Source organism: Photobacterium aquae (assembly GCF_001029445.1).
Lineage (GTDB): Bacteria > Pseudomonadota > Gammaproteobacteria > Enterobacterales > Vibrionaceae > Photobacterium > Photobacterium aquae.
The window spans coordinates 57672-99773 of record NZ_LDOT01000004.1; the positions used below are offsets into that span (position 1 = coordinate 57672).

Genomic DNA, 42102 nt, shown 5'->3' on the forward strand with positions numbered 1-42102 from the left:
TATCCTTGCCGTACAGGCGGCGCATCTCGGCATGGCTGATGTACAGCTTCTGCATCGCACGGGTCATGCCCACGTAGCACAACCGGCGCTCCTCCTCGAGGCGGCCGACCTCCTCGGTCGTACGCGAGCTAGGGAACATCCCCTCCTCGACGCCCACCATGAACACCACCGGGAACTCGAGGCCCTTGGCACTGTGCATCGTCATCAACTGCACCGCGTCCTCGAAATCATCGGCCTGCCCCTCGCCGGCTTCCAGCGCCGCATGGGACAAGAAAGCCGACAACGGGCTCATCTCGACCGCCTCTTCCGGTACCTCGAACTGGCGGGTTGCCGTCACCAGCTCCTCAAGGTTTTCGACCCGGGCCTGGGCCTTCTCGCCTTTCTCCTGCTCGTACATCGCCCGCAGCCCCGAGTTGCGGATCACCTCGTCGGTCTGCTGGTAGAGCAGCATATCACGGGTATCATCCTCAAGGGCATTGACCAGCTCGATAAAACGGCGCAACGAGTTGGCCGCCCGGCCGGCTAGCGCCTGCTCCTCCAGCAGAGCCACACAGGCCTGCCACATAGTGGCCCCACGATCGCGAGCCGCCATCCGGATAGTATCAAGGGTGCGGTCGCCCAGTCCCCGGGCCGGGGTATTGACCACCCGCTCGAACGAGGCATCATCGTGGCGGTTGGCAATCAGGCGCATGTAGGCCAGCGTATCTTTGATTTCCTGACGCTCGAAGAAGCGCATACCGCCGTAGATCCGATAAGGCATTCCCGCCTGGATCAACGCCTCTTCCAACACCCGCGACTGGGCGTTGCTGCGGTACAGCATCGCGGTCTCGTTCAGGGCTCCGCCCTGATCCTGCCACTCCTTGATTTTGCCGACCACGAAACGGGCCTCGTCGAGCTCATTGAACGCCGAGTAGATCGAAATCAGCTCGCCCTCGCTCCCCTCGGTCCAAAGATTCTTGCCCATCCGCTCATTGTTGTTGGCGATAAGGCCGTTGGCAGCCTTAAGGATATTGCCGGTAGAGCGGTAGTTCTGCTCGAGGAATATCGACTTGGCATCCTTGAAATCATTCAAAAAGCGCTGGATGTTCTCGACCTTGGCGCCGCGCCAGCCGTAAATCGACTGATCGTCGTCACCTACAATCATGACATTGCACTGCGGCCCTGCCATCAAGCGCAACCAGGCATACTGGATGTTGTTGGTATCCTGGAACTCATCGACCAGAATATGCTTGAAACGGGCCTGGTAGTGCTCACGGATATGCTTGCTATGCTTGAGCAGCTCATAGGATCGCAGCAGCAGCTCGGCAAAATCCACCAAGCCAGCCCGATCACAGGCATCTTGATAAGCCGTGTAGAGGCGCAGCCAAGTCTGCTCAACCGGATCGCTGAAAGTCTCTATGTGCTGCGGGCGCAGCCCCTCGTCTTTCTTGCCGTTGATATACCAGGCTGCCTGGCGTGCCGGCCACTGTTTCTCGTCGAGGTTCTGGGCCTTGATCAGGCGGCGGAGCAAGCGCATCTGGTCGTCGGAATCCAAAATATTGAAATCCTCCGGCAGCTTGGCGTCAAGGTAGTGGGCCCGCAGCATCCGGTGGCACAGACCGTGGAAGGTGCCGTTCCACATCCCCGACAGCGAGCCCTGCATCAGCTCGTTGATCCGGCCGCGCATTTCCGCCGCCGCCTTGTTGGTGAAGGTCACCGACATAATCGAGTACGGCGAGGCCTGCTCAATAGCCATCAACCAGGCGATGCGATGGACCAGAACCCGGGTCTTACCACTTCCCGCACCCGCCAGCACCAAATAATTACCCAACGGGGCCGCTACTGCCTCGCGCTGCTTGTCATTAAGACCATCTAACAGAAGTGATACGTCCATCGCTCTCTACTGGTTATTTATACAATGGTAGAGATTATAACCACAAAGCCCACCGGGATGCGAGGACACACAGCCATCGGCACCATCCCGCCAATTACCGGCCCCTGCCTGCCGAACCCATTGCAGCTGTTGCTAAACCGCTCAGCCTATCATGGCTAATATTTCACCTAATCAAGCGCTTGCCTATTTCTGTTTTGTTCTATGATTGGAAAGGCGATTGTTAATGCATCGTTAAAAAAACAAAGAAGGGCTGAAAGATTTCCGTCGCACCCCCTTTCTTATGTAGCAGAGCACCATGAGGTGCCACCCAGGGAAGCAGATATGCTCCCAATACAGTCAGCGAAACAAAGAGGAATGACCATGAAGAAAACCACCAATATCGCACTTGCTTCAGCCGTAACCGGCCTGCTTGCCCTTGCCGGGACGGCCATGACCACAACCACAGCCGTCGCGGCTGAGGGCAAAGAGAAATGCTACGGCGTGGTCAAGGCCGGCAAGAACGACTGTGCGACCAAGACCAGCTCCTGTGCCGGCACCTCGAAAACCGACAACCAGAAGGACGCCTTCGTAATGGTACCTAAAGGCCTGTGCGAGCGCCTTGTCGGCGGCTCTACCAAGTCATCCTAAGCCCCCCAACGCTATCAGCCACGAGAAAGGAAGAGATATGAAGAAGTCGAATATCGCTGTCACGACAGCCGTATCTGGCCTGTTGGCCTTGGCCGGGGTAGCCCTAGCCCCTTCCGTCGCCCATGCGGCGGACAAGGAAAAATGCTACGGCGTAGTCAAGGCGGGCAAGAACGACTGCGCGACCAAGACCAGCTCCTGCGCCGGCACCTCGAAGACCGATGGCCAGAAAGATGCCTTCGTGATGGTACCCAAGGGATTGTGCGACCGCCTCGCAGGCAGCAGCAAGGAGGCCAAGTAATTGAGCCGCCTGTCACCACAGGCGATGGTCGGGGTGGGGCTTCGGTCCCCCCACATCGACCAAGTCCTCGCCGAGCGGCCTGATATCGGTTGGTGGGAAATCCACAGCGAGAACTATTTCAACCCGGTCTCGGCTGCCCGCCAGCAGATACGGGAAATCGCCGAACACTACCCCGTCAGCTGCCACGGTATTGGCCTGTCGCTGGGCTCGGCCGATCCCCTCGATAGCGCCCACCTCTGCCAGCTAAAGGGGCTCATCGACGAGCTCGCCCCCATCGCCGTCTCCGACCACCTCAGCTGGAGCTCGGTGGACGGGGAGTACTTCAACGACCTGCTGCCGCTGCCCTATACCGAAGAGGCACTCTCGCACTTCTGCCGCAAGGTCGAACAGGTGCAGGACTTCCTCGGCCGCCGCCTATTGGTCGAAAACCCGTCCAGCTACCTCCAGTTCAGCCATTCCACCATCCCGGAATGGGAGTTCCTGAACCATGTCCAGCAACGTACCGGCTGCGGCCTGCTGCTGGATCTCAACAATATCTACGTCAGTGCCTTCAACCATGGCTTTGACTGCCAGCAATACCTCGCCGCTCTCGAACCGAGCGCCGTCGGGGAGATCCACCTCGCCGGATTCACCGCCAAGCAAGTCGACGATGGCGAGATATGGATCGATACCCACAGCCGCCCGGTCAGCGATCCGGTCTGGCAGCTCTACCGCCAATGGATCCGCCAGCATGGTCCGGTCCCCACCCTCATCGAGTGGGATTTGGACATCCCGGCCTTACCCGTACTGCTGGGCGAAGCCGCCAAGGCCCGCGACATACTGCAGCAGGAGGAACGCCATGACTCACCCGCCTGAGGCACTGAAGGCTATCCAGCAGGCGTTTGCCGAAGCCCTCCGCTACCGGCCAAGCACTGCTGCCGCCCACATACATCAAGGCCGCTTCCCGGCCGAGCAACTTTTGCAGATCTACCGCAACAACTTCGTGATCAGCCTGTCCGAAATACTGGCGGCCACCTACCCCTGCTGTCTTGCCGTCGTTGGCGAGGAGTACTTCGGACAACTTGCCCGCCAGCATGTACTGCGCACCCCGCCCACCGAAGGGGATGTCAGCCATTACGGGGCAGGTCTTGATGCGACCATCGCCCAGCAGCCGGAGCTGCTTGCCGCCGTCCCCTACCTGCCCGATCTTGCCCGTCTCGAATGGGCCGTGGACCGAGCCGGCCAATATGCCCCGCCTCCCCACGCGTTTCCTTTCGAACAGCTGGCCCTTGTCACCGAGGACAACCTCGGCCAGCTCCGGCTGGAGGTGGAACCCTCAGCCCAACTCATCGATGCCGCCAGCCCGGCTGCCAGCCTGTGGCAGATGATCACCCACAACGAGGTAGAGCCGATCGATCTCTCCGCCCCCGAGTCGGCCGTCGTCTGCCAAAGCCACGACGGGATCCGCGTCATCGCCACCACCTCGGACGGCACCGATTTGATCCGGCGATGCCAATCCGGCCAGCCCCTCGGGACAGCCTCCCCTGCCATGCTGGCCATTTTGGGGGAGTTACTCCAACACCACTGCTTCACCGCTATCCATGGCCTGCCACAGGGAGACTGCGCATGCTGAATTTCTTCAAGAACCTTGATGCCACAGCCCAACGGCTGAGCGACCCTCTGATCCCGTTTCTGCTCCTGTTCACCCGGCTATGGGTGGCATGGGTCTTCTTCAAGTCGGGGATGGTCAAGTACACCACCTGGGACAGTACCCTGTACCTGTTCGAATACGAATACCAGGTCCCTGTCATCCCGTGGCAAATGGCGGCCTACCTCGGTACGGCGACCGAGTTGATCATCCCGGCCTTTCTGGCCCTCGGCCTGTTCACCCGCCCCATGGCACTGATCCTGTTCGTCTTCAACATCATCGCGGTGGTGTCCTACCCGCTTCTCTGGGAAAAAGGCTTTTTCGACCACCAGCTATGGGGAATGATGATGCTGGTGAACATATTCTGGGGAGCAGGGATGCTTTCCCTCGACCGCTTATTCAGCCAGCCCCCCAAGCAGAGCCTGCTCGACTAGCCGCTCCTACGGGCAATAAAAAAGGACAGCCAAACGGCTGTCCTTTTTATATTAACCATACCCCGTCAACAGTCAGGACGGCAGCAATGACAACAGCTGCGACAATTCGCTGATCTCAACATCCGGCACCATCTGGCCACGCGACTGCTCTACCAAAGAACGCTGCTGGTCATTGAACCAACACGCCATCATGCCATAGCGTTTGGCCCCGGCAACATCGCTCACTAGGTGGTCGCCGACATGGAGGATCTCACCTGGAGCCAGACCAAGTAGCCCCACCGCCTGCCCGAACAGGTCGGGCTCCGGCTTGGCAAGGCCGTCACGCCCGGCCTGCAAGACGGAGGAGAAATATCCATCCAACCCGATTTTCGCGGCATCGACATTGCCGTTGGTAATGGCAACCAGCGGCAGTTGCTGTTGCAACAAAGCCAGTACCCGGTGAGTTTCATCCGGCACCTCAACCTGATTGCGCACCGTCAGCACCGTTTCAACCCCCTCGGCGGCGGCTCTTTCCGCCAACGCCTGCGGGTAGCCCAGCTGCATCAGTCCGATCTTGAGCAGCTCGAAACGCCAGGCCGTCACGTCATGCCGCAACATGGGATCTGCCTCGGCCAACGTCATCTTGAGAGACTGCCAGTGATCCCGGCCCAACGTCCGGGCCACCGGATGGCAGGCATCCAGCCAGTCGAACATCGCCTGCTCGGCACGGCGGATCACCGGCCGGTTGTCGTAGAGGGTATCGTCGAGATCAAAGGTTATCGCCCGCGGCGGGGCAATACGGCGGTAAAACTGCATGGACACGATTCCTTTGCTGCTAGCGCTTGCCGCGCTTGGCCCGCGGATGGGCCTCGTCATACACCTTGGCAAGGTGCTGGAAGTCGAGGTGGGTATAAATCTGGGTTGTCGTCAGGTTGGCGTGGCCCAGTAACTCCTGCACCGCACGCAGATCCCCTGATGATTCCAGCATATGAGTCGCAAAGCTGTGGCGCAGCTTGTGCGGGTTAATGTGACTCGACACCGCCTGCTTCTGGCCCCACTCGGCCATCCGCTTCTGGACGTTGCGGTTGGAAATCCGCACCCCGAGCTTGGAAACGAACAGTCCCGGCTCGTCAGGCTTGGCGAGCTGGCCGCGCAACCGCAGCCAATGGCCGACCCATTCCCGGGCCAGGCCCGCAAACGGAACGACCCGCTCCTTGTCACCCTTACCAATCACCCGCAAGTCCCCCTTGCGAAGACTGATATCCTTAACATTCAAGCCGACCAGCTCGGACAGACGCAGGCCAGCCCCATACATCAATTCCATCATCGCCCGATCACGGACTGACAGGGGATCCTCGCCGTCTACGCTGAGCAGCTGGTCCATCTCGTCGACATCGAGGTTTTTCGGCAATGGCCGCGCCTTGCGGGGTGCCGAGACCCCCTTGGCCGGGTTGGCCTTGAGATCGCCCTGTCCCACCAAGTAGTCAAGGAAACTGCGCAGGGACGACAGGCGCATCGCCAGGCTGCTGGCCTTGAGGCCATCTCGCATCCCCTTACTTGCCAACTGGCGAACCCAGCCGGCATCGACCTTACGCCAGTCGTCAACGCCAAGCGCCGCCAGCTGCTCTGCCATGGTGGTCAGCTGGCGCTTGTAGTTCTGCTGGGTATGCAGGCTCAGCTCACGCTCGCTGCGCAGGTATTCGAAAAAGCGCAGCAGCGGCTGTTCCAATCCTTGCGGCAGGCTCACCCGATCACCTCGCGGCTGTATTCCCAATGATGGATAAGGCGGGTCAGAACCATCGCCAACTGCTCAACAAACAGGGTGTCCATCTCGGGTTGAAAATGCCCGCCGTCGGCACTGGCGAAGCTCAGCACCCCTATCGACCGCTCGTTGCCCAGCGGCAGGACCACGAACGATCCCAAATGCGGCGGCTCGTCAAACAGCATCTCGCTCTCCTGCTTGCGCAGGCGGCCAAGGTAAACCGGGCGCGACGACAAGCGCGAGCATCGGAAACTGTCGAAACTACGACGGGCCAAATACAGGCTCTCGTCGAAGCTGTCGAACAGGCGCAGGCTGACGGCCAGCCCCATGCTGTCTGCCAGCGATTCAAGCACCATCAGGGCCTGGTAAATATTATGGGTCTGCAGCAGCTCCAGCTGGGCCCGAGAAAAACGCTCAAAGAGATCGCTGTTCTTCAAGGCAGCCTTGACCATGGCGGCCATCTGCTCTTCCTGCTCGACGATCTGGCTGCGCAACCGCTCAAGCTGGATATCCACCAGAGACACCACCCCGCGTTCGTGGTGGTGAACCTGGAGGCGGCCCAGCAAGTCCGGGTTGCGAATGAAAAAATCAGGGTTAGCGGCAAGAAAACCCGCCACTTCCTGTTCAGTCAACGAGACGCCGTCCTCTTCGGGGCGAGCGTCCAGCTGATAAATATCGGTCATAGTGTAATTTGTCCATCAAAGACATGTTCGGCAGGGCCCATCATGTGCAATGGGTGCCCTTCGCCCTTCCAGCGAATATGCAAATCACCGCCCGGCAGCGAAACCGTCACCTCTTCATCAAGCAGCCCCTGAAGGCGGCCCACAGCAACAGCGGCGCAGGCACCACTCCCGCAGGCTTGAGTTTCCCCAGCCCCACGTTCGTAGACCCGCAATTTCACCTCATTGCGGCTAATCACCTGCATGAAGCCCGCATTGACCCGCTCAGGAAAGCGCTCATGAGACTCAAGCAGCGGCCCGAGGGTCTCGACATCAGCGGTATCGACATTGTCGACCACAGTGACGCAGTGAGGATTGCCCATACTCACGGCACCGCAGAATAAAGTCTGCTCACCCGCTCGAAGAATATAGGTTTTCTCGCTCTGCTTGGCCCGCATCGGTATTTTTGCAGGATCAAAGGTCGGCTCGCCCATGTTGACGGTCACAAGATTGTCGTCGCCAAGCTTGAGTACCATCTTGCCGGCCTTGGTGCTGACAGATACATGGTATTTGTTGGTCAGCCCCTTCATCCAAACGAAGCGGGCAAAACAACGGGCGCCATTGCCGCATTGCTCCACTTCACTGCCGTCGGCGTTGAAAATCCGGTAATGGAAATCCGTCTCGGGATCATAGGGGGGCTCAACAACCAGCAACTGGTCAAAGCCGACACCGCGGTGGCGGTCGGCCAAGCGCCGAATCGCATCCGGCGAGAAGAACACGTTCTGGGTAACGCAGTCGACAACCATAAAATCGTTGCCTAAACCATGCATCTTAGAAAAGTGAAACTGCATGATGATCCTTATCGTTATTCTGGCAACAGGTGCTCAGAACGCCATAGCTCGGCCAGCTCCTCACGTTCGCGAACGACGTGGATCTGCTGACCATCAACCATGATTTCTGCTGCCCTTACCCGAGTATTATAGTTAGATGCCATGACGAAACCATAGGCACCCGCCGAACGTACTGCCAGCAAATCCCCCGCCGCTAGGCATAAATGACGATCCTTACCGATAAAGTCACCGGTCTCGCAAATCGGGCCGACGAAATCATAGGTTTTAGCCTCGCCGTCGCGCGGGCGCAGCGGGATGATCTCCTGCCAGGCCTGGTAAAGGGTCGGACGGATCAGATCATTCATTGCCGCATCGACAATGGCGAAGTTCTTGTGGTCGGTATGCTTGAGGTACTCGACCCGCGTCAGCATCACCCCGGCATTGGCGGCAATCGCCCTGCCAGGCTCGAAAACCAATTCAAGCTCAGGGTAATCCACCAACCGTGCCATCAAGGCCTCGGCATACTCCGATGGCGCAGGTGGCTGCTCGGCGCTGTAAGTCACGCCCAGCCCACCACCGACATCGAGGTGCTCGATGGCAATCCCTTCCGCCTTGAGGAGGTCGATCAGTGCCAGCAGGCGGTCTGTCGCATCAATAAACGGGGAGAGCTCGGTCAGCTGCGAGCCGATATGGCAGTCAATCCCGGTCACCTTGATATTCGGCAACTGCTGGGCCAGACGGTAGACATCCGGGGCGCGGTCAAACGCGATCCCGAACTTGTTATCGCGCAGGCCGGTCGAGATATACGGGTGGGTCTTAGCGTCGACATCCGGGTTGATCCGGAGTGATATCGGTGCCACCTTGCCCATCTCGCCAGCAACCTGATTGAGACGCTCAAGCTCCGGCTCAGACTCGACATTGAAACATTTGATCCCCAGCGAAAGGGCACGCTGCATTTCGGCAGCCGTTTTGCCCACGCCAGAAAAGACGACTTTGGCCGGGTCACCGCCCGCTGCAATCACCCGCTCCAACTCACCGCCGGAAACGATATCGAACCCCGAGCCCAAGCGTGCCAGCACGTTGAGCACCCCGAGGTTAGAGTTCGCCTTGACCGCATAGCAAATCAAATGGGGATGGTCATCCACCGCCCGGTCAAAGGCATGCCAATGACGCTCGAGGGTTGCGCGAGAATATACATAGAGCGGCGTGCCGAAACGCTCAGCCAAATCCGCCAATGCCACATCTTCGGCCCACAGCTGGCCGTCTTGCTGGTAATTGAAATAATCCAATGTCGTCTCTTCCCTGTATTAGTCGTTATTGCTGAGGCTGTTGCTGCTCGGTATCGTCAGGCATATACAACGGGCCGCTCTGACCACAGCCTGCCAGGGCGAGAACACCCAGAACCAAAATTGCCAATAAACCTTTACGCATTTTTTAAAGCCAGTGATAATCATGTGTTAGCCCCCTATAATCGCACCCATACTAGGAAAAGCAATAGGACAGACTGGGATGAATGATACAGAATTTCACAAGTTAGCCGATGACGTGCTAATGAGCATCGAGGAAGGCATCGATGAATCCGGTGCTGACATTGAATACGAGACGATGGGCAACGTGCTGACCCTTGAGTTTGAAAACCGCAGCCAAATCGTGATCAACCGTCAAGAACCCCTGCATGAAATTTGGCTGGCGTCCAAGTCAGGCGGCTACCATTTCAAATATCAGGACGGCCAGTGGCGCTGCACCCGCAGCGACGAGGAGCTGATCAGCCTGGTCAAGCGCGAATGCAGCGCCCATGCCGGCGAGAGCGTAGACTGGTAATCCCAGCCCGGGACACATGATATAAAAAAAGCGAGGTGTGATACCTCGCTTTTTAATCTCTGCATAATGACGGCGATCAGCGTGTCATCATATTGGCCGTCACGACTGAGGCCTCGATATTGTTGGCCGCAGGCCGGCGTGATGGCTGCTGCCCGCTCTTGAACGGCAGCACCCGCAACTCGCCATCCTCGCCGCGGGCAATATCGTAGAACTGCGGCAGGTTGAAGTTGATGAAGTTGACGCTGTAGCTGAACCTGTCATGGGCCGAGGTATAGAAACGGTTCACCCCGTGGACCATCTCGTCCTTGTCGCCGCTGCACTGGCGGTAGACCTCGATCCGGTTGGCCTCATCGAGAATATAGATGTTGAAGCCTTCCTCGCAGTCCTCGAAGAAAAACTGGATCAGCCCCTCACTGGCATAGGAATCGACGATTTCCGGCGGATGCGGCTCGTCAGTTTTGCCCATCACCAACGTCGCGGAGCCCAGCAGCTTGTTGGACGAAATACAGCTGTAGAAATCAACCGAGTTCTCCAGCTTCTGAACCGATACGCCGCGGCGCTCGAAGAACAGGCCGTGGGTCTGCTCGCCGATCCGGATGGCCTTGAAACGTCGGCGCTTCTCCTGCTCCACCGGCTTGAGGCGCATCTCGATACATTCCGCCACCAACTGGTAAACCAGGTTGCGGATAAGGCCGCGCATATGCTTGCTGTAACAGAACACGTCAACCGACTCCGGCGGCAGCGCGTCTTGGTGCATCTTGCCGAGGATGGTCTTGAGTGCATCGAGCATGGCGTTCTGGCCCGAGAAGTTCAGGGTCCGCACCTCGTTCCACGAGTTGCGGTAAACCAAATCGACACTGCCCACCAGACAGGCCTGCTCGGGACCGTAGCTGAACACATCGGTGTTCTTGAAGTCGAAGCGGATCGCACGGTTCTTGAGCTGGGTCGTCGGATCGTTCTCAAGGTTGATGAACAGACCGAGCTGGCGGATCTCGCACGGGCTCGACAACGCCTGCAAACTCGGCTGCGGGCGGCGGATCGGGAACGTGTTGCGGATATCGCTCACCAGCTGGTAGAGCTTATCGATATCCATCGCCGAATCACGCACCACGGTATGAAGGTGGGTCGACTCGGTCAGCAGACCATTGAAATAGGCCCATGCCACCAGCTTGCTGAGATAGCGGTTGTGCTCCAGTGCCGGACGGCCAAGAATGGCAAACGGATCCAGCGACTGCTTGTAGAGATACCAGCCAGCCGCATTGGTTCGTCCAGCGGGTACTTGAATAAGGGTCAAATCCTGCTCGTGCAAATCCGGCGACAGCTGCGGGTTAAGCAACGTCACCTTGCCCGGCAGCACCTCGAAAGCCGCGTACAGTTTGCGGGCGAGAATACTGATGTCCTCGGGGCTGATAGCCGAAGTGATATTGTTGCGGCGCGCAAAGCGGATCAGGTTCCGGTAGCTAAGCATCAAGGCGTCAAGCAGCTCGTTGTGGGCAAACTTGACCAACTCGACTTTCCAGTTACGGCGGTTATCGAGCTCCACCAGAACTTCACGCGACCACTGCCACTGTGTTACCAAATCCTCGAGCACCTTACGCCGCCAAGGCACCGAGCCGGACATCGGCTTGCGGGTCAGCTTCTCGTGCGTCTTGAGATAGAAGCAGCGGCGGACCAAATCCAAACGACGATGGTCATTGATCCGCTCTAGGTAGCGGGTCACCTTTTCCAGCATCAGGAAATAGGCATCCATACAGAACTCTGTGCGATCGATGGCAAAAAAACGCCGCTTGCCGTCTACGCTCAGCAGCTGGGTATGCGGATATTCCCACGAGTAGGCCTCGAGCAAAATGGCCTTCAGCACGGATTTGTACGGCGAGTCGATGCTCTTGTAGAGCTGCCATAGGCTGGAGCCGAAATACTCCTCGGCAGGGATCCGTGACAGGCCACCGAAATCAATCCACTCATCACGACGGATATACCCACCCTTTACCAGGTATTGGATATAGTCGTCGTAACACTCTTCCATTTCCGGCGGTACCATAAACCACAATAGCGGCAGGCCGGCCAGACACACCGCCGAACGGTAAAACTCGTCAAGCAGCAGCAAATGCTGGCTCGAACCACAGTTATCACCGGTCATTTCTTCGGAAAAATTGTCGCGGAAGCGATTTTCGTCAATCAGGAAAAAGTTGGCTTCTACCCCTTGCGCCATCGCCCATTCGGACACCAGCGAACACTTGGCGTCGAGAATCTTGCGATCGTCGGCAGACATATCGGTACCGATACAGACCCAGATGTCGAGATCGCTGGTCTGGCTCTGACCAAGCGACGAGGTACTGCCCATCGCATACAGGCCAAGAATCGGCATCGGGTGACCAGACGGAGACGGGATTGACGCAACGGACGCTGTCAGCGCGCAGTCATCGACGAACTGCTGCTGTTCGGGGGAAGGTGAAAACGCCGCAATACCCACGGGCGCAGCCTGATCCAAATAGCCAGGCACGGCAGGGTGGTTATAGTGAAGCAGTGCCGGCAGGATATTGAATACCTGTCGGGATGTCGGGGTCATCGCGATACGCGCGCGCTCCAGCCTAAGGGTATTAAGCTGTGCCAACCTGCTGTTTAGCGTTTCGATATAGTTCTGCAAAATACTCTTCCAAGAGCTGCCAGCTTGAGAGCGGCCCAAATCTTGTCACTAAAGCGGTAGACGAGACGCTACCCGGGAGCAAAAACGTGATCAATCTAACAGTTTTTGTATTAACCGTAAAGATAGTGACGTTTCGTGACAAGTTGTTAATGGACTGAAATCTTGCCAGCCGACTTTCCATAGTCCTGTTCCATCAAACCTGCGCACTGGAGGTCAAGTTCAGACCTGCCGTGTCGCCTGCATAGATAGTGTAAACGATATGTGAGAAATATCACATTAATAACGCGCAATAGCAAGACACGGCGGAGACATCACATTCCCAGCGACACATAAATTACCATCTAGGCCAATGAATGGTAGGATTAAAGCCATTACAGAGACCTATCAAACTGTGGATTTTCCTCTATGACAGATTCCCCGATCCGTATCGCCACCCGCAAAAGCCCGTTGGCCATGTGGCAAGCCGAATTCGTAAAAGACGCCCTTGAACAGGCCCATCCCGGCATCGTTGTCGAACTGGTACCTATGGTCACCAAAGGCGATATCATCTTGGATACCCCACTGGCCAAGGTCGGCGGCAAGGGGCTTTTTGTCAAAGAACTGGAAGTCGCGATGCTTGAAGGCCGCGCCGATATCGCCGTGCACTCCATGAAAGACGTACCGGTCGAGTTCCCGGAAGGCCTCGGCCTGGTCACCATCTGCGAGCGCGAAGATCCCCGCGATGCCTTCGTTTCCAACCACTACGACAATATCGACGCCCTGCCAGCCGGCGCCGTTGTCGGCACCTCCAGCCTGCGCCGCCAGTGCCAGCTCCGTGCCCAGCGTCCTGATCTCGTTGTCAAAGACCTACGCGGCAACGTGAACACCCGCCTGGCCAAACTGGACAACGGCGAATACGACGCCATTATCCTGGCCTGCGCCGGCCTGATGCGCCTGAAAATGGAAGATCGGATCCGATGTGCCATCGCACCGGAAGTCAGCCTGCCAGCGGTCGGCCAAGGAGCAGTCGGTATCGAATGCCGCCTTGACGATACCCGCGTTCGCGGCCTGCTTGACGCCCTCAACCATCCAGAAACCGCGACTCGCGTACTTTGCGAGCGAGCCATGAACAATCGCCTGCAAGGCGGCTGCCAAGTACCTATCGGCAGCTACGCCCTGCTAGACGGCGACCAAATCTGGCTTCGCGCCCTTGTCGGCGAACCTGACGGCAGCAAGATTGTCCGCGGCGAAATCTCCGGCCCGGCAGCCGATGCCGAGCAGCTGGGAACCGCCCTCGCCGACCAACTGCTGGCCGATGGTGCCAAGACGATTCTGGACACCCTTTACGGCAACGCCTAATGACCATACTGATCACCCGGCCCTCACCGGATGGCGACCAACTCACCCGGCAGCTCAATGCTGCCGGCTACCCGGCCATTGCCCAGCCCCTGCTCGAAATCGCCCCCGGAAATGGGCTCACAAACCTCCCGCAACAGCTTGAAACACTTAAAAATGGCGATTTCCTGATTGTCGTCAGTGTTAACGCAGCCAACCTAGCGCACAATTACTTAATGTCGATAGGTGCCAGCTGGCCAAAAAACGTGCATTATATAGCAGTCGGACAGAAAACCGCCGAGGCGATGAAATGCCATACAGGCCTACCGGTCCATACCCCGCTCGAGCGCAGCGACAGCGAAGGGCTGCTGGCCCTGCCCGTTCTCAGCAACGTCAACCAATGCCGGGTGCTTATCCTCCGCGGCAACGGCGGACGGGAATTGATCCGAGAGCAATTGGCCAGCGCGGGCGCCGACGTCAGCTACTGCGAGGCATACCAGCGTTGCTGGCTGCCACTTGATGGTGAGCAGCTCTGCCAACAATGGCAGCAAGCAGGTGTCGATTCCATCGTCGTGACCAGCGGCGAGCAGTTGGATCGATTAGCCCAGCTGATACCCGACAGCGCAACGGCTTGGTTTTTCCAATGCAAGCTATTCGTACCAAGCCAGCGAATCGCAAACCAGGCAGCCATGCTTGGTTTCCATTTAATTTCCAATGTGAACAGCGCAGCCAACGGCCCGCTCTTCACTACCCTAAGCAATAAAGGCACGATGGGATAATCGGATGACTGATAAAAAAACCAATAATGAGACGCCTGCAGATAAGCAACAATCCGCAGCAACCACGACCTCTGGCAAGCAAGGAAGCGCAAGTGCCAAGCCGCAAGCGCCCGCCTCTGAATCCACACCGAAAAAGCCAGAACAAAACACCCAAAACGCCGCCGAGCACACCCCTTCCAAACCAACGGAAAAATCCAGTGGCAGCAAAACTGGCGCTATCGCCATTGCCCTTGTTATCGCCCTTGGTGCAGGCCTCTACTACCATGGCCACCAGCAGACCCTAGCCCAAAATGCCAAGATGGCTGCACTGCAAAAGGAAATCGCAGGCCTCAATACCGCCCTTCAGGCCGCCCAGCAAAAAACACTCGAACAAGTCAACAGCGATCTCCAGCGCACCGAAGTCTCGATTGAACAGCAAAACAAATCCATTACCGGTCTTCAAATGGCCCTGTCTGAAATGGAAGGCCGCCGTCCAAACGACTGGCTGCTGGCCGAAGCGGACTACCTAGTCAAAATGGCTGGGCGCAAACTGTGGCTTGAGCATGACACTGCCAGCGCCACGGTACTGCTTGAATCCGCAGACCACCGCATCGCCGAGCTCAACGATCCGAGCCTGACACCTATCCGTCAGGCCATGCACAGTGATATCACCGCCCTCAAGGCCGTGGCAAGAATCGACCGTGACGGATTGGTTATGCGCCTGACCAGCCTTCAGCAACAAGTTGCCAAGCTACCGCTTGCCAACGCCTTCCTACCTGAAGCTGAAGTGGTCGAGCAAAAGGAAATCTCTGGCTCAATCCATGACTGGAAAGCCAACCTGATGACATCGCTAAAGAACTTTGGCGAGCACTTTGTCACCTACCGCAAGCGTGACGGCAATGTCACCCCGCTTCTGACTCCGCAGCAAGACTTCTACCTGCAGGAAAATATTAAGTCGAAGCTGGAAACGGCCATCAAGGCGGTCTACCGTGAGCAAGGCGGCCTATATACCCAATCACTGACCATGGCCAAAGAGTGGGCAGAGCAGTTCTACAACCTTGAAGATCCTGCGGTACAGAGCTTCATCGCCACCCTCGACAAGCTGACCAAGGAGCCAATCGAAGCGAGCTACCCAAGCAAGCTGGATTCCCAGCCTTTGATCACCGACGCCATCAGCGAGCGCCTGCGCCAGCAGGTCAAGCCACTTAACACAGAGGAGACGGCGGCATGATCCGACTTCTACTGCTGGTTGCCGCGCTGATTGCCGGCATCGTGGCTGGCCCGATGCTGGCCGGCAACCAAGGCTATGTCCTCATTTCGGCAGCCAACCAAACCTTGGAAATGAGCCTAACCACACTTATTTTGCTCATCATCGTGTTGTTCGGCGTGTTCTTCCTGCTCGAAACCCTGCTCAAGTGGCTGCTATCCCTAAGCAGCACGACCCGTGGCTGGTTCTCTGGCCGCAAGGCCCGCAAGGCACGTGCTCAGACCTCTCTCGGCCTACTGCGTGTTATTGAAGGCGACTGGAAACAAGCTGAGAAGCTGGTTGTGAAATCAGCCAAGCACAGCGACAGCCCGGTACTGAACTACCTTGCCGCCGCAGAAGCCGCACAGGGAATGGGCAATGCAAGCCAGCGGGACGAGTACCTCAAGCTGGCCGCAGACACCGACGGCCAAAGCCTAGCGGTTGCATTGACCCGAGCCAAGCTCCAATACCAACAGCAGCAGTACGAGCAGGCTATCGCCACCCTTCAGGGGATCAAGCAAGACCACAGCCGCAACCCGGTTCTACTGGGCCTGCTCAAGGACAGCTACCTCAAGCTGGAAGACTGGAAACCGCTGCTGGCTATCTTGCCTCAGCTTGAAAAGGCCGGTGTCGTCACCGCCGAAGAGAGCGCCGAGCTGGCCATCAAGGCCGAGTGTGGCATCATGCAGCACCTTGCCAAGCAGCACGGCAGCGAAGGGCTAATGGGCCACTGGAACAGCCTTGGCCGCAAGACCAAGCAACAGCCAGCGCTTATTGCCTGCTTCGTCAAGCTGATGAGCGAGCACAATGCCGACAGCGAGGCTTATACCGTACTGCGCGACGCCATCAAGAAGAGCAACGACGAGTCGCTCATTGCGCTCGTACCACAGCTGAAACTGGCTGATAGCCATCCAGCTATCGTCAAGCTGCAGGATCTACTGCGTTATGACAGCAGCAACCCGAGCACCCACAGCGCCCTGGGCCAGCTACTGATGCGCGAAGGCAAGTTCGACGAAGCCAAGGCACATTTCGAAAAAGCCATCGCCCTGCGCCCAGACGTCAGTGACTACAGCTACCTCGTCGAGGTCCTTGACCAACTCAAGGATCCAAAAGGTGCAGCCGAGGCTTCGCGCCAGGCATTGACGCTCGCACTACCGGCTAGAAGCTGAACCGAAGTCACAATAATACCCCGATAACAAAAAGCACCCTTATGGGTGCTTTTTTATGTCAGAAAACAATAATTTATATTTCTGAAATCCTACAATTGTTTCCACCTGTTAACAGCAGTTTCAGCGTGTTATCACCCCATTGCTAGCACTATGTAAAAACGATTCAATAGCCATTCATCTTGCTCAACAACAAATGGATAACTAACTATGGATATGCTTCCTTGGTTAATCGTTTCAGGGATTATTGTTTCGGTGATCACCTGCCTGATGACTGCAGTACTGATCAAAGAGTCGTAAATAAACATAAAAAAACCTCCGGCTCGGAGGTTTTTTTATCGCTCTCTACACAGAGACTACATTACGATGACTGCAGTGATTCCCTGACCTTATCCAGCACCTTGTCATAACGCCGGGCCGCCTTCATGGCCTGCTTTAGCCGCTTGGCCTTCTTCTTGGCAAGCTTCTTGAGACTCTTCATCTGCTTGGCCTGCTTTTTGCCCGATACCTTATCCTTTTCCAAGGCGGCAGGTTCACGCTGAGGCACATCCTCGCCCAGCACCGGCAACGTCACCTCGTCGGTACGCTTATCCATCTTCTTGATTGCCAGAGGCTTGCACAAGTGCCCCTTGTCACTGGCTGCGCGGGCGCAGCTCGTACAGACATACTTAGGGGTCCCTATGATCTGGCATATCTGCGGAAACCTCTCGGCAATTTCCGCACTTCGGTATTTGCACAGTGACTTAGCCATGCTTCCTCCTGTTGGTTCCGGTCGTCACAGGGCTGACTCCACAACGCCGGATCATTCTTATGTACCAACAATATAACCCCAAGCAGCCTCATTGTGCGCGTTAATCCGAACCGGGGCCGGCGGCTACTTCATCGCCGCCTTAACGTAGACATCAAAACGGTTTTTCTTGGTCTCGATAGCCATCGCCGGGGCTTGCTCTGCCAATGGCTCGGCATAGTCGGGACGCTTAACCACCACCCGCTTGGTCGCCAGTGCCAACGCTGGAGCCAGCAGGCTGTCTGCATCATCGTCAGCCCCCACGAGACTCTGGAATACCCGCATCTCCTTCTTCACCAGCGCCGACTTCTTCTTGTGCGGGTACATCGGATCAAGATAAACCACATCAGGGGCCTCGAAGTCCGGGTCGGCTGCCAGTTGCGACAGGGCATCATGACTCGATGCATGGATCAGGCTCAGGCGCTCGCTGACCCAACCGCCGATTTCCGAATCGGCCTTGGCACGAGCCAAGCCGTCATCGAGCAACGCCGCCACCACAGGATGACGCTCAACCATTTGAACCCGGCATCCCAGCGAAGCCAAAACAAAGGCATCTCGGCCCAAGCCAGCGGTACCGTCCACCACTCGAGGACTGACACCGCCCTTGAGGCCAACCGCCTTGGCGATCGACTGACCACGGCCGCCACCGAATTTACGGCGATGGGCCGCAGCCCCGCCAGCCAGGTCAACATACACCGCACCCAACTTTGGCTCATCGCGCTTGTGCAGCTCAAGACGCTCGTCTGTCAGCACCAACGCAAACAGACTATCGGGATCATGGTGCAACCCCCAGCGCTCGGCGAGTAAGTCGAGTTCTGGCTGACGTTCAGGCTGGTGACAAAGTAAAGCTATCTGCACGGGGTTCTCCGGTAAATAAGGGAGGCCCCGGCATATCCGCCAAGGCCAATTGGCGAGGATTATACCACCTCCGCCCGGTTGCTCAATTGAGCAACCAATTCGGCCAACGGCTGCGGCTGGCCGAACAGGTAGCCCTGGGCGTAATCCACCCCAAGGGCCTCGAGGCGAGCTAGGATTTGCGGGGTCTCGACAAACTCGGCAACGGTTTGCTTGCCCATGGTCTTGGCCAGTTCGTTGATGGCCTTGACCATGGCCAGATCCATTTCATCGTCATTGATATCCCGGACAAACATGCCGTCAATCTTGATGATATCCACCGGCAGGCGCTTGAGATAACCGAATGACGACAGTCCCGAGCCAAAGTCATCCAACGAAATCACGCACCCCAGCGCCTTTAGCCGAGTACAAAGGCGGATTGCCTCGCTCATATTGCCAATGGCTGCCGTCTCGGTAATTTCGAGGCAAAGCTTGTGGGTCGGCAACCCGGAAGAACGTATCTTGTCCATCAAGAAGTGGACAAAATCCCGATCCCCCATCGACTGCCCCGAAAGGTTAATGGCACACATATCCAAGGCCTCGACCGCATCGGGGTTGGCCACCAGCCAATCAAACACTTCGCTCACCACATAACGATCGATCCGGTGGGCAAGGTTATAGCGTTCGGCCGCCGGCATAAACACACCGGGAGAGACTAACTCTCCACTATCATCATAGATCCTCATCAGGATCTCGTAATGATGGCCGCGGCCAGCCTCCGGGTTAATAGGAACGATCTGCTGGGCATACATAACCACCCTGTGCTCAGCCAAGGCTCGTCGAATCAAGCTAACCCACTCCATTTCCCGCTGGCGACGGCGAAGCTCCTCGTCATCCGGCCGGTAGAGGTGGAGCCTGTTCCGCCCTTCGTCCTTGGCGGCATAGCAGGCGGTATCGGCCTGGGCATGGACTTGCTGGGATGAACCTGCCGTCCCGTCAATCATCCGCAGGCCTATCGATGCACCCAAACTAAAACGGGTGCTCTGCCAGTAAAACTCAGCAACCTCGAGGGTTTTGAGGATCCGGCGACCAAACGCAATCGCATCGTTGAGGTTGCTGTGGTGAAGAATCACTGCGAACTCATCACCGCCAAGACGGGCCAGCACGGCCTCCTCTGGGGTCAGATCCTTCAGGAGCTGAGCGACTTGCTTGAGCGCCTCGTCACCCGCCTCATGGCCGGCGGTATCGTTGATCACCTTGAACTGGTCCAGGTCAATATAGAACATGGCATGCAGGGCCTGCTGATCGCGGGACTCCTGCAACGCTGTCTCCAGCGCATGTTCAAAATGATTTCGGTTGTAGAGATCCGTCAGGTAATCATGGCGCGCCTGATAGGCCAGCTGCTCCTCGAGCTCACGGGTCGAGGTAATATCTTCGCCAACAACCAGCAGATGCTGACGCCCCTGTGATTGGCGAATGGTTTCACGGATCCAGACCCGACGGCCATCCGCACAACAATAACGCAGCTGACGACGCCATACCCGAGGACCAACCCCCTCCCGTGTCGAGGTAATATACTGCTGCGGCATTGGCGTATCACCGTCATAGAAACGCGTCACCTTATGGCCAAGCAACTCACGCTTGCTATACCCCAGCAAATCCGCAGCAAACTGATTGACCGACTGGATTCTGGAGAGGCGATCCACCGTCAGCAACATCACGGGCTGCTGCTCATAGAGCAGGCGGTAGCTGATCTCCCGCTCGCGTAGGGTCTCTTCCATCTGGCGCCGGGTTGTCACGTCGCGGGCCTCGAACAACAGTTGGGGCTCACCGGCCTCATCGGCGGGCAACCGCTTCACCACAATATCTAAGACGCGAGTCCCGTCATCCTGACTCTGGATCTCCAGCTCCAGCCGGACAGGCTGATCAATACCCGCCGTCGCAAACGCGTCCTTGAGCGACTCCGATGCCGGTACCGGCCAGCAATACCACTGCCACAGCGGCTGATCATATTTCAGGACGGAGCGACCAACCAAATCCTGCATCGTCAAGTTGGCCGATACCAGCAGCCCCTCGCTATCAAGGATACCGATGTACTGGAAACTCTGGTCAAATACCCCGGCAAACAGTGCTCGACTCTGGCGCAGGCGCTGTTCGCCCTTACGCAAACGACGAATAATCATCATCAACAACATAATCACCCCTCCCATCACGGCCAGGGTAATAGCCAGCACCTTGATCTCACGCTGGTAGCGATGGAGCCAAGATTGCGGTTCATTGACCACCAGCATGTCGATGTTGGATGCCTTGAGATGCCAGCGCTTCATCACTGGGTAGTTGAAAATGGCCTGTCCATGATTATGAACAAAGGCTGGGAATTCGGTGATCTCGCCATTGACCAGCTTGACCAGTTGCTGCCCGGCCAACTGCCCTTTGTCAAAGCCGCTGGTCATCACCCCGCCTGCCACGCCGTTTTCAAGCAAATAGCGGTAGGACGCATAGACCGGGGCGGCCGCCGTCTGGGTCAGGCGGTTTAGGAAGTCATCGCTAGACATGTACTGCCCGCTACCGTCAAGGTAGTAGCTAAGGTAGATAATGGCCGACTTAGGGGGGAGCTTTGCCATCTGCTCGAACACCCGCTCGAACGACTGCGTCCCGACCCGGCTAACCGCCAAGTCAAGAAAGTTGATCGACATGAACTCGCGCATACTCTTCCACAGCGCCCGTCCCGTCACGGTATTGTCGGCAATCACATACACCCGTTCGAGATCCGGCATAACCGACAGAGCCAGCGAGATATTGTCGGATGGATCGGTTTGCTCCAACACCCCGACCACATTCTTGAGGTTCTTGTGCCGGTCAGGCGAATAGTCGTTGATCCCGAGCAGCACCACCGGTGTCTCGCCGACCTCATCGCCAAGCTGGTTGAGCAGCCACAGGGCGTTGTCATCAACCACGACAATATAGCGGTAGTGCTCACGCGCCAACTTGGTACGGTAGAGATCCAGCAGCTCGGCAAGATAGTCGGGGGACTGGTAGCGTTTGCTGTCGAGGTAATTGACATGCAGCGGGATCCCATACGGCTTCGTCGCCGATTCGAGGCCGGACTGGATCGCCTTGGTCCACCGCATCCCCTGATGGTAGGAGTGGATCACCAGCGTGTCGTTGAGACTGGCAGCCGCAGGCATCAACCAACAACAAAACAACAAAGCAATAAAACGCATCTTCCTGATAGTCCTAAACCAAAACGACGGGTAGATACCGGTCCCCCGCGGGGCCTAGCCCTACGGCACCGATATTGTTCGATATAATTGAAGGAGTTACGAGACGACAGTATATACCCAAGTGATCTCAAGATGTATGATTCCGGATGGGTATAGCACATCAGGTTCATTGGATACACATATCGTCGTGACGACCATATCTGCCCCCGCACCATGGTAAGAAATCCGCTGAATCTCACCGCCACGCCCTGAAGTGCCGGGGGTAAGATGATGAACACTATGGAATAAACCAAGGACAGCCACACATGACAACTACGCTGCGTATCGACGATCTCGACCGCGAGATCCTCAACACCCTAATGAATGACGCCCGCACCCCTTATGCCGAAATGGCCAAGCGCTTCAATGTCAGCCCAGCCACTGTCCATGTCCGGGTGGAAAAAATGCGGGCAGCCAATATCATCACCGGCACAGAAGTGGTGATCAATCCCAAATTGCTCGGCTATGACGTCTGCTGCTTTATCGGCATCAACCTCAATGCGGCACGCGACTACCATTCGGCACTGACCAAGCTCAACGAACTCGAAGAGGTCGTCGAGGCCTACTACACCACCGGGGCCTACAACATCTTCGTCAAGCTGATGTGCAAATCCATCGAGGAGCTGCAGTACGTCCTGATCGACAAACTCCAGGCCATCGACGAGGTCCAGTCGACCGAAACCCTGATCTCGCTGCAAAACCCTATCAACCGCAACGTCAAACCATAAAGCAAAACGGGAGCCGAAGCTCCCGTTTAACATCAAGCACAGCCAGCGTTAGGCGTTATCGCTACGCTCAACGGATGCCTGACGCGCAGCAGCGTCTTCGGCAAGCCACTCTGCCACTCGCTTGGCAAAGTAAGTCAGGACGCCGTCGGCACCAGCACGCTTGAAGCAAAGCAGCGATTCCATGATGGTCTCGCGCTCCTTAAGCCAGCCATTTTGAATGGCCGCCATGTGCATCGCATACTCGCCAGAGACCTGATAGGCAAAGGTCGGTACCTGCAATTCGGTCTTCACGCGGCGGACCACGTCAAGGTAAGGCATGCCTGGCTTGACCATCACCATATCCGCCCCTTCGTTGACGTCCATCGCCACTTCGTGCAGCGCTTCGTCGCTGTTGGCCGGATCCATCTGGTACGTTTTCTTGTCCCCGCCCTTGAGGTTACCCGCAGAGCCAACCGCATCGCGGAACGGGCCATAATAGTTAGACGCATACTTGGCCGAATAGGCCATGATCTGGGTATGGATATAACCCGCTTCTTCCAGCGCCTCACGGATCGCGCCGATACGGCCGTCCATCATGTCCGACGGTGCCACAACGTCAGCACCGGCTTCAGCGTGAGACAACGCCTGCTTGATCAGCACCTCTGTGGTCACATCGTTGATCACGTAACCTTCTTCGTCGATGATACCGTCCTGACCGTGCACGGTGAACGGGTCTAATGCCACGTCGGTGATCACACCCATCTGCGGCACATGCTCCTTGAGCAGGCGCACGGCACGCTGCACCAAGCCTTCCGGGTTGTAGGCCTCTGCCGCGCAGAGCGTCTTGACGTCCTGCGACACTACAGGGAACAACGCGATAGCCGGCACACCCAGCTTAGCGAGGTATTCGGCTTCCTGCAGCAATAAGTCAATCGACAGACGCTCAATCCCGGGCATCGAATCGACGGTCTCGCGACGGTTCTTACCCATAAGAACAAACATCGGGTAGATCAGATCGTTCACGGAAATCTGGTTTTCCGCCATCAAGCGACGGCTAAAGTCATGCTTACGCATGCGACGCATACGGCGTGCCGGGAACGCGCCCTGGATAGATACAGACACTGCCTTCTCCTTCTTGGATTGATTCTGCCCCGATCATACCACTCCCGTCAGGCTACAGGGTGCGCGATTTTAAAAAATGCCTGACTCGTTGAGGTCGCATTGCCCATCACGACCTCTGCTGACTGGCCACGGCAGTGGGCAATCACAGTCGCAATATGGGGTAGGTACATCGGCTCATTACGGCTCGACTTGGGCTTAGGACGGTAATCGCGAGGCAACAAATAGGGGCTATCTGTCTCGATCATCAAGCGATTGTCTGGAATATGACGGACAATATCACGCAACTCTGTACCGCGCCGCTCGTCACACACCCACCCCGTGATCCCGATATGCAAATCGAGATCAAGGCAATCGCGCAGCTCGGCCTCGCTACCGGTGAAACAGTGCAGGACAGCCGCCGGCAGTTTGTCACGCCAAGGCTTGAGAATGGCAAGGAAACGCTCGTGGGCATCACGGCAGTGCATGAAAACCGGCATTTTCAGCTCGGCTGCCAGTGCGAGCTGGGCCTCAAAGACCGCTTCTTGCTGCGGGCGGGGCGAGAAATCGCGATTGAAATCCAGACCGCACTCACCGATTGCCACCACTTCCGGGGCCGCGGCCAGCGCACGCAAAGCAGGCAGGGACAGATCATCAACCGTTTTGGCGTCATGGGGGTGCACGCCCGCGGTACTGAAACAATAGCCCGGCCAGCGGCGGGCCAACTCGAGGGCCTCCCGGCTCTCTTCGATGCTGGTGCCGGTGATCACTATACCGCCGACGCCAACCTCGCGAGCCCGGGCGACAACGTCATCGCGATCCTTGTCAAACCGGCTGTTGGTCAAGTTAACCCCGATATCAATCATTGCAGTGCCTCTTAGTCAGAATTGTCCACCACAAGGTAATGAAATCGGGGCTATTTGGCTAGCGCGACCACCTAGCCTTTGTAGATTTTCGGGTTGAACACGTCGCGCAGCCAGTCACCGAGCAGGTTGATCACCAGCACGAGGGCAACCAGTACCAACCCGGGGAACGCGGTGATCCACCAGGAGCCCGAGAAGATATAGTTGAAACCAATGCTGATCAGCGAGCCGAGCGACGGCTGGTCGACCGGCAAGCCCAGGCCGAGAAACGACAGGGCGGCCTCCGACATGATGGCATTGGCCACCTGAACGGTCGAGATCACCAAGATAGGCGACAGGCAGTTCGGCAGAATGTGGCGGAACATGATCCGCGGGGAGCGGAAGCCCATCACCCTCGCAGCCTCGACATACTCCTTCTTCTTCTCGGCCAGCACCGAGGCACGCACGGTACGGGCATACTGCGGCCATTCGGCCACCCCGATAATCACCACCAACATCACCACCGCGTACTGAGCAAACAGCTCGGAGCCAAGGGCGGTACGGAAGATTGCCGAGACGATAATCGCCACCATCATGGTCGAGAACGACAACTGGACATCGGCCACACGCATCAGGAAGCTATCGACACGACCGCCGAAGTAACCTGCGCAAAGACCGATGATCACCCCCAGCGTCAGCTGCAGGCCCACGGCCAACAGGCCGATTGTCAGCGACAACCGCGAGCCGTAGAGGATGGTCGAGAAAATATCGCGGCCCTGATCGTCGGTGCCGAGCAGGAACCGGCTATCGCCGTCTTCCATCCATGACGGTGGCAGCTCGGAGTCCATGATATCGATCGACGACAAATCATAAGGATTGGTCGGTGCAAGCCACGGGGCCAACAGCGCCGACATCGCAAACACCAGCAACAGAGCGAAACTCGCCATCGCCACCTTGTCGCGGCGGAAATAATAGAGGAAATCCGATTCTAAAAACTGTGCCCAGCGGCTCGGGGCAGTCATTGCATTGCTCTTCATGGCTTACTCTCCCTTGCCGGTCAGGTTAACGGTCGGATTGACCAGACCGTATAGCAAATCAACGATGGTGTTGGTCACCACGAACACCAGCCCCACAAAAATCACATAAGCGGTGATCAGCGGGGTATCAACCCGATTGATGGCCTCGAGGAACAGAAAGCCGGTCCCCGGCCACTGGAAGACGGTCTCGGTCAAAATGGTATACGCCACCATGGTGCCAATCTGAACCCCGCCCACCGTCAATACCGGCAGCATGGTGTTTTTCAGGGCATGGCGGTAGTAGATTTTCTTGAGCGGTAGCCCCTTGGCCTTGGCAAACTTGATGTATTCGGAGCTCAGTACCTCCAGCATCTCGGCGCGGACCAGACGGATGAACAACGGCAGCATGATCGAGGCCAGCGCGATACATGGCAGTACCAGATGGCGCAGGCCATCCAAGGTAAAATAGCCCGACTCCCAGCCCAGCACATTGGCCGTCTCGCCCCGCCCGTATGACGGCAGCCAGCCCAGCTCAATCGAGAAGACATACATCAGCATGATCGCGGTCAGAAACACCGGGATGGAGATCCCGATACTGCTCAGCGCCATCACCGCCTTGGTGAAAACGCTATTGGGATGGATGGCCGAATAGACCCCGAGCGGGATGGAGACCAGCACGATGATCAGCGAGGCCCCGAAAACCAGCTCGAGGGTCGCCACCAGCTTGTCGAGGATCACCTCAGCCGCCGGGCGCTTGAAGAAATAGGAGGTCCCCAGATCCCCCTGCAGTGCATTGCCGACAAACCGGCTGTACTTGGTGACGAACGGATCATTAAGCCCCATCTCGTCCCGTAATTCTTGACGTTCAGCTTCTGATACCGACTGACCCACCAGCTCACGCAGCGGATCACCCAGATTGTCCTGAATGGCAAACGCCACCAGACTGATCACAAACATCACTATCAGTGCCTGAAACAGGCGCTTGACCAGAAACGTAAACATTCCCTGCCCCTTTTCTATCCTTGTTCCGTGCCGGCCTTCCCGGCCGGCACGCCACACTCACCTTTAATCGACGACCAGATCACCGAAATAAGGCATCACCATCGGGTTCACGATCTCAGCCGCATGGACGTTGCTCTTGGCCCCCCATGCCTCGCTCTGCCAGTGCATCGGCACGAACGCAGCATCCTTATACAGGAGCCCCTCGACATCCTTGAGCATCTGGGCACGCTTGGCCGGATCCGTCTCCTTGTTCGACAGCTCCACCAGCTTGTCGACTTCCGAGTTGGAGTAGTAGCCACAGTTGTACTGGCCCTTGCCGGTTTCCGCATTGCGGGTCATGGTCAGGAATTCGGTCAGGTTAGCCGAGTCTTCCGTATCTGAGTGCCAGCCAATCATCATCATATCCGCAGCGCAGACATCGAACTCCGGCCAGTACTGGGCCTTGGGCAGCGTCTTGAGGTCAACCTTGATCCCGATCTTCGACAGCATCGCCGCCGTAGCCTGGGCCACCTTGGCATCATTCACGTAACGGTTGTTCGGGGCCATCATGGTCAGCTTGAAGCCATCGGCATAGCCCGCCTCCTTCATCAGCTGCTTGGCCTTCTTCACGTCATAGCGCGGTACCAAGGCCTCGTCGTATCCCGCATAGCCTGCCGGCCCCTGCTGGCCTGCCGCCGTGGCGAAACCCTTCATGATTTTCTTGACGATACCCTCGTTATTGATGGCGTGGACGATAGCCTGACGTACACGCGCATCCTTCAGGGCCGGGTTGGAATTCTGGTTCATCTGGAAGGTGATCACGCGCGTCCCTGGCAACGTCACCAGCTCGATCCCCTTGGCCCCCTTGACACGCTCATGGTCGTTAGGGGCAACCGGGTGGATCATATCCACGCCACCGGAAAGCAAGGCCGCCACCCGGGTGGCATTTTCCTTGATCGGCACCAGTGTCAGCTTGTCCACGTTGCCTTTCGAGCCCTTGTCCCAGTAGTCAGCGAAGCGCTCGAACTCCACCTTGACGCCCTGCTCGCGCTCGGTAACGATGAACGGGCCAGTTCCCGAAATATGGGTCGAGGCAAAAGAGTTACCATGCTTGACCAGCTCGGCCTTGTCTTTGCCGTCCGCTGTCTTGCCGGTATAGAACTTGCTGTCCATCGGGAAAATGTAGGTTGCGGTCTGTAGCACCAACGGGTAAGGGTACTTGGAAACCAGCTCGACCGTGTAATCGTCGACCTTGTTCATCGCCGAGTAAGGTTCGAAGATCGCCTTGAAGTCAGGCGATGATTTCAAGCGGGCAAATGTCCATACCACGTCATCGGCCGTCATCGCGTTGCCCGAGTGGAACTTCACCCCCTGACGCAGCTTGAAACGGTAAGTGGTGTCGTCTACGCGCTCCCAGCTTTCCGCCAGACGCGGCTCGAACTCCAGCTTCTGGGTATAACGGACCAACGGGTCCATCACCATGTGAGACAGCTGAAGCGTACCGCCGGACAGCTGCTCATGGGGATCGAGCGAGACGGGATCGGCGTCATAGGCCACCTTGATTTCGGCAGCAGAAACGCCAAAGCCGAGGCCGGCAGCCATCAGGGCGATGGCTAGCTTGGTCTTGAGGGTTTTCATTGCATAGCTCCTTTATGCGGGAGGAAACTCCCTTTTGTGTTGTGTTTGCTTATTGTTCAGTTCGGCCGCATTGGCCGGGGCGTGTTCATGCCTGCTTCAGCCCCTGCTGGCTCATACCCTTGAACTCGGGCATCAGCGAAATCAGCTTGCGGCTATATTCGTGCTGCGGGGCCGTGAACAACTGTTCGGTGTGGGCCACTTCGAGCAGGGTACCGTGCTGCATCACCCCGATGCGATCACACATCTGGCGGATCACCGGGAGGTCATGGCTGATAAACAGCATCGTCAGGTTGAGTTCGTCCTGGAGATCCTTGAGCAGGTTGAGGATTTGCGCCTGGACCGACACGTCAAGGGCCGAGGTAGGCTCATCACATATCAGCAGTCGCGGGCGGGTAGCCAGCGCGCGCGCGATCGAGATCCGCTGGCGCTGTCCCCCTGAGAACTCATGGGGGTACTTCAGCCCGGCGGCACTGCCCAAGCCAACGTGGTTGAGCAGATCACGGACTATCTGGCGTGTCTCGCTTTCGCTGCCGGTCAGGCGATGGAAGCGGATAGGCTCGGCGATAATATCGGCCACTTTCATCCGCGGGTTCATCGAGGTGTACGGATTCTGAAATACCATCTGCATCTGGCGGCGCAGCGGCCGGCGCTTGGCCTCGCTCTTGATAGCCGTGAGATCAATTCCCTCGAAAACCACCCGGCCAGAATTAGGCGGGTAGAGGCCGGCGATCACCCGGGCAATGGTCGATTTTCCCGAGCCGGACTCCCCAACCAAGCCGAAGGTTTCACCTTCCTTGATCTCAAAGCTGACGTTGTTTGATGCCTGGACGTATTCCCGGCGACTTTCGAAAAAAGAATCCTTGGTGACAAAGCGCAAATTGACGTTTTCAACCTGGAGCAAAGCGCCGCTGTAGCTACGCTGATCCTCGCTCTGGCCCAGCCAATGGGTCTTCACATCCAGCGGGGCTGAGGTTTCGGCCTCTTCGATATAGCTCACCAACGGGAAGCGCTTGAGCTTGATATCCGAACGCGGCACCGCAGAGATCAGGCTCTGGGTGTAAGGATGGTTAGGATGGCCGAGCACTTGCTCTGTCGTTCCCAGCTCGACCAGATCGCCACGGTACATCACTGCGACCCGATCCGTTACGTTGGCTACCACCCCCATATCGTGGGTCACCAGCATGCAGCCAACATTCTTCTTGACGCACAGCTCGCGGATCAGCGTCAGGATTTGGTCCTGAATAGAAACATCCAGTGCTGTCGTCGGCTCATCGGCGATGATCAGATCCGGCTCGCCCGCCAGTGCAATGGCAATCACCACACGTTGGCGCATCCCGCCGGAAAACTGATGCGGGTACTGCTTGATACGCAATTCCGGCTGCGGGATCCCGACCTGCGCCATTAGGCTAAGCGCCCGCTTCAAAGCCTCATCATGACTGACGTTGAGATTACAAAGAATGGTTTCGGTCAGCTGTTGCTCGACCGTGAACAGCGGGTTGAGCGACGTCATTGGGTCCTGAAAAATAAACCCAATTTTCGCCCCTCTCACCGAGCGCATTTGCTCAGGAGACAACCCAGAGATCAATTGACCGTCGAGGTAGACCTCGCCGCTTGCCACCTTTCCCGGAGGGCTCAGCAAATCAATCACTGCATTGCCGACGGTAGACTTGCCAGCCCCAGACTCGCCGACCACTCCGACAATCTCGCCCCGCTCAATAGAAAAAGAGAGTGATTTGACTGCAGCATGAGTCCCGTGCCGTGACGGATACTCAATACGCAGGTTTTTTACTTCCAATAAAGCCATTACCAGACCCCAACTGCTCGGCAGCGTTCTGCCCTGTCTGAAAAACGAATCCCTTCCAATTCAGCATAATTTGCTGAATATATGTTCAACACACAATCTGTCAAATATTTCACAGAAAATCAACAAGACTCAGTGAAAAAACTATATTGGTGAATAAATAAAGAATAAATTATCACTTAACAACATTTTAACATCATGCTATTAGACAATGATTTCAATTGGAAATGGCAGGTAAGGCAATGAATATCAGTACATAAATCTAACTCTAAGGTTATAAGTAATAACTTAATACGACATACTGAAAGAATAAATAGTTAATAGCAAAGCCAGCCGCGGTTAACACTACAGAAACAAATACCAATATATCTATGAATACCACATTAAAAACACATACCAACTAACAATAACCGGATGACTACTCTGACAAATTACACAATTTGCAGAAGATCACACTTCTAGTCAGCACAAAAATCATACGGTTCTTTCTCACCTTCCGATAATATTCCGCGACTAAACAAAGTAGAACAGGGCAAACAAATACGCTGGACAGACGAACAGTCCGCTTTAGCTGGGAACAACAAGGATTAATTAAAGATGGGTATAAGATAGGAAGGCGGGCTTTTTTGCATTTGTTTTTCCAAGTGACAGATGCAAAAAAGCCTCGTCATTTCTGACGAGGCTTTAAATGGTGGTCGGTGAAGAGGGATTCGAACCCCCGACCCTCTGGTCCCAAACCAGATGCGCTACCAAACTGCGCTATTCACCGACAGTGCTTCAGTGTCCTGAAGACTTAAATAATGGGGTGGCTAACGGGATTCGAACCCGCGACAACCGGAATCACAATCCGGGACTCTACCAACTGAGCTATAGCCACCATTGTTAGTGGTCGGTGAAGAGGGATTCGAACCCCCGACCCTCTGGTCCCAAACCAGATGCGCTACCAAACTGCGCTATTCACCGACAAAATTTCTGAGGTCTTACACCCCGAGCACTGACATTCATCAATACTCATTGAATATGGGGTGGCTAACGGGATTCGAACCCGCGACAACCGGAATCACAATCCGGGACTCTACCAACTGAGCTATAGCCACCATTGTATCTTTATCTTTGCCGCTTTCTTCCATTATCCGGAATGGCGCGCCCGAAAGGATTCGAACCTTCGACCTTTGGCTCCGGAGGCCAACGCTCTATCCAGCTGAGCTACGGGCGCATACCCTATCGGCGGAGGTGAATATTACGGATCACACCCCCTCTCGTAAAGTGTTTTTTTTGTTTTTTTTATCGTTCGCTTTAAATGTAGGCAAATAACGATTGATTCGTATCATACAAAAGCAGCCCATGAGTTTATCACGGCTAAAAAAGCAGATACAATCACTAGGATTTTACAATTTAAACATTTTGTAAATAAACACGCCCTTGTCTCAACAGTTCGACTAACAATAAGCATGAGAAGACTGTGGCAAAAACACATAATGATCTGGAAGTGTAAGGTGAGCTCAATGGAATTTTCTCTTCGACCACTCATGATAACGGCCATTGCGGCAACGACGCTGGCAAGTAGCGCCGTTGCCGCTGACATGTCAGACGAAGCAATTGCAGAACGCATCAAGCCTGTGGGATCAGTCTATCTCGAAGGCGATGCCCCTGCGATCCCAGTAGCAGTAGCCGGACCACGGAGCGGTGACACGGTCTATAGCAACTTCTGTGCCTCCTGCCACGGCGCGGGGGTATTGGGTGCCCCTAAAATCGGCGATGCCGGCGACTGGAGCCCACGCATCGCCAAAGGCGCCGATGTATTGGCAGACCACGCTATCAACGGCTTTAATGCCATGCCGGCCAAGGGAGCCTGTATGGATTGCAGCGATGATGAAATCGTAGCGGCCATCAACCACATGATAGAAGGCCTGTAGGCCATCCCCCCTAGAATAGAAAAAGGGTTGATACCCAGTATCAACCCTTTTTGAATGCTTGTTATTTCTTAAACAAAGAACGCAGGTTGGCTATATGGGCCTGTCCCTTGTCCATCCGCTCCTGTTGGCTCATCGGCTTTCTGTCCGACTCCCACATCAGATCATCTTGCGGCAATTCATAAAGGAAACGGCTCGGCTCAGGTTTGATCAGCTCACCAAACTGACGACGCTCCTTACACAAGGTAAAGGTCAGCTCTTTTTGGGCTCGGGTGATCCCCACATAAGCCAAGCGGCGCTCCTCTTCGACATTATCTTCATCGATACTGGTCTGGTGGGGCAAAATCCCCTCCTCACTACCAATTAGATAGACATACGGGAACTCCAAGCCCTTTGATGCATGCAATGTCATCAGCTGGACCTGATCGGCATCGTTTTCATCCTCGCCGCGCTCCATCATGTCACGCAGGGTCAGTCGCTGAACGACTTCCTTCAAGGTCTTGACCTCCTGGTCATAGTTATCCCCCTCCAGATCGGCGGTGATCCAGCTATAGAGATCCGAAACGTTCTTCATCCGCATTTCCGCCGCCTTCGGGCTTGCGGATGTTTCATAGAGCCAGTCCTCGTAGTTGATGTCACGGATCAACTGGCGCACTGCCGCCACGGTATCGCCACGCTCGGCATTATCCGCCAACTCGACAATCCAGCGGGTGAAACGCTGCAGCGACTCTAGCCCACGTCCACTCAGGTGCTGCTCCAGCCCGAGCTCGAAGCTGGCCGCAAACAGGCTCTTGCCACGCATATTGGCATAGGTTCCTAGCTTCTCCAGCGTGACCGGGCCAATTTCCCGGCGCGGGGTGTTGACGATACGCAAGAAGGCATTGTCGTCATCTGGGTTGGTCAGCACCCGCAGGTACGCCATGATGTCCTTGATTTCCGCCCGAGAGAAAAACGAGGTACCACCGGAAATCTTGTACGGGATCCGGTTTTGAGTCAGGGCCCGCTCGAACAGCCGTGACTGGTGGTTGCCACGGTACAGGATGGCATAATCCTTATACTGGGTATTATTCATGAAGCGATGGGCAATCATCTCCCCGACCACCTTCTCTGCCTCATGGTCCTCGTTTTTCGCTGTAATCACCTTCAGCATTTCACCATCGGGGATTTCCGAGAACAGGGCTTTCTCAAACACGTGCGGGTTATTGGCAATCAGGATATTGGCACTGCGCAGAATACGGCTGGTCGAGCGGTAATTCTGCTCCAGTTTGATCACCCTGAGGCTTGGGAAGTCCTTGCTCAGCAAAGCCAAGTTTTCCGGCTGCGCGCCACGCCAAGAATAAATCGACTGGTCATCATCACCCACCACGGTGAAGCGAGAGCGTTCACCAACCAGCAACTTAACGAAAATATACTGACTGGTATTGGTATCTTGATATTCGTCCACCAGCAAGTAGCGGATCCGGTTCTGCCAGCGCGTCCGTACCTCTTCGTTATCACGCAGCAAAAGCACAGGCATCAGGATCAAATCATCGAAATCCAATGCGTTGTAAGCCTTCATCTGGCGCTGGTACATCTCGTAGCAATAGGCAAACAACTGGTCGCGCTCGCCCTTGGCCCGCGCCTTGGCATCGGCTGGCGAGAGCATGTCGTTCTTCCAGTTGGAGATCGTCGATTGCAATAGCTTGAGCAGATCCTTGTCACCGTCAATCTGTTTCTCGGTCAGCTCCTTGAGCAGCGACATCTGATCTTGGTCATCAAACAGGGAGAAGCTCGCCTTGAGCCCCAGCGCCTTGTACTCACGGCGGATAATATTCAGCCCCAGGGTGTGGAAGGTCGATACCATCAATCCCTTGGCCTCTTGGCGTCCCAAGGTCTGTCCGACACGCTCTTTCATCTCCCGCGCGGCCTTGTTGGTAAAGGTCAGGGCGGCGATATTACGTGCCTTGTAGTCACAATGCTGAACCAGATAAGCGATTTTGTTAGTAATAACGCGGGTTTTGCCGGATCCGGCACCGGCCAGAACCAAACACGGCCCAGCAACATATTTTACCGCTTCGTTTTGCCTTGGGTTCAGTTTCATAGGGGTATCCTATCGTGATCATCGGGATGCAGGCGCATTGTAACGGGTTCATGGCCGATGTCCACGAGGCCCAGCAATCCGCCTTGATATCCCGACGATGGAAAAAACGCTTGCACAACAAAATGGGCAACCTAAAATGGTGAATGAACATTCATTCACCATCTTTATTTACAAAATTGCCTGTTATGAGTGACAAGAAAAAACGCATCCTCCAAGCAACTGAAAAATTGCTGGCGGAATACGGGTTTCACGGCATTTCAATGCAAATGGTCGCCAAAGAAGCAGGCGTGGCAACGGGTACGATTTACCGCTACTTCGAGGACAAGGACGATCTCCTGCACCAGCTGCACGATCACATCCTGTCCTACGTGGCGCACAAAATCAGCCAAAACATCTCTGATGACATGCCATTGCAACAGCGGTTCCGCACCATGTGGCTCAATATCTGGAATATGGCAACGGAGGATGATGCCCCGCTCATCAACCGCGGTCAGTTCGAGAACCTGCCACGCAGAAAATGCCACGAACAACGATTACTAGAAAAAAAGATGTTTGCCCAGGTCGACCAGCTTTTCGAAGAAGGCAAAGCCTGCGGCCTGTTCAAGGAACTGGATAACGAGATTCTGAGCGTACTGAGCCTCGAGACCAGCGCCTGCCTGGCACGTAAACATATCAACGGTGTCTACAAGGTTAGCGATGCAGATTTGGAATCTGCCATCCAGGCCAGTTGGGATGCCATTCTTCAGCATTAACATTAGTCAATAAATCGGAGCACTCCCGACAATGAAAAAATGGATAGTGATGCTATTGATCGCTGTACTGCTTTTTGGCAGCGTGATTGGTTTCAATCTCTTCAAACAGAAAAAAATCGCCGAGTACATGGCCAATATGCCTGAACCGGAATTCCCTGTCACGACCACGGCGGTCCAGCCTGAAAACTGGGTACCGGCTATCGAAGCGATCGGCTTTATCGAGCCGAACCAAGGTGTGACAATCACCACGGAAGTTGCGGGCGTGATCAAGCGCATCGACTTCGAATCAGGTACCACCGTCAAGGCAGACCAGCCGCTGGTGACTCTGGACTCTGATGTCGAAATCGCCAACCTGAAAAGCTCACAGGCGCGTCTACCTGCTGCCAAAGCCAAGTACGAACGTTACCGCGGCCTATTCAAGAAAGGTTCTATCTCCAAAGAAGCCTACGATGATGCCGAAGCATCCTACTTCTCGCTATCTGCCGATATCGAGAGCCTGAAGGCCACTATCGACCGCCGCACCATCAAGGCACCGTTCGATGGTGCAGTCGGCCTGCGTAATGTTTACCTTGGTGAGTATATCCAGCCGGGTACTGACATCGTCCGCCTTGAAGATACCTCATTGATGCGCCTGCGCTTTACCATTCCGCAAACCGACATTTCAGAAATCCACCTTGGTCAGGAAGTCGAAATTTTCGTGGATGCCTACCCGCAAATCCCATTTAGCGGCAAGATCAGCGCTATCGAGCCTGCGGTAAACTTCCAGAGCGGTCTAGTTCAGGTTCAGGCCGATATCCCGAATAGCGACGGCGTGCTGCGTAGCGGTATGTTTGCCCGTGCCCACATCATCCTGCCTACCCTCAAGGATCAGATCATCTTGCCTCAGACAGCGATCACCTACACCCTGTATGGCGACAACGTCTACCTGGTCAGCAAGGACGAAAAAGGCGATCTACGCGTCAAGCAGTCAGTGGTCAAAGTCGGCGAGCGCAAGGGCAGCACGGCTCACATCCTTGAAGGTGTCAAGGCGGGCGACACCGTCGTGACCTCAGGTCAGGTTCGCCTGAGTAACCATGCCAAAGTGCGTGTTGTCGAAAGCAGTGCGCTGAAAGTTCCGGCAGAAACCCCAATGCTGTGATCCGGAGGACACAATGCGCTTTACAGATGTTTTTATTAAACGTCCTGTGTTAGCGGTATCGATCAGCTTCCTGATCGCCCTCCTAGGCCTGCAAGCCATCTTCAAGATGCAGGTCCGGGAATACCCTGACATGACGAATACCGTGGTTACCGTAACCACAAGCTACTACGGGGCCAGTGCCGACCTGATCCAGGGCTTTATCACCCAGCCTCTGGAACAGGCCATTGCCCAGGCTGACAATATCGACTACATGACCTCGTCATCGGTACTCGGCTCATCGACCATCACGGTCACCATGAAGCTCAATACCGACCCGAATGCGGCGCTGGCAGATATTCTGGCCAAGACCAACTCGGTGCGTTCCCAGCTGCCTAAAGAGTCTGAGGATCCGACGGTAACCATGTCGACGGGTTCGACAACGGCGGTTATGTACATCGGCTTCACCAGTGACGAGCTGAGCTCGAGCCAGATCACCGACTACCTAGAACGCGTGATCAACCCGCAGCTCTTTACGGTCAACGGTGTTTCCAAGGTCGACCTTTACGGTGGTATGAAATACGCCCTGCGCGTATGGCTAGACCCAGCAAAAATGGCCGCCTACAACCTGACTGCGACGGATGTAATGGGTGTTTTGAACGCCAACAACTACCAGTCAGCAACAGGTCAGGCTACGGGTGACTTCGTGCTCTACAACGGCACGGCCGACACTCAGGTCAGCAATACCGACGAGCTGGAAAAACTGGTGGTTTCCACCAAAGACGGCCAGGTGATCCGTCTGGGCGACATCGCCAAGGTTACCCTTGCGAAGAGCCACGACGTCTACCGCGCAACGGCTAACGGTCAGGAAGCGGTCGTAGCAGCAATCAACGCCGCGCCGAGTGCCAACCCGATCAACATCGCAGCCGATGTGTACAAGCTGTTGCCTCAACTTGAGCGCAACATGCCAAGCAACATCAAGATGAACGTGATGTATGACTCGACGATTGCCATCAACGAGTCTATCCACGAAGTAATCAAGACTATTGCCGAAGCCGCGATTATCGTATTGGTCGTGATCACCCTGTTCCTGGGCTCACTGCGAGCGGTTATCATCCCGATCGTCACCATCCCGCTATCGCTGATCGGCGTCGCCATGGTGATGCAGTCATTCGGTTTCTCATGGAACCTGATGACCCTGCTGGCGATGGTGCTGGCTATCGGCCTAGTGGTCGATGACGCCATCGTGGTGCTGGAAAACGTCGACCGTCACATCAAAGAAGGCGAATCGCCGTTCCGGGCCGCGATTATCGGTACCCGCGAGATCGCCGTTCCGGTTATCGCCATGACCCTGACCCTCGGTGCGGTATACGCCCCGATTGCGATGATGGGGGGGATCACCGGCTCGCTGTTCAAGGAGTTTGCCCTGACTCTAGCCGGTTCGGTCTTCGTGTCGGGTATTATCGCCCTGACCCTATCGCCAATGATGTGTTCGAAAATGCTCAAAGCCAACGAGCAGCCAAGCAAATTCGAGACAACCGTACACCACTTCCTTGACCGCATGACTAACCGTTACGAGAAGATGCTCGGCGGAATCATGAAGATGCGTCCGGTCGTACTGGTATTTGCGGTGATCGTGTTTGCCACCTTGCCGATGCTGTTCAAGTTCATCCCGAGCGAACTTGCCCCAGCAGAAGACAAGGGCGTGTTGGTGATGATGGGTACGGCACCGTCCAACGCCAACCTCGACTACATCGAAAATACGATGGAAGAGGTGAACAAAATTCTGGTTAAGCAGCCAGAGGTGGCGTTTGCTCAGGTGTTCTCCGGTGTGCCGAGCTCCAACCAAGCCTTTGGTATCGCATCAATGGTTCCGTGGAGCGAGCGTGAAGCCAGTCAGGCAGACGTTGTTAAGCGCGTCACCGATCTGGTGAAGGACGTACCTGAAATGTCAGTGACGGCATTCCAGATGCCAGAGCTTCCGGGTGCCGGTTCCGGCCTGCCGATCCAGTTCGTCATTACCACGCCGAACAGTTTCGAGAGCCTATTCCAGATCAGTAGCGATATTCTGGCCAAGACCAAGACCAGCCCGCTATTTGTCTACTCGGATCTCGACCTGAACTACGATTCGGCCACGATGAAGATCAAGATCGACAAAGACAAGGCAGGTGCCTACGGCGTGACCATGCAGGACATCGGTATCACCCTGAGCACCATGATGGCCGACGGTTACGTCAACCGTATCGACCTCAACGGCCGCTCTTACGAGGTGATCCCACAGGTTGAGCGCAAATACCGCCTCAACCCTGAGTCGCTAAAGGGTTACTACGTCCGCGCAGCAGACGGCAAATCGATCCCATTGGGCAGTTTGGTGACCATCGAAGTCGTGTCAGAGCCACGCTCGCTACCGCACTTCAACCAGCTGAACTCAGCAACAGTCGGTGCGGTTCCTTCACCTGGCGTCGCGATGGGTGATGCTATCAGTTGGTTCGAAACTGAAGCGGCCAGCACTCTGCCGGCAGGCTACCAGTACGACTTCATGGGGGCATCGCGCCAGTTCGTCACCGAAGGTAATGCACTGTATACAACCTTTGCCCTGGCACTGGCGATCATCTTCCTGGTACTGGCAATCCAGTTCGAATCACTGCGTGACCCGCTGGTGATCATGGTCTCCGTTCCATTGGCTATCTGTGGTGCGCTGATTGCCCTCGCGTGGGGCGCAGCATCAATGAATATCTACTCGCAGGTAGGTCTGATCACCTTGATTGGCCTTATCACCAAGCACGGTATTCTGATCTGTGAGGTTGCCAAGGAAGAGCAGCTCAATCACCGAAAAGACCGCATGGCTGCCGTAATGGAAGCCGCGAAGATCCGTCTTCGTCCGATCCTGATGACTACGGCGGCCATGATTGCAGGCCTGATCCCGCTGCTATACGCAACCGGGGCTGGTGCAGCCCAGCGCTTTAGTATCGGTATTGTTATCGTTGCCGGTCTGGCTATCGGTACCGTCTTCACCCTGTTCGTTCTTCCAGTGATTTACTCTTATCTGGCCAGCATCCATAAACCGCTGCCGGTATTTGTCGAGGACAAAGATCTGGAAAAGCTCAAGCGGGTCGATGAGGCACGCAATGCCCTGAAAGAGGCCCGAGAAGGCTAACCACTGCAACAAACAAAGAGGCCGTTTATGACGGCCTCTTTTCTTTTGTACAATCACCGACGACAAAGCCGTTATATTTGAATAAAATAACGACAACACATACTACGCCGTTACGGAGTTTATTCAGCAATGTTTGATCCAAAGAAACTGGAACAAGTGGCTAAGCAAATCCATGACTCAATGCCACAACCTGTGAAAGATCTTGGCAATGATGTTGAACAAAAGGTTCGTCAGGTTATCCAAGCACAACTTGGCAAATTGGATGTTGTCAGCCGCGAAGAATTCGATGTGCAGACCCAGGTCCTGCTTCGCACTCGCCAGAAGCTGACAGCCCTTGAGCAAAAACTTGATGAGTTAGAGCAACGCCTGAATACGGATCGCCAAGACGACTAATCATCACCAGATACCAAAAAGCCCAGACGTCTGTCTGGGCTTCTTTTTACCTGATACCAGCAAGCCTTAGCCGCCTACGGCAATCTGCTTCATGTCTTTCATGTAACCTCGCAGCGTCTTGCCTATCTGCTCTACAGGGTGATTACGGATCTGCTCGTTCACCTCGATAAGCTGCTGGTTATCGACATAGTTGCCCGTTTCCGCTAGACCCTTTCCGATAACATCAGCGGATACCTTCGGCATAAACTGCTCACGTAGAAGCGGTGTAGCTACATTGGCAAACAGATAGTTGCCATATTCCGCCGTATCGGAAATCACCACGTTCATCTCATACAAACGCTTACGTGCAATGGTATTGGCAATCAGCGGCAGCTCATGCAGTGATTCGTAGTAGGCGGACTCTTCGATAATCCCCGATGCCGTCATGGCCTCAAAGGCCAGCTCGACGCCAGCACGCACCATCGCAACCATCAAAATGCCGTGGTCAAAGTACTCCTGCTCAGAAATCGTGATATCCGATTCCGGGTAGTTTTCGAATGCAGTTTCCGCAGTCTCGCCACGCCAGCCCAGCAGATCGGCATCGCCTTCGGCCCAATCGGCCATCATGGTCCGAGAAAATTCGCCGGTAATAATGTCGTCCATGTGCTTATTGTAAAGCGGACGCAGCAGTGACTTCAGCTCTTCCGACAGCTCAAAAGCCTTAATCTTCGCGGGATTGGACAGGCGATCCATCATGTGAGTAATACCACCGAACTTCAGTGCTTCGGTCACCGTCTCCCACCCATACTGCAAAAGCTTACCCGCATAGGCAGGGTCGACACCCTCAGCGACCATCCGCTCGTAGCATACGATCGAACCGGCCTGAAGCATCCCGCATAGGATCGTCTGCTCGCCCATTAGATCTGATTTCACTTCGGCGACAAAAGAAGACTCCAACACCCCGGCGCGATGGCCTCCGGTGCCCGCAGCCCACGCCTTGGCAATTTCCAGCCCCTCGCCCTGTGGATCATTTTCCGGGTGTACAGCAATCAGGGTTGGGACACCGAAACCACGCTTGTACTCTTCACGCACTTCGGTACCCGGACACTTGGGTGCCACCATCACCACGGTAATGTCCGGGCGAACCTGCATCCCTTCTTCCACGATATTGAAACCATGCGAGTAGCCCAGAGCCGCCCCCTGTTTCATCAAAGGCATCACTGTTTCAACCACATTGCTATGCTGCTTATCCGGGGTAAGGTTAACGACCAGATCAGCCAGCGGGATCAATGACTCGTAACTGCCAACCTCAAACCCATTGTCTTTAGCGTTCAGGTAAGACTGGCGTTGCTCGTCAATCGCTGCCTGACGAAGCGCATAGGAGACATCCAGACCAGAATCTCGCATATTGAGCCCCTGATTAAGCCCTTGCGCCCCACAGCCAACAATGACGACTTTTTTGCCTTTCAGATAATCAGATCCTGCCGAAAATTCCGCGCGATCCATAAAGCGGCAACGGCCTAGCTGATCAAGCTGCTGACGTAAATTAAGGGTATTGAAATAGTTGGCCATACTCTGCACTCCGTGAAATCTTATCCTTGGGTCGACATGTTTTGTCGTATATCCCGATACTAGATCACACACCTTGTTGCGCAAAGTGCTATATTCACAACAACTCATTGCAAAAGATGCAACATGGAAGATGAATATCAGAACGCTGGAACTCTTTATCCACCTTTGCGAGTCGCGCAACTTCAGTCACACCGCCCATTCGATGCATATCAGCCCATCGGCCCTGAGCCGTGTTATACAGCGATTGGAAGAGGATGTTGGCAAAACCCTGTTTATCCGAGACAATCGCAGCGTCGAGCTCACTGCAGCCGGGAAAACCCTATTGCCCACTGCCGTTTTGATTATCAGCCGGTGGCATGACACCAAGGCTGAGCTTGACGATCACAACCAACAGCTTAAGGGGCGACTCCGGCTCTTTTGCTCAGTAACAGCCAGTTATAGCTATCTATCAAACATCATCAGCCAATTCAGGCTACACCACCCGCAGGTAGACATCGAACTTATCACCGGAGATCCGGCGCTTGCCACCAGTCAGGTCCAGCAGGATATCGCCGATATTGCCATTGCCGCCAAACCCGCACAGTTATCCAGCAAACTCAACTTCCTCAAGCTCGACGATATTCCTCTCTCCGTCATTGCACCGCTCATCCCCCCTCCAGCGCTCAGAAAATACATGGGAGAGATTCCGGTATGGAACGCACTGCCTTTTATTCTTCCTGAATCGGGAGCGGCCAGAGAAAAAGCCGATCAGTGGCTGAGGCAGCATAAAATCAAACCTCATATTTATGCCCAGGTAGCAGGCCATGAAGCAATCGTCAGCATGGTCGCCCTCGGCTGCGGGGTAGGTATTGCTCCTGATATCGTAATTGAAAATAGCCCGCTCGGAGGCAAAATCCAGAAACTCGAGCATAGTGCCATCATGCCGCTCGAACTTGGCTTATGCTGGAAGCAAAGCAAGCACAACGATCCCTTGGTACAAGCCCTGCTCGGGTTACTCCTCCAACGAACCGTCTAAAAGACAAAACCCAGTCCGAAGACTGGATTTCTTAACAAGTGGCGGGGACGCCTAGCCTGGGGCTATCCGGCCGAAGGACGGACATTCAAAATTATTCAAATACAAAAATGTATGGTCCG

At 55.7% G+C, this 42102-nt stretch carries 36 protein-coding genes and 5 tRNA genes (1 of these 41 cut by a window edge); 17 read left to right on the forward strand and 24 right to left on the reverse strand.

What is annotated here, in order from left to right:
• A protein-coding gene (gene uvrD, locus ABT56_RS04285) for a DNA helicase II (RefSeq protein WP_047877634.1) crosses the window boundary here: on the reverse strand, positions 1-1873 show its 5' portion. It extends 299 nt beyond the left edge of the window; 1873 of the gene's 2172 nt are visible here — the first part of the coding sequence; the start codon lies at positions 1871-1873; its stop codon lies beyond the left edge, outside the window.
• Between the two features lie 360 nt (positions 1874-2233).
• Here uvrD and ABT56_RS04290 point away from each other — a divergent pair, with 360 nt between their 5' ends.
• The 5 genes from ABT56_RS04290 to ABT56_RS04310 are packed head-to-tail and all read left to right on the forward strand — an operon-like array spanning position 2234 to position 4859.
• Positions 2234-2500 carry a BufA1 family periplasmic bufferin-type metallophore gene (locus ABT56_RS04290; protein WP_047877635.1) on the forward strand — a complete coding sequence of 89 codons (267 nt, stop codon included), beginning with the start codon at positions 2234-2236 and terminating at the stop codon, positions 2498-2500.
• A gap of 37 nt (positions 2501-2537) precedes the next feature.
• On the forward strand, positions 2538-2798 hold the full coding sequence (locus ABT56_RS04295) for a BufA1 family periplasmic bufferin-type metallophore (protein ID WP_047877636.1): 261 nt from the start codon (positions 2538-2540) through the stop codon (positions 2796-2798).
• Positions 2799-2822: 24 nt separating this feature from the next.
• Entirely contained in the window at positions 2823-3653 is an 831-nt protein-coding gene (gene bufB, locus ABT56_RS04300; RefSeq protein WP_084722156.1) for an MNIO family bufferin maturase, read from the forward strand.
• Positions 3637-4410: an HvfC/BufC N-terminal domain-containing protein gene (locus tag ABT56_RS04305; RefSeq protein ID WP_047877638.1), complete on the forward strand. Its 774-nt coding sequence runs from the start codon at positions 3637-3639 to the stop codon at positions 4408-4410. Before bufB ends, ABT56_RS04305 begins: the two co-directional genes overlap by 17 nt.
• Positions 4404-4859: a DoxX family protein gene (locus ABT56_RS04310; protein WP_047877639.1), complete on the forward strand. Its 456-nt coding sequence runs from the start codon at positions 4404-4406 to the stop codon at positions 4857-4859. The genes ABT56_RS04305 and ABT56_RS04310 overlap by 7 nt, the downstream gene beginning before the upstream one ends.
• 72 nt (positions 4860-4931) lie before the next feature.
• Here the strand turns inward: ABT56_RS04310 and yigB are convergent, their stop codons facing one another.
• The 6 genes from yigB to lptM are packed head-to-tail and all read right to left on the reverse strand — an operon-like array spanning position 4932 to position 9520.
• Positions 4932-5654 carry a 5-amino-6-(5-phospho-D-ribitylamino)uracil phosphatase YigB gene (gene yigB / locus ABT56_RS04315; protein WP_047877640.1) on the reverse strand — a complete coding sequence of 241 codons (723 nt, stop codon included), beginning with the start codon at positions 5652-5654 and terminating at the stop codon, positions 4932-4934.
• Positions 5655-5673: 19 nt separating this feature from the next.
• A complete protein-coding gene (gene xerC, locus ABT56_RS04320; protein ID WP_084722153.1) occupies positions 5674-6612 on the reverse strand; it encodes a tyrosine recombinase XerC in 939 nt (312 codons plus the stop codon).
• On the reverse strand, positions 6582-7232 hold the full coding sequence (locus ABT56_RS04325; RefSeq protein ID WP_240478250.1) for a DUF484 family protein: 651 nt from the start codon (positions 7230-7232) through the stop codon (positions 6582-6584). Before ABT56_RS04325 ends, xerC begins: the two co-directional genes overlap by 31 nt.
• Positions 7233-7279: 47 nt before the next feature.
• Complete coding sequence (gene dapF / locus ABT56_RS04330) at positions 7280-8110, reverse strand: diaminopimelate epimerase (protein WP_047877643.1); 831 nt, start codon at positions 8108-8110, stop codon at positions 7280-7282.
• A gap of 14 nt (positions 8111-8124) precedes the next feature.
• Complete coding sequence (gene lysA / locus ABT56_RS04335) at positions 8125-9378, reverse strand: diaminopimelate decarboxylase (protein ID WP_047877644.1); 1254 nt, start codon at positions 9376-9378, stop codon at positions 8125-8127.
• 25 nt (positions 9379-9403) lie between these two features.
• A complete protein-coding gene (gene lptM / locus ABT56_RS23505; protein WP_084722154.1) occupies positions 9404-9520 on the reverse strand; it encodes an LPS translocon maturation chaperone LptM in 117 nt (38 codons plus the stop codon).
• A 78-nt stretch (positions 9521-9598) separates the two neighbouring features.
• Here lptM and cyaY point away from each other — a divergent pair, with 78 nt between their 5' ends.
• Positions 9599-9910: an iron donor protein CyaY gene (cyaY, locus tag ABT56_RS04340; RefSeq protein ID WP_047877645.1), complete on the forward strand. Its 312-nt coding sequence runs from the start codon at positions 9599-9601 to the stop codon at positions 9908-9910.
• A gap of 76 nt (positions 9911-9986) precedes the next feature.
• On the opposite strand, the gene ABT56_RS04345 is transcribed toward cyaY, so the two are convergent.
• On the reverse strand, positions 9987-12557 hold the full coding sequence (locus ABT56_RS04345; protein ID WP_084722155.1) for a class I adenylate cyclase: 2571 nt from the start codon (positions 12555-12557) through the stop codon (positions 9987-9989).
• Positions 12558-12962: 405 nt separating this feature from the next.
• On the opposite strand from ABT56_RS04345, the gene hemC reads away from it, so the two are divergent.
• From hemC to ABT56_RS04365, 4 genes are read left to right on the forward strand one after another with little or no spacing between them, the layout of a single operon-like run.
• Positions 12963-13895, forward strand: coding sequence for a hydroxymethylbilane synthase (gene hemC, locus ABT56_RS04350; RefSeq protein WP_047877646.1), 933 nt, complete (start codon positions 12963-12965; stop codon positions 13893-13895).
• Complete coding sequence (locus tag ABT56_RS04355; protein WP_047877647.1) at positions 13895-14650, forward strand: uroporphyrinogen-III synthase; 756 nt, start codon at positions 13895-13897, stop codon at positions 14648-14650. Before hemC ends, ABT56_RS04355 begins: the two co-directional genes overlap by 1 nt.
• A 4-nt stretch (positions 14651-14654) precedes the next feature.
• Complete coding sequence (gene hemX, locus ABT56_RS04360; RefSeq protein WP_047877648.1) at positions 14655-15860, forward strand: uroporphyrinogen-III C-methyltransferase; 1206 nt, start codon at positions 14655-14657, stop codon at positions 15858-15860.
• Entirely contained in the window at positions 15857-17044 is a 1188-nt protein-coding gene (locus ABT56_RS04365; RefSeq protein ID WP_047877649.1) for a heme biosynthesis HemY N-terminal domain-containing protein, read from the forward strand. Before hemX ends, ABT56_RS04365 begins: the two co-directional genes overlap by 4 nt.
• Positions 17045-17402: 358 nt before the next feature.
• Here ABT56_RS04365 and ABT56_RS04370 read toward each other — a convergent pair whose 3' ends face one another.
• The 3 genes from ABT56_RS04370 to ABT56_RS04380 all read right to left on the reverse strand — a co-directional run bounded on the left by ABT56_RS04370 (position 17403) and on the right by ABT56_RS04380 (position 21886).
• Positions 17403-17792 carry a hypothetical protein gene (locus tag ABT56_RS04370; RefSeq protein WP_047877650.1) on the reverse strand — a complete coding sequence of 130 codons (390 nt, stop codon included), beginning with the start codon at positions 17790-17792 and terminating at the stop codon, positions 17403-17405.
• A 123-nt stretch (positions 17793-17915) separates the two neighbouring features.
• The gene (locus tag ABT56_RS04375) at positions 17916-18686 is read right to left on the reverse strand and encodes a class I SAM-dependent methyltransferase (protein WP_047877651.1); all 771 of its coding nucleotides are present in this window, start codon (positions 18684-18686) and stop codon (positions 17916-17918) included.
• 59 nt (positions 18687-18745) lie between these two features.
• A complete protein-coding gene (locus ABT56_RS04380; protein ID WP_053062377.1) occupies positions 18746-21886 on the reverse strand; it encodes an EAL domain-containing protein in 3141 nt (1046 codons plus the stop codon).
• A gap of 305 nt (positions 21887-22191) precedes the next feature.
• Between ABT56_RS04380 and asnC the strand changes: the two genes are divergently transcribed.
• A complete protein-coding gene (asnC, locus tag ABT56_RS04385) occupies positions 22192-22653 on the forward strand; it encodes a transcriptional regulator AsnC (protein WP_047877652.1) in 462 nt (153 codons plus the stop codon).
• A 48-nt stretch (positions 22654-22701) separates the two neighbouring features.
• On the opposite strand, the gene hemB is transcribed toward asnC, so the two are convergent.
• The 11 genes from hemB to ABT56_RS04440 form a co-directional block, all read right to left on the reverse strand.
• Entirely contained in the window at positions 22702-23754 is a 1053-nt protein-coding gene (hemB, locus tag ABT56_RS04390; protein ID WP_047877653.1) for a porphobilinogen synthase, read from the reverse strand.
• A 47-nt stretch (positions 23755-23801) separates the two neighbouring features.
• Complete coding sequence (gene tatD / locus ABT56_RS04395) at positions 23802-24596, reverse strand: 3'-5' ssDNA/RNA exonuclease TatD (RefSeq protein WP_047877654.1); 795 nt, start codon at positions 24594-24596, stop codon at positions 23802-23804.
• 71 nt (positions 24597-24667) lie between these two features.
• Complete coding sequence (locus ABT56_RS04400; RefSeq protein WP_047877655.1) at positions 24668-25609, reverse strand: ABC transporter permease; 942 nt, start codon at positions 25607-25609, stop codon at positions 24668-24670.
• A 3-nt stretch (positions 25610-25612) separates the two neighbouring features.
• On the reverse strand, positions 25613-26590 hold the full coding sequence (locus tag ABT56_RS04405) for an ABC transporter permease (protein ID WP_047877656.1): 978 nt from the start codon (positions 26588-26590) through the stop codon (positions 25613-25615).
• 63 nt (positions 26591-26653) lie between these two features.
• A complete protein-coding gene (locus ABT56_RS04410; protein WP_047877657.1) occupies positions 26654-28207 on the reverse strand; it encodes an ABC transporter substrate-binding protein in 1554 nt (517 codons plus the stop codon).
• An 85-nt stretch (positions 28208-28292) separates the two neighbouring features.
• Positions 28293-30011 carry a dipeptide ABC transporter ATP-binding protein gene (locus ABT56_RS04415; protein ID WP_047877658.1) on the reverse strand — a complete coding sequence of 573 codons (1719 nt, stop codon included), beginning with the start codon at positions 30009-30011 and terminating at the stop codon, positions 28293-28295.
• A 689-nt stretch (positions 30012-30700) separates the two neighbouring features.
• Positions 30701-30777 (reverse strand) — tRNA-Pro (locus tag ABT56_RS04420).
• 32 nt (positions 30778-30809) lie between these two features.
• Positions 30810-30885 (reverse strand) — tRNA-His (locus ABT56_RS04425).
• 9 nt (positions 30886-30894) lie between these two features.
• A tRNA-Pro gene (locus tag ABT56_RS04430) sits at positions 30895-30971 on the reverse strand.
• Between the two features lie 58 nt (positions 30972-31029).
• Positions 31030-31105: transfer RNA gene (locus ABT56_RS04435), tRNA-His, on the reverse strand.
• A 42-nt stretch (positions 31106-31147) separates the two neighbouring features.
• Positions 31148-31224: transfer RNA gene (locus ABT56_RS04440), tRNA-Arg, on the reverse strand.
• Positions 31225-31513: 289 nt separating this feature from the next.
• Here ABT56_RS04440 and ABT56_RS04445 point away from each other — a divergent pair.
• Positions 31514-31924: a c-type cytochrome gene (locus tag ABT56_RS04445; RefSeq protein ID WP_047877659.1), complete on the forward strand. Its 411-nt coding sequence runs from the start codon at positions 31514-31516 to the stop codon at positions 31922-31924.
• Between the two features lie 61 nt (positions 31925-31985).
• Here the strand turns inward: ABT56_RS04445 and rep are convergent, their stop codons facing one another.
• A complete protein-coding gene (rep, locus tag ABT56_RS04450) occupies positions 31986-34001 on the reverse strand; it encodes a DNA helicase Rep (protein ID WP_047877660.1) in 2016 nt (671 codons plus the stop codon).
• 185 nt (positions 34002-34186) lie between these two features.
• Here rep and ABT56_RS04455 point away from each other — a divergent pair, with 185 nt between their 5' ends.
• The 4 genes from ABT56_RS04455 (at position 34187) to ubiK (ending at position 39417) form a co-directional block, all read left to right on the forward strand.
• The gene (locus tag ABT56_RS04455; RefSeq protein ID WP_157037776.1) at positions 34187-34753 is read left to right on the forward strand and encodes a TetR/AcrR family transcriptional regulator; all 567 of its coding nucleotides are present in this window, start codon (positions 34187-34189) and stop codon (positions 34751-34753) included.
• A 31-nt stretch (positions 34754-34784) separates the two neighbouring features.
• On the forward strand, positions 34785-35891 hold the full coding sequence (locus tag ABT56_RS04460) for an efflux RND transporter periplasmic adaptor subunit (protein ID WP_047877662.1): 1107 nt from the start codon (positions 34785-34787) through the stop codon (positions 35889-35891).
• A gap of 13 nt (positions 35892-35904) precedes the next feature.
• A complete protein-coding gene (locus ABT56_RS04465; protein WP_047877663.1) occupies positions 35905-39024 on the forward strand; it encodes a multidrug efflux RND transporter permease subunit in 3120 nt (1039 codons plus the stop codon).
• Between the two features lie 129 nt (positions 39025-39153).
• Entirely contained in the window at positions 39154-39417 is a 264-nt protein-coding gene (gene ubiK / locus ABT56_RS04470) for a ubiquinone biosynthesis accessory factor UbiK (RefSeq protein WP_047877664.1), read from the forward strand.
• 66 nt (positions 39418-39483) lie between these two features.
• Here the strand turns inward: ubiK and ilvC are convergent, their stop codons facing one another.
• Positions 39484-40968, reverse strand: a complete 1485-nt coding sequence (gene ilvC, locus ABT56_RS04475; protein WP_047877665.1) for a ketol-acid reductoisomerase — start codon at positions 40966-40968, stop codon at positions 39484-39486.
• Positions 40969-41098: 130 nt separating this feature from the next.
• On the opposite strand from ilvC, the gene ilvY reads away from it, so the two are divergent.
• A complete protein-coding gene (gene ilvY / locus ABT56_RS04480; RefSeq protein WP_047877666.1) occupies positions 41099-41983 on the forward strand; it encodes an HTH-type transcriptional activator IlvY in 885 nt (294 codons plus the stop codon).
• Positions 41984-42102 lie beyond the last annotated feature (119 nt).

Coding starts and splice junctions, on each gene's coding strand:
- cyaY (WP_047877645.1), top strand. CDS start 9,599: ATGAATGATACAGAATTTCACAAGTTAGCCGATGACGTGCTAATGAGC.
- ilvY (WP_047877666.1), top strand. CDS start 41,099: ATGAATATCAGAACGCTGGAACTCTTTATCCACCTTTGCGAGTCGCGC.
- ABT56_RS04310 (WP_047877639.1), top strand. CDS start 4,404: ATGCTGAATTTCTTCAAGAACCTTGATGCCACAGCCCAACGGCTGAGC.
- tatD (WP_047877654.1), bottom strand. CDS start 24,596: ATGATTGATATCGGGGTTAACTTGACCAACAGCCGGTTTGACAAGGAT.
- ABT56_RS04295 (WP_047877636.1), top strand. CDS start 2,538: ATGAAGAAGTCGAATATCGCTGTCACGACAGCCGTATCTGGCCTGTTG.
- ABT56_RS04405 (WP_047877656.1), bottom strand. CDS start 26,590: ATGTTTACGTTTCTGGTCAAGCGCCTGTTTCAGGCACTGATAGTGATG.
- ABT56_RS04455 (WP_157037776.1), top strand. CDS start 34,187: ATGAGTGACAAGAAAAAACGCATCCTCCAAGCAACTGAAAAATTGCTG.
- ABT56_RS04380 (WP_053062377.1), bottom strand. CDS start 21,886: ATGCGTTTTATTGCTTTGTTGTTTTGTTGTTGGTTGATGCCTGCGGCT.
- lptM (WP_084722154.1), bottom strand. CDS start 9,520: ATGCGTAAAGGTTTATTGGCAATTTTGGTTCTGGGTGTTCTCGCCCTG.
- ABT56_RS04370 (WP_047877650.1), bottom strand. CDS start 17,792: ATGGCTAAGTCACTGTGCAAATACCGAAGTGCGGAAATTGCCGAGAGG.
- yigB (WP_047877640.1), bottom strand. CDS start 5,654: ATGCAGTTTTACCGCCGTATTGCCCCGCCGCGGGCGATAACCTTTGAT.
- ABT56_RS04290 (WP_047877635.1), top strand. CDS start 2,234: ATGAAGAAAACCACCAATATCGCACTTGCTTCAGCCGTAACCGGCCTG.
- hemC (WP_047877646.1), top strand. CDS start 12,963: ATGACAGATTCCCCGATCCGTATCGCCACCCGCAAAAGCCCGTTGGCC.
- ubiK (WP_047877664.1), top strand. CDS start 39,154: ATGTTTGATCCAAAGAAACTGGAACAAGTGGCTAAGCAAATCCATGAC.
- bufB (WP_084722156.1), top strand. CDS start 2,823: ATGGTCGGGGTGGGGCTTCGGTCCCCCCACATCGACCAAGTCCTCGCC.
- ABT56_RS04465 (WP_047877663.1), top strand. CDS start 35,905: ATGCGCTTTACAGATGTTTTTATTAAACGTCCTGTGTTAGCGGTATCG.
- ilvC (WP_047877665.1), bottom strand. CDS start 40,968: ATGGCCAACTATTTCAATACCCTTAATTTACGTCAGCAGCTTGATCAG.
- ABT56_RS04365 (WP_047877649.1), top strand. CDS start 15,857: ATGATCCGACTTCTACTGCTGGTTGCCGCGCTGATTGCCGGCATCGTG.
- ABT56_RS04460 (WP_047877662.1), top strand. CDS start 34,785: ATGAAAAAATGGATAGTGATGCTATTGATCGCTGTACTGCTTTTTGGC.
- ABT56_RS04410 (WP_047877657.1), bottom strand. CDS start 28,207: ATGAAAACCCTCAAGACCAAGCTAGCCATCGCCCTGATGGCTGCCGGC.
- asnC (WP_047877652.1), top strand. CDS start 22,192: ATGACAACTACGCTGCGTATCGACGATCTCGACCGCGAGATCCTCAAC.
- ABT56_RS04415 (WP_047877658.1), bottom strand. CDS start 30,011: ATGGCTTTATTGGAAGTAAAAAACCTGCGTATTGAGTATCCGTCACGG.
- ABT56_RS04400 (WP_047877655.1), bottom strand. CDS start 25,609: ATGAAGAGCAATGCAATGACTGCCCCGAGCCGCTGGGCACAGTTTTTA.
- ABT56_RS04305 (WP_047877638.1), top strand. CDS start 3,637: ATGACTCACCCGCCTGAGGCACTGAAGGCTATCCAGCAGGCGTTTGCC.
- ABT56_RS04445 (WP_047877659.1), top strand. CDS start 31,514: ATGGAATTTTCTCTTCGACCACTCATGATAACGGCCATTGCGGCAACG.
- ABT56_RS04355 (WP_047877647.1), top strand. CDS start 13,895: ATGACCATACTGATCACCCGGCCCTCACCGGATGGCGACCAACTCACC.
- dapF (WP_047877643.1), bottom strand. CDS start 8,110: ATGCAGTTTCACTTTTCTAAGATGCATGGTTTAGGCAACGATTTTATG.
- rep (WP_047877660.1), bottom strand. CDS start 34,001: ATGAAACTGAACCCAAGGCAAAACGAAGCGGTAAAATATGTTGCTGGG.
- hemX (WP_047877648.1), top strand. CDS start 14,655: ATGACTGATAAAAAAACCAATAATGAGACGCCTGCAGATAAGCAACAA.